Genomic DNA, 55,653 nt, shown 5'->3' on the forward strand with positions numbered 1-55,653 from the left:
CCGTACGAGAGCACCCCGCCACTCGCCGGGGAAGACCGTCAAAGGCGCCGAGACACTCGACCAGCACTACGGCCGCACAGGTTAAACGTCAAGCTTAGATGCGCAGCGCTCCGGTGAACGGTCCGTGGCCCACGCCCTCCTCCGTGACCGCCAGCCAACCGTGGCCGCGCATGGGTGTCTGCTCGCCGACCCCGGTCGGGTCGAGGGAAAGCTCGCGAGCGGCACTGTCGACGCTGGACGCCTGGGTGGCGTTCGGTTCATGGTCGTCGTCGGGATCGAAGTCCGGGTCCGCGCCGAGGGGCTGCTCCCAGTCCAGCGGCACGCCCCGCCATTCCGGCTCCCCGTAGCGCCAGTAGCTGCGGCGCACCTCGCCGTCGACGGCGAGGGCCCAGACCATCGAATCGCTGTGGTCGTCCTGGAAGAAGTACTGCGCCTGACCGCACGCGGCACTGATCCTGCGGAGCAGGTCGTCGACGTCCCAGTGCATCTCCCCCAGCGGTGTGTCGGCGTAGACCAGCCGCCAGCCGTCCAGTTCCGGCGTGACGAACACCCGGTACACCGCCCGCTCCACGCCGTCGGGGCCCGCCACAAGAGCTACGTCGTCCTCCATCGCAGCCTGGCCCATCGAGACCGTGCAGGGCCTTCTGTCGTGCAGCCCCACAGCGGCAAAGAGGCCCTCGTACGTTGCGCCGGGAACGGCCAGCCAGCGGTGCTCGGGCAGGCTTTCCGGGATGTCCTCGGCCACTTTGATCCGGACGAGCCGCTCCAGGGCGCGTCGGTCCCGCTCGTCGATCTCAGCCTCGCCGCCGATGAGGGACAGTGCGCTCAGTGCGTGTCTCCGCAGGTAGGCGGGACCTTCGCGGCGGATGCCCCGCAGTACTGGGCCTGACTGCCTGCCGATGGCCCGGATTGTCTTCTCGGCCTGGTAGCGCGTGTAGCGGTCGGCGTCGTCGAGGAACGGGATGACATCCACGACGGCAGCCGTGGCGGAGTCGCCGAGATTCTGCAGACCCCACAGCGCCTGCCGCCGTATCTCCTTCATGGGGTGCGACAGCGCGGCCACATACTGCGGAAAGCACCGCTCGTCGAAGCCGCGCAGCACATGCCCCAGTTCCCACCAGTCGGGCACCTTCTCGGCCCTGGCACGTGCCGCCACCGCGGCGTCGAAGGCAGCGGGACCGATGAGACGCAGGCTGTCCCGGAGGCCCCACATCGCCTGACGGCTCACCGTGCCCAGGGCGGCGACCAGACCGGGCGCGGCGGCAGCACCGGGCTCAGCCAGACGACGGACGGCTCGCGCGGTCAACTCCTTGTCGCGACCGGCCCGTTCCAACTCTGCGATCAGTTCACCTTGATCCATTCAGCTGACGATAGGCGACGCAACTGACAGTCTCCTCCTCGGCGCCGTCTTCCACCCGCCCCGTCTTGGCGGCCGGACTGCAGCACTGGTTCCCCTGGGCGGACGCCACCAGGCAACTCAGCGGCCCTTGCGCACCCGGGCCGCCGCGCGTGCTTCCGCCGTCTTGCGGGCGTCTGCCGTCTTACGGGACTCCTTGGGGCGGCCCGGACGAGTGCCCATGCCACGAAACGGGACGTTGCCGCTCCCCTTCCCTTCGATGGGCGGGCGCTTCGCCCCGGTGATGGCCGTCAGCTTCTCCTCGCCGGAGCGCACCTGGGTGACAGTCGGCCGGATCCGGGCTTCGGTCATGATCCGGTTGACGTCCCGCCGCTGGTTCGGGGTGACCAGCGTGACCACGTTCCCGGATTCCCCGGCGCGAGCCGTACGCCCGCCACGGTGCAGATAGTCCTTCGCGTCGGCCGGCGGGTCGACATTGACGACGAGATCGAGCGCCTCGATGTGAATGCCGCGCGCCGCGACGTTGGTGGCCACCAGCACGTCGATCGCGCCGTCCTTGAACTGCGCGAGCGTGTGTGTGCGCTGGGGCTGCGACTTCCCGCTGTGCAGGGCGCCGGCCCGTACGCCGCTGGCCCGCAGATGCCGGGTGAACTGATCGACGCCGGCCTTGGTGTCCAGGAACATCAGGACCCGGCCGTCCCGCGCGGCGATTTCGGTCGCGGTCGCGTATTTGTCGGCGGGGTGAACGTTCAGCACATGGTGTTCCATCGTGGTGACCGAGCCCGCCACACGGTCGAGCGAGGCGACTACCGGCTCGTGCAGATAGTTCTGCACCAGCTGGTCGACATTGCGGTCGAGCGTGGCCGAGAACAGCAGCCGCTGTCCGTCGGGGCGGACCTGGTCCAGGATTTCCGAGACCTGCGGCAGGAACCCCAGGTCGCACATCTGGTCCGCCTCGTCCAGCACCGTGATCCGCACCTGCTGCAGCTCACAGAACCGGCGGGATACCAGGTCGGCGAGCCGCCCCGGAGTCGCGACGACCACGTCGGCACCAGACCGCAACAGTGCCGCCTGCCGGTTGATCGCCAGCCCGCCGACCACCGTCGCCAGCCGAACGTTCAGGGCCTGCGCGTACGGTGCCAGCGCGTCGCTCACCTGCTGCGCGAGCTCCCGGGTCGGCACCAGGACCAGTGCGAGCGGCCTCTTCGGCTCCGCCCGCATACCTGCCGTCCGCGCCAGCAGCGCAAGCCCGAAGGCAAGCGTCTTGCCGGAGCCGGTCCGGGCGCGGCCGAGGACGTCACGGCCGGCCAGCGCGTTGGGCAGGGTTGCTGCCTGGATCGGGAAGGGCTCCGTCACGCCGAGTCCGGTCAGCGTCGCCGTCAGTTCCGACGGCAGCCCGAGTTCGTCGAAGGACTCTACCGGCGGCAGGCCGGGGGCAGCCGTCTGCGGCGTTGTCAGTTCGCCCTTCGGGGCCGGCGGCTTTGCGTTCATGGGGTAACCCTTCTCGGTCCGGCGCCCAAAACGCGCCGGGGCCCGTACCCCTCGGTACGGGCCCCAACGATTTTGAAACGTACCCCCAGTTTACCAGCGGGCGCCCCGGCTCATTCCGGTCCGCCGGCACGCCCGCTGTCGTCACCGGCCTCGACGCACCCGACCCGACCTGCGCGGGAAGGACGTCGAGCGGACCGGCCAGGCGTGCCGTCGCGGAAACGCGGCGCTGCTCAGTTCGAAGCCCCGCAAAGTGGCGAGTCGGAAGGTGGCAGCCGCTCGAAGCCAAGACTTGGGCTCACCTGCCGCGATCCTGTCACTTCGGGTCGAAGGAAAGCCATGTACCGGCAAGGCCCTGCTGACCAGCCCCGGGCACGGCCCAGTCGCAGACACCATCCCGGAAGATCGCCTTCAGCTCGTTGAACTGACCGTCGGTCACTGGCCCGCGGTAGTCGGAGACGCTCACGGGACGCTTGCGGCACTTGACGATGTCGTTGGCCACATCGGCCCCCGCAACCATCCGCGGCGATGTCCACACCGGGTAGAGGGTGTTGCACTCGGTGTTGTTGATGCCCTCGACCTGGGGCTCGGTGATCTTCTTCGCACCGATGCCACGGGTCCAGCAGGCGTCCGCGAGACCCTGCGGCTGGTGGCGGACGATCTTCTCTATGGGGGCGTCGGCGGCGGAGTCTCCCTTGATGCCGGTGAGCCACTGGTCCATGTCGGACAGCATCCCGGCGAGAGTGAATCCGTGCCCGCTGGAGCGGGTGAGCATGACCTGGTTGGCGTGGGTCCCGTTCGCCTTGTCCAAGCGCGCCCGGGTGGAGAAGGAGTGGAAGCGCATGTGCATGTCGCCGGCCGCCGCGTCGTCCGTGTAATCGCGGTAGTCGATGATCGGAACGTCGGCGAGGCCGCCACCGCCGTTCAGCAGGCGGCCCGTGCGGTAGGCGAGCCGTACCGCCTTGAGATCGGCGACGGTGCGCGCCGCGGCGGGCTTGGCATCGTCGTCGAGGCCGCCGATGCGCCGGTTCAGGTCGATGAACTGGCCCATGTCGATGGTGCCGTTGTTCAGGGCCTCAAGTCCGTACTGGATACCGGTGTTGTCGAGCGGCCGACGCACCTTCCCGGTCTCCGGTACCTCGCCGTAGACGTTCACGGCGTGGCTGTAGACGTCACAGCGGGCACCGTCCGGGTTGGTTACGGGGTCATAGCGCTGCCCCTCGGGCAGCTGGGGCGGGCAGAACACCGTAGGGTCGATACGGCCGCCGGCCCGGGCAAGGCTGCCGATGCTCTCCCATTTGCCGAACCCGGCGATTGCCTTCTGCTGATCCTTCGTGAACGCGTCCGGCGCGACTTCATTGAAGTAGTGGTTCAGGAGCTGGGCGTCGCTGAGCGTCTGTATCGTCCCGAAACCGACGTCGGGGAAGCTGCAGCCGGAGAGGATGCCGTCCAGCAGGCCCGGGTAGTTGTCGGCGATCTGGTGGGTCTGGTACGAGCCGCCGGAGCAGCCGTTTCCGATGGTGAAGGCCGGGTCGCCGTACGTCTCCACGAAGCGTTCCTTGACCATGCTCATGGTCTCGGCGGCCAGCAGGTCGTTGCAGTTGTTGCCGAAGACGTTCAGCGTGGACGATGCGACGCCGTAGCCCTTGCTCAGATACGTGTCGTTCATGATGCCGACGGTGTTACGGCCCTGGACGTACCAGCCGCCGTTACACCCCCCGCCGAAGCCGTACACGAGGCGCCCGTTCCAGCCCGGTCCACGCTGCAGCGGGTCGGGGGTGCCGGATGCCGGGTCGTGCAGCACGGCCGTCTCGTAGATGCCGCGGTTGATGGTGCCGGTCTCGACTCGGACGATGTACGGCACCTGCTTGCCCAGGCTGGTCGTGGCGGTCGCCAGGTCGTCTGGGCGGACGTTCTCGTCGGGCAGCGGGACGAACGTGCCGGCCTTGGTGCGATACATGTAGTCGACGCGGGTCTTGACCGAGCAGTCCTTGTCGATCGGCTGGCCGAGGGTGACGCCGGTCGCCGTCTTGAAATCGGCGGTGTCACAGATGAACGGCTGCTCCTGCGGCCCTGCGAACACCGGCCCGGTGATGGGGTGGTTCTTCAGGGTCAGTTGTCCGGTGCTCGCGCCCTGCGCACTGGCCGTGAGGCTGTTGTCGCCCTTGGACAGCTCCTTCACCACGCCCATCAGCGCATCACCGGAAGGCCGGAAGCTCGAGGTCACGTCCCGGCCACCCACCTCGACCCGGACTGTGTCGGCCGCTATGGAGGCGGGCACCTCGACACGTATCAGGGCGTCGTCTCCCGACACCGTGCCGGGCCGCGACGAAACGGCCGTCACCTGCAACGTCTCGGATTCCTGGCTACCGGCCGGCGTCGCTGACGCACCTACCAGCACACCCATGATCGCTATGCCGGCAAGACCCATTTCGACCGGCTTCGCGGTTCGTCTGAACGACACGACGGAACTCGCCTCACTTTCTGGAGTCGGAGATCGTACTCAATGCGTAGAAGCGGGCTGTGGGCCCGCCGGGAGGGTGATGCGCGTGTCTCGTTGTCAGGGTGTGCGACTCCCCGGCGTGCGGTATGCGCATGACACTTTCGATTCGGCGAACGGGCGACACCCGCCGATGAGGCCGCCAAGGAACCTCAGGCGGGCCCCGATCGGCTGCTTTCTGCCCTGTGGAAGTCAGCGGGGGCGCGCCTGTCCGGCAGAGACGAAGGCGCCCTGTCCGCGACCCGCGGCCTTCTCAGCATCCTTGTCCGGGCGGGCCGGTCGGACGAGGTCGTCCTCGATGAGCATCCTGAACTCCCACCTGGAACCGCATTGTTGCCCCGCGGCCGGCAAGGCACCTGTGCGGGCCCGGAGCATTCGCCGACGTGCACATGGGGGCACAGTGGTCGCGCACCCGCGACCGTCCGTCGGCCCGGCCCGATGCCGACCTCGCACAGGCCGTGGACGCCCTCGTCTGTGTCGACCACGACCCTCGTCATGCCGTCACCGTGGTCAGGAAGAGTCAGCACTTCCAGGCCGGTGATCTTCATGCCACTCCCCTATGAAAACGTTCCCGCAATCTCAGCACCGCTCTGAAGACCACATCATCGACAGCAGTCGAGCCGAACCGCAAGACCCATGCATCCATAAGGTTTTCCTCGACGAAGTGGTCCCGCCGCAGGCCTTGACACGTTCCGGGAACGTTCGCAAGCATCAACCGCATTCGCAGGATCCGGATACAGGACGGCCGGTGCCACCGGCTCAACCCGGCAAGGAGGCCGTCCGTGGCAGCCACGATCCGGGAAGTGGCAAGCGCTGCGGGCGTCACGGCCCTCTGCACGTGCCGGTCGATGCTGGCGCCGCCGCGCGTACGCCGGCTGGAACGATCCTCGGAGCTCCAGCCGGATGAAGAGGGGGCCACCGATGTCGCCGACACCTGTGCCTTCTTCGCTGTCCTCGGCCAGCGGCATGCCCGGCTGGTGCCGCCGGCCGGGGACGGCAGGCGACGTTCGCCCTGCCGTGACGCGTCGTGCTGGGTGGCGCTTTGGGATCCGTTCCGGCTGAACTGCATGCCGAGCTCGGCAGTGGTCTGCGGACGCGTGAGTCACAGCGACGCCGTCGCCGTGTCCCCGCCGGTGCCATCGCCCGAACCCGAGCTGCTCTTCGCGCCGAAGGCGACGACGACTGTGGTCGTGGCCGCGCTCGGGCTCGCCGTCTGCTACGAAGCCACCGCTGAGGTTGCGGCCATCAACGAGTGGCTGTGACCGGCACGTTCACGACATGCCCTGGCCTGCCTACTCCTCCAGCCCTCGACCGGTCGGCCGCTCGCGCCCCCAGGCGGCCAGCGGCTTGAGTGCGTCGTTGAGGCGCTTGCCGTCCTCGGTCAGTGAGTACTCGACCCGGGGCGGCACCTCGTCGTAGGAGACGCGGTGCACGACACCGTCCGCTTCCAGCTCACGCAGGTGAGAGGCCAGCACCTTCTCGGTGATCCCCGGAAGCAGTCGCCGCAGTTCTCCGAAGCGACGGCAGGGGTGCTCGTGGAGCGCCCAGAGAATCAGCACCTTCCACTTGCCGCCGATCACCTCCATCGCGGTGTCGATCCCGCAGACGTGTCCGTCCGGTGTGCCAGGCCGGTTCAGCGTTGTCATGCCCCACCCTTCCGACGTGCTCGCTCACCCCGGGGTAACCACCCACTACCAAGTGCGTACTTGATCACCCCCGGACTTGTGACCAGCCTAGTCGGCATGGCACAGAACACTGTTGAGAAGACTCCCGTGACGCTGCTGGGCCTCGGCGCGATGGGCACCGCGCTGGCCCGTACCTGGCTTGCCGCCGACCACCCGCTGACCGTCTGGAACCGCACTCCGGCCCGTGCCAAGGCGCTCGCCGCCGAGGGGGCAAGGGTGGCGGACACCGCCGCTGAGGCGGTCGCAGCGAACACCCTGGTCGTCGTTTGTCTGTTGGACGACGCCTCGGTCGACGAGGTGCTGGCCGACACCGACCTGGCTGCCAGGGACCTGGTCAACCTGACGACCAGCACCCCTGCCCAGGCCCGCGCCCGCGCCGAGTGGGCCCGCGAGCGCGGCGCCCGCTACCTGGACGGCGGGATCATGGCCGTCCCTCCAATGATCGGAGTCCCGGAAGCCGGCGGCTACGTCTTCTACAGCGGCTCGCCAGAGCTGTTCGAGCGGCACCAACAGGCCCTGGGCGTTCCGGTCGGCACTACCTACGTCGGCGAGGACGCGGGCTTCGCGGCCCTGTACGACGTGTCCCTGCTCAGCGCCATGTACGGGATGTTCGCCGGATCCGCGCACGCCTTCGCCCTGATCCGCAAGGAGGACATCGACCCCGCAGCACTCGCCCCACTGCTCGCCGACTGGCTCGTCGCGATGGCCCCGGCAGTGCACCGGACCGGCGACCAGCTGCGGAGCGGTGACTACACCAAGGGTGTCGTCTCCAACCTCTCCATGCAGGTGGCCGGCACGCCGACCTTCCTGAGCACCGCCGAGCAGCAGGGGGTCAGCCCGGAACTGCTCAGCCCCTACTTCGAGCTGATGCGCCGCCGCCTGGCCGAGGGCTGCGGCGAGGAGGACCTGACGGGCGTGATCGACCTGCTGGTGCGCTGACCGACCACTTGCCGCCTGGCTCTGTTCGGCAGTAGCGAAGTCGGTTGCGATGGGTCACGGAGGCACCCCGTCCCGTGGAAAGTCAGTGTTGACGAGTTCCGGAGGCACCGAGCCTCTTGCCAGGGCGCGCCATGGGAAGCTTCCGGCGACACAGTCATAAGAGGCTGACTGGCCGCGGGCGGTCATTCGGCGTTTGCGTGCTCCTGGCGCACGGGATGGGTCCGAATCCAGTACGAGCGGGCAGCGACAGCCAGCGCGACTCCGTACACGGCGAACGCCCCCAAGCCGATCCAGGCGACCAGCAAGGCATCGCTCGGGGAGTGGAAGTCGCCTTGTGGCATCGTCACCACGCCGGTCGTGGCCAGGGCCGCGTAGCCGACCCCGAGCACCCCGTACGGAGCCAAGCTGGCGGCGCCGATCAGGGCCGGGGTCAGGGGGAGCCAGCGCGGGACGCGCCGACTGCTCAGCCACCGCGTCCAGCGCGGGAAGACCTGGCCCCACGGGCGAACCAGGCCCCACAGCAGGAAGACGCCGAGCGCGGCCAGCAGCACGGTGCCGTCCAGGCCCCAGGATTCCAGGGTGAGCCAGAATCCCGACGCACCGTTGCGCTTGGAGGTCGCACGCATTTCCTCACCGGATATCCCGGCGAAGGTGCCGCCGGAAGCCCAGATCAGCTTCATCGCCGCGTAGGGGAGAAAGGACACTGTCCCGGCGCAGGAAGCGAGCTGAACCGACCGGGAGGCGGCAGAAGGGGGACGCACAACGGCTGCTTCGGAGGGGCGGCGGACGGATCGGGCAGTGGCCGCGAGCAGCACGACCCCGACCGCCGCCAGCGCGTGGTTCGCAGCGGCCACCCCACTGTCCACCCCCTGGCCGAACGCCAGTGTGATGACGTCCATCAGCAGACCGAACGCGGCGAGCCCGGACAGCAGGCAGACTGCCCACAGCACCACCCGTAACGCCGGCCGCAGCCCCAACCGCCCCACCACGCAGCAGGTCACCGCAGCAAGCGACCCCACCGCCACGACCGCCCAGCCCAGCGCGGAGGGCCCCGGCGCGCCGCCCAGGTAGAGCAGCGGCGTCCCGCTCAGCGCGCATGCCAGGCCGAAGCCGGCGTACGCCACTGCCCAGAGCATGGTGGCCGGGCCTACCCAGTACGGCCACCGCTGCAGCCACGTGCGCCAACGCGCCTTCGTCGTCCCTGTCGCACCGATCACGCATCGACCCTCGCATCGCCTGCGGCGGCGCGACATCGACAGTCAGAACGACCTCCCACCCCCTTTCGGGGGAGGGACCTCTACGACCTGGGCACGACATCACCAGCGTGGTGTTGGTCATACGGACTCGGACCGGCCGGCCTCAGCGTGACGGGCGGCTCGCCGTCTCGCGTGCGGGACCACGACAGTGCCGTCATCTCGCATCGACATTCATGAGCCAGGTGATCACCAACTGACTCCGGAACCGGTCGGCAAACGCTGTCCGCAGAGATGAACCAAGCCATGCCGCCCCAGAGGCGACCGTGCTGGTCACAGTTTCAACAAGTAGCTGTGACCAGCACTTTCACCAAACGACGTAGCAGGCCTCTCTGTTTGACAGGACGCCATCTCCCGGAACGATATGGGCCGCGACAGACCGCCTGTGGGCGGTTCGCCCGCTGGGAAGCCGGTGGCACCTGGGTGAAGCCGCTGGAGCATGTCCAGGTCCGCGACGACGCGGTGGCCCGAGTGGGGTGGCCGGCACCGGTCGTCGATAGCGTGGACGCCCGCAGATGCCGCTGGTTGATCACCTCGTATGCAGGTCTTCCAGCGGCCCTCGAACGCGGCCTCGTGACGCCCGGACACCCGGCCGCGAGTCCCTCAGCAGTGTGAAGCAGAGCCGGTGCCCGGCATCGCCGCCCGCGGCCGCCCCACCGCGATGGAAGGCGTCCTCAGGGGTGCGGGACCGTGAGCGCAGTGATGACCAGGCCCTGGCGGATGATCCACCGCCCCTCGAAGAACCCGATCCGTTGGCCTCCGACCAGCGGTCCGGGGACGAGCAGTTCGGCGCGAAAGCGGCCCTGGGGTGACGTTCCGGGGTCCTGGTCGAACGCGATGTCCGCCTCCTCGAAGTCCAGCCATTTGCCGGTCAGTGGGAACCATGCCTTATAGACGCATTCCTTGGCGCTGAACAGCAGCCGGTCCCAGTGGACGGCGGGCTGCCTGGCGTCGAGCACGGCCAGCCGCTCCAGCTCGGCCGGGAGGGCTACGGAACGCAGGACGCCGTCCGGAAGCGGACCGTGCGGTTCGGCGTCGATGCCGAGGGAGGCCAGGTCGGCGGCTCGGACGAGAGCGGCGGCGCGGTAGCCGTCGCAGTGGGTCATGCTGCCACGAAGCCCCTCCGGCCAGCCCGGGGCGCCACGCTCACCCGGCAGGATGGGCTGCGGCTGGACGCCGAGCTTCGCCATGGCTTGACGGGCGCAGGCGCGCACGGCGGTGAACTCGCGGCGGCGCTTTTCCACCGCCCTTGCCACCACCGCCTCTTCCCCGGGGTGGAGCATGGCATGGCAGGCCGCGTCGTCTCCTCGGCTCTCCACGGCCACCACCGAGTCCGGAAGTACTTCCTCGATCACTTGCTTTGTCCTCCGGTCGGCAGAATGCGGCGCAGCCGGCCGGGCGCCCCCGGGCGGGTGCGCCACTCACGGGGATATCCCACCGACACCTCTTCGAAGCGGACGCCTTCGTGCCAGGTGGTCCGGGGGATGTGGAGATGGCCGTAGACCATGGCCGTCACCCTGAACCTGCGGTGCCAGTCGGCGGTCAGCCGGGTGCCGCACCACATGGCGAACTCGGGGTACCGCAGGACGTCCGTGGGGTGGCGATGCAACGGGTAGTGGTTGACGAGGACCGTGGGCAGGTCCTCGTCGAGCGCCATCAGCCGGCGCTCGGTCTCGGCGACCCGGTCCCGGCACCAGGCCTCACGGCTCGGGTAGGGATCGGGGTGCAGCAGGTACTCGTCGCTGCAGATGACGCCGGTCTCGTTCGCGTAAGCGAGCCCCTCGGCCTTGGTGGCGCAGCCGGCCGGCAGGAAGCTGTAGTCGTACAGCAGGAACAGCGGGGCGATCGCCACCGGGCCGGTGGGGCCGTTCCAGACCGGATAGGGGTCCTCGGGGGTGGTCACGCCCAGTTCGCGGCACAGCTCGACGAGGTGCTCGTAGCGGGCGGCTCCTCGGAGGGTGACGGCGTCCTTCGGGTGCGTCCACAGTTCGTGGTTGCCGGGAGCCCAGACAACCTTGCGGAAGCGGCTCGCCAGCGTACTGAGGGCCCATCGGATGTCGTCCACCTTCTCGGCGACGTCCCCGGCCACGAGCAGCCAGTCGTCATCGGAGCCGGGCGCCATCTGCTCCACCAGGGCACGGTTCTCGGGATAACTGATGTGCAGGTCGCTGATGGCCAGCAACTGCCCGGTACCGCCGGTCATCAATGCCCTCTCGTCCGCGCATGTGATCGCGTCCACGACAACACACTTCACGACTCGCTGACAAGCATTCACGTGTTGCGGGCGGTCGCCTCGACGGCACCGCGGGGGTGGGGGCCGGAAACCTGCTCAGCTCCCCGGCCGGCGACAAGATGTAAATCACGTGGCTCCAGCGTGTTGCCGGCTCGAAGGAACTTCTGGCCGGCATGTCGGGGTGCGAGGAGGGCTGCAAGGAGGCTGCAAGGAGGGCTGATGAGCGGGACAGATGCCTTCCCCGCATGACACAAGCGTTCGATCTTGCCACGTCGCTCGCCCGCGGCGTCGAAGGCCGCAGTGGCGCATGGGCCTTTGTCCAGGGCTTCGCCGCCCACTGGGCCGGCGCCGCCCTGACGAGGCACGACGGATGGACGGAAGCCGATCTCGACGCTGCCGAGGAGAGGCTGGATGTCCGGCTGCCGACGGCGTTGCGCGAGGCGTACCTGCTGTTCGGACGCCGGCAGGATCTCACCAGCAACCACGATGTACTGCTCGCCCCTGCGGAGCTATTCGTCGATGACGCCGAGGAGGCCCTGGTCTTCCGTCACGAGAACCAGGGCGCCGCCTCCTGGGGTGTCCTCCTCGACAGCCTCCAGGAGGACGATCCTGCGGTGCTCATCCGGCTCGACCTCGCAGACAGGAACGCCGAGCGGTGGGAGGACTGGCTGGCTCGTCTTTCCCTGTGCTTCGTTGAGATCATCCTGTCGGAGTCCTTGCACGCCGACGAAGAACTCTGCGACTTCCTCGACCCGGATGACGACAGCCTGGAACTACTGGAGACCGACTCCGTCCGACTGCCGTTCCCGGCATACCCCATCGGCGAAGAGACCCGGTGGTTCCTGGGACGGGATGTCCTTCTTCGCGATGACGACGGCGCGGCCATTCTGGCCCGCGGCCGGACGGCAGAGGACCTTGATCGCGTTCGCGACCTGATCCCGGGCAATTGGCTCAACGACTTCCGCTGACCACGTCCCGGACTCCTGCCGACCCAGGTGCCCACGTCGGAGTCGGCCCGAGCCCGGCCGTTCAGCGCGGGCACGGTTCACAGCGAGGCGGTAAAGGTCGGTGCCGTCGCGCTGATGCTGCCGCCGAAGGACTCATCGGAGCGACAGTCACGCCGTTCACCCCTCTCGTTCGACCACAATTGTCGTGAACACGTCTTGACTGACGGCCGCCGGCACACGCACCTTTGCGTGGCGGATCTTTCCCAGGGGGGTACATGAACAGCAAGGTCCTCGGCGCGTCAACGGTCCTGGCCCTGTTGGCCTCGGTGGGTGCCTTGCCGGCACCGGCCTCTTCCGAACCGCGTCCGGGGCCGGCGCGAGCCCTGCCGCTGGGAGCCGCCGGGCTGACCGAGACCCGCAGCACGCGGACACTGCAGCCCGGTGTCACACTCACGCGCATCGTGCGCGGCGCCGACGCCCCGGCGCTTGCGTGGACGGTCGAGGTTTCCATACCCGGCGGTGCCACCTCGCCGGACCCCGATGCGCCGCCGACAGCGCTGAAGGACCGGGCGAGCGCCGACGAGCTCACCGCGGCAGTGCAAGGGTACGGTTTCGACGCCCGGACGGAGAACGTCACGACTCCGGCCGTCGCCGACTACGCCGGCGGATCACTTGGGTGGCGGGTGCGGGTCGGGCGATTCGACTCGCAGTCGGCCGCGTCGGCCGAGCTCACCCGGCTGAGGAAGTCCGGGTACGCCGGATCCGCCGTGTACACCGGCTGGGATGGCAACCCCGCAGACCGTGGCCCGTGGCGGATCGACGTCCTCACCATCGACCCGGGCCGGTTCCGCGGCGCGCTCAAGGCGTCGTACGGTCCTGATCTGGAGAACCGCGAGAAGACCGGTGAGCTGGCGGCGTCGGCCGGTGCGACCGCAGCGGTCAACGCCGGGTTCTTCGTCCTCGACCCGAAAGCCGGAGCGCCGGGTGACCCGGCCGGCGTCGGCGTCTACGACGGCCGGCTGCTGAGTGAGCCGGTGAACGGGCGCCCCGGCCTGGTGATACGCGACGACGGGCGCCACAGCAGTGTCACCCGGCTCACCTGGAAGGGGCGAGTCGTCGGCCGCGACGCGTCGCGGCCGCTGGACGGCATCGACCGTGTTCCGGGCTTGATCAGGAACTGCGGTGGCACCGACGACGACACTCCGACCTCCCTCCCCCTGCACGACGTGACCTGCACGGACGACGACGAGCTCGTTGCCTTCACCCCCGGATACGGCAGTCAGACCCCGCATGGCGACGGCGTCGAAGCCGTACTGGACACCCGGGACCGGGTACTGGAGTTGCGCTCACCACGCGGCGGACCTTTGCCGGCCGGCGGCAGTTCCGTTCAGGCGACCGGCAGCCGCGTCGCCGAGCTGACCGCCCTGGCACAGGTCGGCCGGCCCCTGCGCGTCGAGACGGCGTTGCGGGACGGCAACGGCCACCAGGTCTCCCCGTCACCGGCGACCAGCATCCTCAACGGGGGCCCCGAACTGGTCCGCGACGGAGCCCTGCACGTCACACCGGCGACCGACGGGATGGTGCAGCCCGGCAACGCCAGCTTCTACTACGGCTGGGTGCACAAGCGTAATCCCCGCACGCTGGCCGGGGTGGACGCCGCCGGCAGGACCGTACTGGTGACGGCCGACGGACGCAGCACGGACGCGCTCGGACTGAGCATCCCCGAGAGTGCCGCCGTCGCCCGGGCACTCGGCCTGCGCGACGCGGTCAATTTCGACGGCGGCGGGTCGACCACCATGGTGATCGACGGAGAAGTGATCAACCACCCGTCAGACGCGGCCGGTGAACGCCCTGTCGGGGACGCACTGCTGATACTGCCCGGCCGGAACTGACAAGGCCCCAGCCCGCGACCACTCACTGCCAGGAGTCGCCATGACCGCCGTCCCGATCCGACGAGCCCGCCTCCTGCTCGTTGTTGCCGCACTACTGCTCACGATGGTGTCGATCCCAGTGGCTCCGGCTTCCGCCTCGGCGCTCTCACCCGCCGTGGCGGCGGGCGGGAACGCCTCGTCCCGGAAGGCCGAGGTCGTCGCGACCACTCAGGTCGCCGATCGGCAGGTCGACCTGTCGGTCCGTTCACCGGCCCTCGGCGACCGGACGGTGAACGTGCGGCTCCTCACGCCCGACGGCTGGGACCCGGGCGACCGGAGCCGGCACTGGCCCACCTTGTGGCTGCTGCACGGCTGCTGCGGGGACTACACGTCGTGGACCGGTCAGACCGACGTCGCACGGACCGAGAGCCTGCGTGACGTCCTCGTGGTCATGCCCGAGGCCGGCTGGAACGGCTGGTACAGCGACTGGTGGAACTACGGCCAGGGCAGCGACCCGGCATGGGAGACCTTCCACACCAAGGAGTTGCGTCTCCTCCTCGAACACGGCTGGGGAGCGAGCAGCAATCGCGTCGTGGCGGGACTCTCGATGGGCGGCCAGGGTGCTCTGCTGTACGCCGCCCGGCACCCCGGAATGTTCAAGGCGGCAGCGGCGTACTCGGGCTCCGTGCACCCGCTGCTCAACGACGAGTCCGTGAACCGCATCATGGGGTTCTTCGCCGGGCAGGGCAACGACCCGCTGAGGGTCTGGGGCGATCCGGTGGCGCAACGCGATGTCTGGGCGGCCCACGACCCGTTCCATCTGGCCAAGCGCCTCAAGTCCATCCCCGTCTATCTGTCCTGCGGTGACGGCACCACCGGCCCCCTGGACCCGCCCGGCGGCACGAGTGCGCTCGAAGCGGACTTCAACAGGCAGAACCATGCCCTTGCGGGCGAGCTCGAACGCACTGGCGCACGGCAGGTGACCACCCACTTCTACGGACCCGGGACCCACGGCTGGGCTTACTGGCAGCGCGAGTTGCACTCCTCACTTCCGATGCTGCTCCACGCACTGCGGGCCGGCCGCTGAGCGTCCGACTGCCGAGGCCGTCCGCCCGGCCGACCTTGCTCAAGCACGTACGAACGAGGGCTGGGACGCGTACGCGGGGACCTGTGCCCGCGTACGCACCCCGTAGCCGGCCACGACTCACCCCGGCGGCGCCTCGCGCCGAGCACCGTTGGTGCGGGTTGCCGATCGTAGGGTGACGTGGGTGATCGTTCGTGAGGGTGCGGTGAGAACAGGCGGCGGGCGGCGGCCCGGCTATCTGGCGGCGGCTGTGGTGTTCGCCATTGGGATGGCCGGAACTACACTGCCCACTCCCCTGTACGGGCTCTATCAGCAGCAGATCGGCTTCTCCGAGCTGATGGTGACCGTCGTGTTCGCCGCCTATGCCCTGGCAGTGATCTCCGTACTGATGCTGGTGGGCAACTACTCCGACACGGTAGGCCGCAGACCCGTGCTCCTGTGCGCCATGGCGCTGTCGGCAGCAAGCGCGGGATGCTTCCTGCTGGAGAGCGGGCTGCCGCTGCTCTTCGCCGGCCGCCTCCTGTCCGGCGGCGCGGCCGGCCTGCTGAGCGGCGCGGCGACGGCGGCGGTCCTGGAGCTCGCCCGCCCCGGGCAGAAGGCGCGGGCCGGGTTCGCCGCCACGGCCGCGAACATGGGAGGACTGGGCTGCGGGCCGCTGCTCTCCGGCTTCCTCGCCGAATACTCACCGTGGCCGCTGATGCTGCCCTTCTGGGTTCACCTGGGCCTGGTGACCGTGGCGTGCGGGATCACCTGGTGTCTGCCGGAGACCGTGGCCCGGCCTCGGCGCTGGCCACGTCCGGCGCCTCAGGGCGTAGCCGTGCCGGACGAGGTGAAGGGTGTGTTCGCACGCGCCTCCCTGGCTGCGTTCGCCGGCTTCGCGCTACTCGGACTGTTCACCGCGGTCGCGCCGAGCTTCGCTACGCAGACGCTGGGCGTGGACAACCTGGCTGTTACCGGAGCCATCGTGTTCTCCGTCTTTCTGGCCTCGACTGCCGGGCAGTTGCTCACCCGGCGGATCGGCGCGCGCCTTGCGCTGCCTCTCGGGTGCGGTGCGCTCGTCGCCGGTCTGCTGCTGGTGGCATCGTCACTGATCGCGGAATCCCTGCCGCTGCTCGTCCTCGGCGCTCTGTGCGGAGGCACGGGCCAGGGTCTGTCCTTTCGCGCGGCACTGACTCTGGTCAGCGACGCCGCTCCGGCCGCGCACCGGGGCGGCACCATTTCGGCCTTCTTCGTCGTGGCGTACACCGGAATCTCGGTGCCGGTGGTCGGAGTCGGCGCCTTGGCCACATGGCTCGGTCTGCGCGAGGCCGGGCTGATCTTCACGGGCTGCGTCATTCTGCTGGCGGGCGGCGCGGGCACCTACGCAGCTCTCAAACCGCCGCCGCAGACGTAGCCGGACGGCCTCGGCAAGCATGCCGGCCGAGGCCTTCCGGCACGGTGGATTCCATGGAATCGTCCTGCGGTTCAGTGTGCGGTGACCGGGATCCTCACCTCGTCCTGGCTGCCGTCCGTGGCACGTGAGGCAGCTGCGGGGCCTCCCTGGTGACCGGCGTTGATCATGGTCAGGGCGATGCCCGCGGCAAGGACCAGGATGCCGACCGCCCACCAGGTCGCGCTGGAGTAGCCGTCCACCATGGCTCGCGCCTGGACCAGTTTCCGTGCGGCCGGAGTGGTCGCGTCCGCGGCGTGCGCGGCGAGGTAGGCGGTCGTGGCCGAGGCTGCGATGGTGTTCAGGAGCGCTGTACCGATGGCGCCGCCCACCTGCTGCGAGGTGTTGACCATCGCGGAGGCGACGCCGGCGTCACGCGGCTCGACGCCGTGGGTGGCGAGCGACATCGCGGGCATGAAAGCCGTGCCCATGCCGAGGCCGAGCAGCAGCAGCCCCGGAAGCACCAGACCGGCGTACGAGCTGCCGATGTCCATCCGCGTCAGGAACAGCATTCCGGCCGCGGCGGTCAGGAAGCCCGGGCCCATGAGCAGTCGCGGGGGAATCCTGGTCATCAGCCGGGCGCCGATCTGGGTGGAGCCTGTGATCATTCCGGCGACCATCGGCAGGAAGGCCAGGCCGGTCCTGATCGGCGAGTAGCCCTGGACGATCTGAAGGTAGTAGGTGAGGAAGAGGAAGGTGCCGAACATCGCGATGACGGCGAGGCCGAGCGAAAGGTAGACACCGCCACGGTTCCGGTTGGCCGGCACGCGCAGCGGCAGCAGCGGCGCCTTGACCCTGGCCTCGGTGATCAGGAACGCGCCGAGCAGCACCGCGGAGGCGACGAACGTGCCGATCGTCAGTGCGTCGGACCAGCCGGCCGACTCGGCGTGGGTGAAGCCGTAGACCAGGGCGACCAGTCCGAGGCTGGAGAGCACGACGCCGGGGATGTCGAGCGGCGAGCGGTTACGGCCACCGGCCGGCTCACGGATCACGAAGTACGCGCCCAGGGCCGCGACGATCGCGAAGGGAACGTTGACGAAGAAGGTCCAGCGCCAGTTCAGGTACTCGGTCAGGGTGCCACCGAGGATGAAGCCCACAGCACCGCCGCCACCGGCGATCGCACCGTAGATGCCGAACGCCTTGGCGCGCTCCCTGGCCTCTGTGAACGTCACCGCGAGCAGCGAGAGCGCGGCGGGTGCGAGCAGCGCGCCGAAGGCTCCCTGCAGCGCACGGGCGCCGAGCATCATGGCTTCGCCCTGGGCGGCGCCGCCGAGCACGGAGGCGGTGGCGAAGCCGGTCAGGCCGACGAGAAAGGCCCGCTTCCGGCCCCAGAGGTCGGCGATACGGCCGCCGAAGAGCAGGAGGCCACCGAAGGCCAGGGCGTAGGCGGTGATGACCCACTGCCGGTTGCCGTCCGAGATCCCCAGGTCCTGCTGGGCGGAAGGCAGCGCGATGTTCACGATGGTCGCGTCGAGCACGACCATCAGCTGCGCCAGGGCTATGAAGATCAGCGCTCTCCAGCGCTTCGGGTCGGGGCCGGTGTCGGCTTTCCCGGCGGACAGAACTGTTTCGGACATGGAGGTACCCACTTCGGGACTCAATTCGGAACTCAAGAAGGGTGAACGGAGCCGCGCTGCGTCGTGTCCACGGATCGGGGCCGGTTCTCCGGAGGCCGCGTCCGCGGGCTCCGGGTGGGGCGGTGTCGGGACACGTCGCGGATGGCGGCGGTGGGGCACAGGCGTCGGGCGCTCACGGTGAGGGCGGCCGGCAAGCCACGCCGAGGGTGCCGATATCGGTCCCAGGGCAGACGGTGGCGCCGAGGCAGCATGGGCCGACCTCTGTACCGGCCCCGTCCGGCGTGCGGAACCGGGTGGCTCTCCTCCTTCGTGGGCTGCTGGTCACGGGTCCGGCTAGAATGAAACCGGAACACCGTTCAGCAATCACAATACGGAACATCGTTCCGGAGCGCAAAAGGGAAGACACCCCATGCCTGATCGCCCCGCAGAGGAGCCGGTTGCCCGCCGCGTGCGGCCCGACGTCCAACGCAACCTCGACGCCCTGCTGACCGCGGCCGCCGAGGTCTTCGCATCGGACGGCGTGGACGCCCCCGTGCGGCGGATCACCGCAAGGGCCGGAGTGGGCGCGGGCACCCTCTACCGTCACTTCCCGCAACGCTCCGACCTCATCACCGCCGTCTTCCGCCACGAGGTCGACGCCTGCGCCGAGGCGGCCCCCGTCCTCGCGGAGCAGTACGAACCGGTCGAGGCTCTCACCCGATGGCTGGAGCGCTTCGCGCAGTTCGTCGCGGCCAAACGCGGCCTCAAGGCCGCCCTGCACTCCGGCGACCCCGCCTACGAAAGCCTGCCCGCCTACTTCCAGCAGCGCTTCCTCCCCGTCGTGACGGAGTTGCTGGGCAGTGCCGCCTCGTCCGGCGGGATCCGTGCCGACATTCCCCCGTACGACCTGTTGCGTGCCGTCAGCGATCTCGTCTCACCGGACGACCAGGGTTACACCCAGCGCATGATCAACCTGCTCGTCAACGGCCTCCGTTACCGCACCGATGCGCCGTCCCCCTGACTTCGGGCGGCAAGCGCGGCGCCCCGGACCCGCTACGACCGGTGGCTGTCCGGCAGTTCGTGCGCCCGCAGTCGCCCGGTTCGCCGCCTCCTTGTCCGCCTTCCCCTGCCCTTGCGGCGCCAAGCAGCCTGGATCCGGTACGGAGTCCGATGTGAACGAACCGGCACAACCCGCGACCGTTCGCGTGTTCATCGCCCTCGCCCCGCCCGACCCGGCCAAGGAAGAACTGGCCCGGGAACTCCGCCCCGCCTACGGCACACACCCGGACATGCGGTGGAACCGCATCGAGGACTGGCACATCACCCTTGCGTTCCTCGGCGAGCTGCCGGCCGAAATGGTTCCCCTCCTTCACCAGCCCCTCGCCGGCGTCGCAGCGGCACATCAGCCACCTCGCCTGGCGCTGCGAGGCGGCGGGGACTTCGACGACCGGGTGCTCTGGACCGGAATCGACGGAGACCTGGACGAGTTGCACCGGCTCGCCGCCGACGTGCGTACCGCGGTCACGGGCTGCGGGGTCGCGTTCGAGGAGCGGCCGCTGCGGCCGCATCTGACACTGGCCCGTGCCCGCCGGGGCGATCGGTCCTCAGCCGGGGAGATCGCGGCAGGGCTCGCCGGATTCACCGGCCGTCGATGGGCTGCCGAGCGTCTGCACCTGGTCGGCAGCAACGACGGCCGGAGCCGTGGGCCGATCCTCTATCGCGACATCACGGCGTGGCCCCTCGGCACCGGGATCCCCGGGATCCCTGGTGACGGTTCTTCGGAACCCCGGCCGGCTGTGGGCCGGTGCTGTGCGGCGTGCCCGCCCGCCTGCACCGCCCATGACGGTTGATCACCGGTCCGCCTCTGCAGACGGACCAGCGTGCCAGGCGGATGTGAATCAGCCGGCGGCACCTTCACGTTCTCCGCCGGGCAGTGGACCCGCCCGTCAGCAAGCTTCCCCACCTCGGCGGAACTCGTGCACCACCTGGATCTCGCCGACGATGTGGGCATTGAAGCCGTCCAGCTCCTCGGCCGGAACCCAGAGTTCGAGGATCGTCCGGCCGCCGGCCTGCTGGACGGGATATCGGCTCAGGAACTCCGACTCGACCTCGAAACGAGTGACGAATCCGGCGCCGTCATGCTTCACGTTCCAGTCCCGCGCGATCCTGACCGCGTAGTCCTCGTTGAGGACCGGGTAGAAGATCGGCTGCTCGGGCAGCCTGGGCGGCCAGGCGCGCCAGTTGAGTTCCCGGACCAGATCCAGCTCCTTGGGTCCGGTGGGGCGCCAAAGGGTGGTCGTTGCCTGCCTGCTGGTCATCTGCGTCGCTCTCTGAACGTGCCGCTGCTGCGCGGGCGGGAGACCGGACCATACCGGGAGGGCGAACTCTGCGGCCACGCACATTCCCGCTCCGGCCGTCCGCGACCAGCAGCTTCGGACCGGCGTCGTCCCGGGGGCCGGGCCCATGCGGGTACTTCGGCCGTGGCCTCGGCCACCGAGCCGGTGTCGAACGGCGGTACCCAGCCGATGCCTGACGGCGATGCGGGTCATCGCGATCAAATTCGTGTGCTTCGGCGCGCAGGCCACGATAAAATCGTTCGTATGAACGTCACCGGCTCAATCAACACCGCGACCGCGCGAGCGACCACCTCGCCGGTTGCCGCCGTCTGACCTTCCCTCCCCCGGCGACCGGAAACGGTCCGTCGGTAGCGCCGTGGAGCCTTCTCGCCCCGGCCGGACGACTGAACGGTCCCGTTCTCCGGTGCCTCCCCCGCTGTCACGCGAAGGAGCCATCCCATGCATACGGAACAGCTGGTCAGCACGTTCGTCGAGTACTTCCACGAGCGCGGCCATCGCAGGATCGTCGGATCGACACTGCTGCCGCCACCGGGCGACCCCGTCCTGTTCACCACCTCCGGCATGCACCCGCTCACCCCGTACCTGGAGGGCAGCCCCCATCCGCTGGGCAGGCGGCTCGTCAACGTTCAGCGCTGCCTGCGCACGACGGATCTGAAGGAGGTCGGCGACGCCACTCACCTGACGGTCTTCGAGATGCTCGGCACCTGGTCACTGGGCGACTACGGAGGCCCGCTCAGTCTCGACTGGGGGTACGGGCTGCTCACCGAGGGCCTGGGCGTCGATCCCGGTCTGCTGCACGCTACCGTCTACGCCGGTGACAGCCAGTGCGAACCGGATCATGCCTCCCTTGAGCTGTGGCAGGACCGCGGTGTCCCCGTCGAGCTCACCGTCGAGGACAACTGGTGGTCCAACGGGCCCGTCGGACCGTGCGGTCCCGACTCGGAGATCTTCCTGTGGAGCGGTGACTGCCCTCCCGAGTCGACACCCACGCAGGACGACCGCTGGGTGGAGGTGTGGAACCACGTCATGATGAGGCACCGCCGGCTCGGCGACGGTTCCCTCGTGCCTCTCCCCCAGCGCAACATCGACACCGGACTCGGTCTGGAGCGGCTGGCCTCCCTGCTTCAGGGCAAGTCGTCCGTGTTCGAGGGCGACATCTTCGAACCCTGGCGCCGACTCGTTCCGCCCCTGTGGCATCTGGACGAACCGTCCCTGCGTCTGGTCTGCGACCATCTGCGCTCAGCCGTCGTGATGCTGGGCGACGGCGTGCGCCCGGCCGGCACCGGACGGGGCTACGTACTGCGCCGCCTGCTACGACGGGTCCTCACCGTGTTGTGGCGGGAAGATCCCTCGTACAGTTTCGGCGACCTGCCGGACGGCCTGGTCCAGCACACCCTGGACCACTTCCGGCAGGACATGTCTCCGGCAGACGTACGTCCTGTTCTGCATGACGAGGAGCAACGGTTCGGCCGCCTCATGGAGCGCGGCCGGCAGGTGCTCGCCCGGCCCCGGTTCCGAGGCCGTCTCACCGAGGAGGATCTCCACTACCTTCACGACACCCACGGGCTGCCACGCGACCTGATCACGAGCCTGCGGCACGGATGAGGAGCACGGCGCCGGCCCGGTCGGCACTCCCTGCCGGGAACGTCCACCCCGGCGGGGTCGCACCGCGCTGAGCCGTGTCGCCGAGCCGTGTCGCCGGGCTGCCGTCGCCGAGCGGAAGGCAGCCGAGCGGAAGGCAAGCCGATTCACGGCCCGCCGGCAACGCGCAACGGCATCGGGATCCGACGGACCGGGGGTTGTCGGCCCGTCAGATCCCGGTCTCCAGGGGCCATACGTACCGGCGGCAGGCAGACTGTCCTTGTGACGACACTGAGCAAGGGCGCCAACATGGCGGTGACGGCATCCACCATCAGAGCTGTCCTGGGCTGGTCCCCCGGGCCCGGCGTGCCGGATGTGGATGCTTCCGCACTGCTGCTGACCAGCAGCGGACGGGTCCGTTCCGACGGCGACTTCGTCTTCTACAACCAGCCGCAACATGCTTCCGGTGCTGTGCGTCACCTCGGCAAGCAGGTCGGAGCCGACTCGCTGGACGTCGGTCTCGGCACACTGGGACAGGACATCGAACGGGTCGCCCTGTGCGCTTCGGTCGAGGGTGGGACCTTCGGGCAGGTGCCCGGCCTTCATCTGCGGCTGTTCGATGCCGCCTCCGGTGCCGAGTTGGCCCGCTTCGACATGGAGGCCGGCTCGGAGACCGCTTATGTGAGCGGTGAGCTCTACCGGCGCGACGGCGGGTGGAAGTTCCGGGCTGTCGGCCAGGGGTACGCGGACGGGCTGGCCGGGCTGGCGACGGACTTCGGCATCAGCGTCGACGCGGAGCAGCCTGCGGCCGCTCCCCCGCCCGTCCCCGCCCGGGTGCCACAGCGCCCCGCCACCGCGCCGTCCGCTGTCCAGCCCCCCTCTGCCGCCGGCTCCGCGGCCGGCCGGGGCGAGCCCTCGATCCGGCTCACCAAGGGCGAGGAGCACCTGCCGGTCGACATGCGCAAGCGCCTGTCGCTCCGCAAACAACAGGTCGCGGTCAGCCTGACCAAGCACGGTCTGACCAAGCTGACCGCACGTGTCATCCTCGTTCTCGACGCGTCCGGATCGATGAGCGGCCTCTACACACGCGGCACCGTCGCGGGCGTCACCGAGCGGATGGCGGCCGTCGCTGCACAGCTCGACGACGACGGGGAGATGCAGGCGTGGACGTTCGCCAGCAACCCCGCCCGGTTGCCCGACCTCGTGGTCGGTGAACTGCCCGAATGGCTGGCCCTGCACGTGCGCGTGGGACAGGTCAGCCTCTTCGGCCGCAAGAAGCCGCCGAAGGGGCTCCGCCCCGGGCAGGTCGACATGCGAGCGGTCGGTATCCAGAACGAGGAGCAGAAGGTCATTGCCGAAGTGCGCGCGTACGTGCGCGACAATCCGGTGCCCGACCCGACCCTGGTCCTGTTCTTCTCGGACGGAGGTGTGTACCGCAACGACGAGATCGAGCGCGAACTGCGTGCGGCGGTGGAGGAGCCGGTCTTCTGGCAGTTCATCGGACTCGGCCGGTCGCAGTACGGCGTACTGGAACGCTTCGACACCCTGCCCGGCCGCCGGGTCGACAACGTCGGCTTCTTCGCCGCGGACGACATCGAGAAGGTGCCTGACGCGGAGCTGTACGACCGGCTCCTGTCGGAGTTTCCGTCCTGGCTGACGGCTGCCCGGCAGCTCGGCATCCTGCGCTGAACGCCCGCCGAAGATGTGCCCGCACTTGATGAAGGGCGAAGTTCGGTTGTCCCCGCCCGAACCGGTCGTCGTTCCGCCGGTTCCGTCTCGCCGACAGATCTCTTCCGGGGGCGTGCCCGCTCGGCACGGGCCGCCGGTGGCCGGCGCACGGCGGACCGTGGGTCCACATGTGCGGTCTCCGGCCCCGGGGCCCGCTTCCCTGAGCGGGCGTCACCGGCGGTCGGTCGGTTACGGCGTCACCACGGTGCCGCCGAACGTCACGACGAGACGGCCGTCCGCGGCGAACGACCAGCCCAGGGCGCCGCCGTACGAGGAACACCGGGAGCCGTTCGAACCGGTCCAGAACTGGTTCGAGCTGTCGGCGTCACCGACCGTCTTGTCATTCGACCCGCTGCCGCTGCGGCAGGAGGTGTTGTTCCGGTAGACGGAAGTGCCCTTGTCGAAGGAGAAGTTGCGTTCCTCGTTGTCTATGCCGACGTTGTCCGACACCGTCATCGAGCCGGGGTTGCTGTTGTACGTGAATCCGTGATGACCGTTGTTGTAGGCGATGTTGCGGCGCACGACGTGGTCGACCTCGATATCGTCGCCGCCGAGCTTGAAGCCGTTGCGGTCGCCATCGGCGTTCACCGTCCCGTCCGAGAGTGTGCCGTTGCTGTAGGAGAGGGAGTCCTCGATGGTCACGGGGCCGATGGGGCCCGTTTCGTTCTTGGTGTAGAGGTCCCAGCCGTCGTCGATGTTGTTGTGGGACACCGTGTAGCGGAAGACGTTCCCGGGGCCGGAGGTGAGCTTCGAGGCGAAACCGTCGGCGTCCTCACCGTCGGAGTCGGCGTTGTCGTGCGACTCCGAACTCAGGATGAGGTTGTCGGCGGGCCACTCGTCGTCCGGAGTGGTCGAGGCGATCCGTGAGATCTGCAGCCCCGAGTCGTGGTTGAAGCGCGTCACGACGCGTTCGATGATGTTGTTGCTGCCCCCGACGAAGATCCCGTTGTCGCCGGCGTGCTCGACGGTGACCCCCTTGATGTGCCAGAAGGCCCCGTTCACGGCGAGCCCCCGGTTGGCCGGGTCCTCGCTCATCTCGGAGAAGTTCAGCACCGGGGCCTCGCCCGGGTAGGCGGCCAAGGTCGTGCGGGCACTCGCCGTGCCGTCGTTGCCCGGCGCAATGGTGACCGTCTGCGCGTAGTGGTACGTCCCGCCGCGCAGGTAGACCGTCCCGCCGGAGGTGACGCGGCTGATCGCCGAGGCCAGCGTCGTGGGGTCCGCCTCCGTTCCGGCTGCGTCGTCGGTGCCGTCGGGCGCCACGTAGAGGGCGGTGGCGTCCAGCGGCACGGAGGTGGCCGCCGCCTGCCTGCCGAAGGCGCTGCCCCCGGGCAGGCAGGACTCCCCGCCCGCTACCGAACTGGTGCAGACGGCGGGAGATCCTCCTGCCCGCTGCAGAGGAGGTGCGGCCTGAGCGGTCACGCCTGACACGGCGGCAAGCGAGCCGGCCAGCAGGCTGACGCATGCGATGACGGGTTTGATCTGCATCGTTCGACTCCAGGTGGGGTTGGTTCGTTCGACGAGTTCGTGCGACGAGACGCAGCGAGGTCACGCGGCGGTCCGCCTCTGGGTGGGGCGGCGGACCGGGCAACCGTGCTGCGTGGATGACGATTCCGACATGAGCGAGACCGCGGCCGTGTCAAAGGAACGTGGGACGCTCCCCTTCTGTCGAGGCTTCGGTCGTGGCAACGTGTCTGTTCGAGTTCATGAACAGGTCACACGGAGAGGGGCTCCAAGTGACCCGCACAAGCGCTTTCTACGGACCATAGAGGGAAGTCATGTTCACGTCAATGACATGTATATGAAACAGAGTCACGACCATGAACGCCCACTCGGTGCATTCCCACCCTCGCCCATGCGGCCGTCCCTGCGCTCGAATACCCATCGGCGCAGGTCGCCGGGGCGCCCGGACCGGGCCGGCCGGCAGGCGCCGCGGAGTGCCGCCCCGCCCGCGTTCCGCGCGTCCACCCCCCTTCGGTCGACGCGGGCCGGGCGTGCATTCCGCTTCAGTCGGGATGCGCCGTACGCGGGTCCCGCCCATCCCCTTCGGCGACGCGCTTGATGTGCGCCAGCCGCCGGTCCCAGTCGGCCGCGAGTGAGGCCATCCACCGCGCCGTCGCGTCGAGCGCCGCGGGCCGTACCGCGTACCGCACCTCTCGTCCGACCCGGGTGCCGGAGACCAGCCCGGCGGCGTCCAGGACGGCGAGGTGCTTGACCACCGCCTGCCGCGAGACGGGCAGCCGTTCGGCGAGCGTCGTCGCGGTGGCCTCGCCCCGCGAGGCGAGCAGATCGAGCAACTGCCGTCGCGTCGGGTCGGCGAGCGCGCCGAGGACCGTGCCGACGGCCTCGGCGGCGCCGGGCTGTTCCTCCGTCACGTGGAGGGCTGTTCGGCGCGCGTCTTGAGCGCGTCGAGCTCCAGGGGCCAGCCTCCACTGTGGTCCTTGAGGTTCTGACTGCGCAGTTCCTCGGATCCCGCCAGCGCCCCGAACCCGCTCTCGACGACGCGCAGCCGCGTACGGTCGCCCTCCTGGGTCAATGTGAACTCCACGAGGGTGCTGTTGTCCTCGCGCAGCTCTTCTCCCGGGAACGCACTGGTCCAGCGGTACGCCAGGTACGTCGGCGGCTGGACCTTCTCCACGCGCACCGGGAAGTCTCCGTGCTCGGCGTGCTTCGCCACCATTGATTCGCCTTCTCTTGCCACGGTGCCGGGCAGGCTCGCCTTGTCGGCCACCCAGAAGCCGGGTTGGGCCACCAGTGACCAGACCCGCTCCAGGGATGCCTCGATCAGAGTTTCGCGTTCGATCCGGTCCTCGCTCATGAGGTGTCTCCGTTTCATTGCCGCCATTGACTTGCAACTCAAGAGTTGCACGACGCGACTGATGACGCAACCTGCGAGTTGCACGAGGTGCGGGGGTGTCGCGATTCGATCAGACTGTTGTTCATTCGAACGCGTTAGTGGTAGAAAGTTGCCATGAGTGTCGCCAACCGTCTGGACCTGACCCTGCGACTGGTGCAGGGCTCCGACCGGGTCTCCGTATCGGAGCTCTCGCAACGCCTGGGCGTGTCGGAGATGACCGTGCGCAGGGATCTGGACGTCCTGGAGAACCAGGGCCTGGTGCGGCGCGTTCACGGCGGAGCCGTGGCCACGCGCTCCCGGGCCGAGGACGCCGGCTTCTCCGCGCGAGAACCGTGGCAGGCCGCCACGAAGGACCGCCTGGGTGGCGCTGTGGCCGAGTTGGTGGAGCCGGGATCACGGGTGTTGCTGGATGCGGGGACCACGACGGTGCACGTTGCCGAGCACCTGGCGGCCCGGGCCCCGCTGACGGTCGCCGTGCTGAGCCTTCAGGCCGCGGTGTGCCTGGCCGACCGGCCCGGGATCGATCTCCTGGTCGTGGGTGGGCGCTCCCGGCCCGGTGAGCGGTCCCTCGTCGGCCCATTGGCGCTGCGCACGCTGGACTCCCTGGCCTTCGACTGCTTCGTCATGTCCATCGGGGGTGTGCACGCCGAGCACGGCTGGTCGGAGTTCTCCCTGGACGACGCCGCCGTCAAGCAGGCCGGGCTCGCCCGGGCCGACCGCACCATCGCGGTGGCGGACGCGACCAAGCTCGGCGTGCGGGCCTTCAGCCGGGTGGCACCACTCGACGCCGTGCACCGTTTCGTCACCGACCGGGCCGCCGGTAGCGCCGGCACGCATCCCAGCGGTCCGCAGACCCTGGACGCCCTGCGTGAAGCGGGTGTCGAGACCGTCCTGGCCTGAACCCCGCCCCCACCCAGCCCGATTGAGGAGTGTGCCGTCATGGCCACCGATCCCCGTTCACTGATGATCCTCGTCGCCGGCCCCTATCGGTCGGGCACCGGAGACGACCCGCGCAAGCTGGAGGCCAACGTCCGCGCGATGAACGAATCGGCCCTCCGGCTCTTCCGGGCCGGGCACCTGCCCGTCACCGGCGAGGCGCTCGCCCTGCCGCTCCTGGACATCGCAGGAAGCACCCGGCCGGGCGACCCGCTGTTCGACGAGATCTTCCACCCGGTTGCCGAGCAGTTGCTAGGCCGGTGTGACGCCGTTCTTAGGATCGGCGGCCCGTCCGAGGGAGCGGACCGCATGGTCGCCCAGGCCCGCGCCCAGGGCAAGGCCGTCTACAGCGACCCCGCCGACGTACCGGACGCCCGATGACCGCCGGCCTCGACACCCCCGACCGCCGTGGCCGCACCGGCCTGGACCGGCACGGCCTCGGCTTGGCCGGCAACCCCCGCGTGCGGATCCGCAGCGTGGAGGTGCTCTCCTGCGACTGGTACGTCCTGCGCAAGACCACCTTCGACTACGAGCACACCGACGGGCACGTCAGCCGGGAGCAGCGGGAGACGTACGACCGTGGCGACGGAGCGACCATCCTGCTCCACAGCACAGACCACCGCACCGTGCTGCTCACCCGTCAGTTCCGTCTGCCCGCCTACGTCAATGGACACGCCGACGGCATGCTCCTGGAGACCGCCGCCGGCCTCCTCGACGGTGACAGCCCGCACGCGGCGATCCGCCGCGAAGCCGCCGAGGAGACCGGCCACGTGATCGGCACGCCCGAGCGCGTCTTCGCCGTCTACATGAGCCCCGGTTCCGTCACGGAGCGCCTGCACTTCTACGCCGCTCCGTACGACCCGGTGGACAATCCGACCGGCACGACCGGAGTAGCTGCCGAGGGCGAGGACATCACCACCGTCGAGCTCCCGTTCGACGAGGCACTGGCCATGGTGCGCAACGGCACGATCGTCGACGCGAAGACCATCATGCTGCTCCAATGGGCCGCCCTCGACGGCCCGTTCCGCCAGCCCGGCCCGCTCCCCCACCACAGCTGACCGGGCGTGCGGACACCGGCCACCGGGGCCGGCGGTCACCAGGGGGCCTCCGGGACGACGCCCGGCGGTCAGAGGCCGGCGAGCAAGCCGTCGAGCGGGGCGGGTACCCGGTCGGGGTCGAGTGCCTCGACGAGGACGCGGCCGTAGTGGATCTTGCGGCCCTTCTTCGTACCGAGAAATCGCCGCAAGTGCTGCTGCGGGGTGCGGCCCTGCTGGGCGGGCTGGTGCAGAAAGGTCTGAAGAGCGCGCAGGTCACCCTCGGCCTCGATGAGCTCCCTCACCCGATTCACGCCCAGTGCGCGGATGAGCTCGTCCTCCAGATCCGCCGCGCAGACGAAGAACTCCCGCTCTGCGGCATCTGCGCGTTCCAAGCCGCGTGTGTAGTAAGGCCGTTCCGCCTCGTCACACAGTCCCGTGAGGCGAAGGTCCAGCCCCGGCGGCCCGAGCAGGCGGGCGTAGCGCCCGACGCTCATCGCCCCGCCCATCGGCAGGACACAGATCCCCTCGGCCGCCAGGTTCCGGCCGCATCTCGCGGCCAGGGCATTGACGGCTGCGGCGTCGCTCGGTCCTTCCAGCAGGACGGCTGTCCGTACGGAGAGCCGTGCGGCCAGTTCGCGTGCCGGTTCATCGGAGCCGCCGGCTGCCCACGCAGTGACGGCTTCCCGGAACAACCCCATGTCAGCCACGGGTCGAGTCTCCGTCATTCCCGGCCACGGCGGTAGGCAATTCCTGCTGACGGCGATGTGCGCCGGCCGGCGGGTCAGCGGGCCCGGTCGTAGACCATGGCCATCTCCCCCAGCGTGCCGGGGAACATGGCGCAGCGCCAAGGCGGGCTGCCGTCGGGCGTACATACGCGCGGCAATCCGAACCTCGGCGCGTTCACGCCGAGGACGCCAGGTCGTAGGGCTAGATGCGCACTAGTGGCTCGTCTCGGATCGTTGGCCGGGTAATGGATGAGCCTCTGGCGTGGGCCGGGGGTTGGCCTCGGTCTGTCCCCGGAGACAGGCTTTGCCAAACGGTCGACCACTTGTTTTTCCTGGTCAGGTAGCTTTCAGGGCATCCATTGATCTTTGTGTGCGGGTCCGTTCGGCATGACCGACCGGGTCCGTGAGGAGGGGTGTGCCATGAGTGCGGTCGACCTTGCGGAGACGGCGGCCGGTCTGCCGGAGGCGTGGAGCTCTCGCAGGCTGGGCATGGTGGGGGCGGCCTGCGTAAAGGTACTGCGCATGGACGGGCTGCCGGTCGAGGAAGAGAGCCATGGGGCCGCCGAGGCTCTGCTGGTCCTCGACGGCCGGCTGGAGCTGGAGGTGGACGGCATGCCGGTGTCGGTACGGGCGGGCGAGCTGTTCATGGTTGCGGCGGGAGCTGCACACACGGTCCGCCCCGGAAGCCGGGGCACGTTGGTGATCGTGGAACTGCCGGAGGAGTAACGGTCCTTCAGGCGGCCTTGGCCGGGTACTCGGTCCAGGTGCGGATGGGTGAGCCCGGGGCGAAGTTGGCCTTCGGCCCGGCCTGGGCGTTGTGCCAGTGCATGTAGGCGGCGATGGCGGTGTTCTGCTCGTGGTGGCTGCGGTGGTCGGTGCCGTTGAGGGCGAAGTAGCGCAGGGCGGCGAACTCGGACTCGATCCAGTTCAGCCATGATCCGTAGGTCGGCAGGAAGACCCGTTCGACGTCGTTGGCCGCGGCCCAGGCCCGCACATTGGCGTGCTTGTGCGGGGAGAAGTTGTCCAGGACGACGTACAGCTTCTCGCCGGGCCAGCGGGCCCGCAGGGCCTTGAGCAGGACCAGGAACTCGCGCCATCGTTTGCGCGGCCGGATCCGGTAGTACAGCTTGCCGGTGGCCAGATCGAGGGCGGCGAGCATGTGCATTACCCCGTCGTACCGGTTGTAGGTGGCTCGCAGACGGCGAGGTGAGCGGCGTGGACGCCACGCCTTGCCCTTGCGGGGCATCAGGTTCAGCGGCCCGAACTCGTCCACGCATACCACCCGGCCATCGGCCGGCGGCGTATCGTACAGCGCCAGGACCCGGTGCATCTTGGCAATGAAGTCCGGGTCGTTCGAGGATTTCCAGGTGGTGGTCGACTGCCAGGAGACTTTGCCCTCGCGCAGTATCCGCCGCAGGGTCTCGCGGCCGACCGCCGGGACGATTGACTGTTTCACCAGGTGCTCGGCCAGCTTGGTCAGGCTCCAGGTGGAGAAGGCGGTGATACGCCAGTCGGCGGGGGACGTCCGGGCGATCAGGCAGATGTGCTCGCGCACCTCGCCACTGATCGTCCTGGGGCGTCCCTCACTCCATTTTGGGTCCAGCTCCTCGAACTCCCGTTCGTTGAAGGCATGGATGACATCGCGCACATAGTCGGCGCTGACCTGCATCAACGAGGTGATGTCCGGCACCGACTGGCCCTGGGCGGACATCATCACCACGATCGTCCGCCGCAACTTCACCGGGTCCTTCGCGGTCCGGCTGATCTGCTGCAGCCGACGGCCCTCCTCCATGCTCACGGGCCGGACGAACACTCCCGGACGACGCCCCACGACCACCTCCACGATCACGACCTGGAAGCAGCCTGCCCCGCAACGAGTAGAGGATCAATTACCCGGCCAACAAACCGAGATGAGCCACTAGCCGACAGACGCCGACGCGCAGACGGATGCCAATGCGTGCGTCAGCGCCGTGGTGTGAAGGCGATCGAGGCCGCGATGGCGCCGCACGATCACCTCGGCGGCAGTCAGGATGCCATCGCAGGAAGCACCCGTCCGGACGGAGACCGAGTCGGCGATCGCGCGCACCAGTTCGCCGTTGACCCGGTTGATCTCCTCGCGCACCTCGGTGAGGTCCGGGCGGAGCATCGGCGCCTCGGAGGGATCGGTATCCCAGCGGCTGTGCATCGCGCGCTGCACCCGCTTGTTCGCCTCGATCTGCTCGTGGAAGATCCGTACGGTCTCCCCCGGCTCACCCCCCGCCTCGCGCGCCTGCCGGGCCACCGCATCGAGGACCTGCCGCTCCCGCGCCGGATCGTCGATGGGTCTACCCGTCCCCCACTTGGCGGCGGCGACCAGGGCCGCAGTGGCAAGCCGCTGGGCCGAGAGATCGGCGAGCAGGTGGAGCCGGTCGTATCCGCTCCGGCTCGCTCCGGCAACGGGAGCCACCGGCGACGGGGCGGCGGCAGCGTTCGTGCCTGCGAGGAAGACGGCGGCGGCGACTGCGCCGGCGGTCAGCAAGCGCATGGAGTGCGCGATCGGCTGCATGCGGCGATCGTACGATCGCTCGCCGACGGCGCCCGACGCCGCGCGCGGAGTCGGCGGGTTCCGTTCCGCAAGGCGGTGTTCCTGATGACACAAGCGCGCCGAAGTCGGGCCGGCCCGCCGCATCCCGTACCGGGCAGGCACCCGACTCCCCTGGCTGCGACCGGCGTTCGGTCAGGCGTCGAGCGTCCCGGCGAGGGCCGCGAGACCGTCCCGATAGATGCCCTCGAACAGAGCGGTCGCCTCACTGTCGCTCGTGCCGTCCGGAGTGAACGTGCCCGACCATTCCACCCGGGCACCTTCCGGACCCAGGTCGATGACCCGCAGCGTCGAGAGATAGCCGGTGACGGGAAACGGCGCCTGCGCGATGGAGTAGCGGTACGTGCGAGTGGCCTCGTCAAAGGCTTCGAGACGTTCGACGATGACGCCGCCATCGGCGTTCGTCAGCGTGCGCAGCCGTCCGCCGCCGCTCAGCCGGCTGTCTGTGATGTACGGCAGCCAGTCGGGAAGGGAGTCGAAGCCCCCGATGAGTTGCCAGATCCGGCCGGCGGAGTGCGGCATGTCGAGTGTGACGGTGATGGAAGCCATGGTGTGTCCTTGCGGGGTGGATGCGGTCGGTTCAGCTGGTGGGTACGGGCGCGTCGCGAGCGATGATCTTCTGGTCGCGCAGGGCCTTCCAGAAGGCGTACGGAACGTCCTGGGCGAGAGCGCCGAGGTCCTCGGCGATGCGGCCGGGCCGGGTGGCGCCGGGGATGACCGCGGCGACAGCGGGGTGGGCCAGCACGAACTGGAGGGCGGCGGACTTGATGCCGATGCCGTTCTCCCCGGCGAGTGCCTTGATACGGCCGACCTTGTCGATGACGGCAGCAGGCGCCTCGGCGTATTCGAAGTGGCTGCCGCCCGCGAGAATGCCGGAGCTGTAAGGACCGCCCACGACTATGTCGACGCCCTGCGCGACCGCGGCGGGGAGCAGCCGCTGCAGGGCCCTTCCATGGTCGAGCAGCGTGTAGCGTCCGGCCAGCAGGAATGCGTCGGGCCGCGGCTCGTCCAGATCCAGCGTCATCTCCAGCGGCTCGACCTTGTTGACGCCGAGGCCCCAGGCCTTGATGACGCCCTCGTCCTTGAGCCGTGTCAGTGCGCGGAAGGCGCCGGTGCGGGCACTCTCATAGACATTGACCCACTCGTCGCCGTAGAAGTCCTGGGCGACATCGTGGACCCAGACGATGTCCAGCCGGTCCGTCCTCAGCCGCTTCAGGCTGTCCTCGACGGAGCGCAGGGTGGCGTCGGCGCTGTAGTCGTTCACGATCTTGTTGGGACGCCCGTGCTCGAACAGGGCTCCCTTCTCGCCGAGTTCACGGCTTGCGGGGTCCTCGACCTCGTCGAGGATGACCCGCCCGACCTTGGTCGACAGGACGAACTCGTCGCGGGGCTGCTGCGCAAGGACGTCACCGAGGCGTATCTCCGCGAGGCCCGCGCCGTACAGCGGTGCTGTGTCGAAGTACCGGATGCCCTGGTCCCACGCGGCCTGCACCGTGGCGGCGGCCTCGTCGTCGGGGATGGCGCGGAACATGTTGCCGAGGGGAGCGGTACCGAAGCCGATGCGGCCGGGGAGCAGGGAGCGGATGCCCATGGGGGGACCTCAATCAGTTGCTGAGTGGTGGGGGACCGCACGGAACAGCGAAGACGGAGTCATTCGTCCGGCGAGTCGCGCCAGGGCGAATCACCGCGTCGTCCGGGCGCCGGGGTGTGTGTCGGTCGCTTACCCCGGCAACAATACTTGCAGGCGCGGGTTATATGCAAACGCGCCATATGGGCGCACGCCTTCCGGTGTCGTGCATTCACGAGCCGCTTGCCATCCAGGACACGGTGAGTAATCGCTCGGAACGCGTCGCCCGCCGTGTGCGAGCTGCTCGTCGGCGTGCTCGGACGGTCCCCGGCCTGCCGGCCCGGAGCCGGTCCTATGCCGACCGCAGAGGCGGGACGTGCCTCGCAATCGCGGCAGCGTGCAGCAGAATGCTCGGCTCGGCGCCGGGGCCCTCGGCCGTGACGACGTCGGCCACCTCATGGGCGAAGCCCTCGGGCCAGACGGTGAGGTTGCTTGCGACTGGCGCTGCATCACATCAACTTCGACGGTGCCGCCTGCTTGCGTCAGGAGTACCTCGGTGCGATCGATGACGACGCATTCACCGACGTTGACGGAACCACCATGGACGATCCGTATGCGCTCCCGCCGAACCGGCCGGGGCGACGATTCCTGAACGCCCGGCGGCCGGGCCCGCCGGTCAGCCGGCCGGCGCTGTCCCCAGGTGCTCCCGGTGCTCCCGGGCCGTCACCACCAGTGCGTCGAGCACGTCCCTGGTCCGCACGAGGTCGTCGATGTGCGTGGAGAGCCGATCGCGCTCCTGCGCCATCCGCTCCAGCGCGGAGTCGGAGTTCTCCCTGCTGGGCGCATCGACGCAGGGGAGCAGTTCGACGATGGTGCGGCTGGACAGGCCTGCCGCGTAGAGGCGCTGGATGAACGCGACTCGTTCGACCTCGTCGTCCGTATAGTGCCGCTGCCCGCTGGAACTGCGGGTACTGGCGAGCAGACCCTGCTCCCCGTAGTAGCGCACGGACCGGATGCTGACCCCGGCCCGTGACGCGAGCTCCCCGATGCGCACGAAACCCTCCCGGTCGTGTCCTGCGTCACAGACGCTTGCCTCTCACATCAGTGTGAGGTTTTAGCGTAACTGCATGCCCGAGGTACGGGCACCGCTGAACGCGAAGGAGTCCTGACGTGACTTCCCTTTTCACCGGCTACGGGCTCGCCGGCCTGACGCTGCCCAACCGAGTGGTCATGGCCCCGATGACCCGGGTCCGGGCCGCCGCCGACGGGCTGGCGACGCCGTCCATGGCCGCCTACTACGCCCAGCGGGCCAGCGCCGGACTGATCGTGAGCGAGGGGATCCAGCCGAGCACGATCGGGCAGTCGAATCCGGGGACGCCGGGGCTGCACACCGATGAACAGGCCGCATCCTGGCGGCCCGTGACCACTGCCGTCCACGCCAACGGCGGCCGGATCTTCGCCCAGATCATGCACGGCGGCCGCGTCTCGCATCCCGACACCACCGGCGTGCAGCCGGTCGGGCCCTCTGCCGTCCCGGCTGTCGGTGACGTGTTCACCCCGACCGGGCCCCAGCCCGCACCGACACCGCGCGCCCTGGACACCGCCGAGGTGCCCGAGCACGCGCAGTCGTACGCCCGGGCCGCCCGCCGCGCCGTCGACGCCGGCTTCGACGGTGTGGAACTGCACGGCGCCAACGGCTACCTGATCTCGCAGTTCCTCTCCTCCAACGCCAACCTGCGCACGGACCGCTACGGGGGTCCGGTCGCCAACCGGATCCGCTTCGCCGTCGAAGCCGTCGCCGCCACCGTCGACGCGGTCGGTGGTGCCAGGACCGGCATCCGGCTCTCACCGGGCGGCACGTTCTGGGGCGTCGAGGACACCGAAACCCTGGGGCTCTACACCGCGCTGCTGGCCGAACTGGCTCGCCTCGACGTGGCGTACGTGCATCTTGAGGCCACCGTCGAGGAGGACGCACTCCTCGCCCTGCGCCGGGCGTGGCCGGGCGCCCTGATCATCAACCCCACGCTTCCGATGGGCCCCAAGCAGACCGGCCGGGACGACGCCGACCACTGGCTCTCGCTGGGGGCCGACCTCATCAGCTTCGGCCGCGCCTTCATCGCCAACCCCGACCTCGTCGAACGGCTGCGCGCCGGACTTCCGATCGCCCCCGTCGACGAGGCCACGTACTACCAGGGCGGCGATGCGGGCTATCTGACCTACCCGGCCCATCAGTACGCGGCCTGACTCCCCGCCCCCGCTCCCCCACCGGGTGCGCCCGCTCCCGGTGGGCGGCCGGTACGTACCCCGACGGGCCGTCAGTACGCCGCGGTGAACCCGGTGCGGTGACGCCCGGGACGCGCGCGGCCTCGTCGAACAGGGCCACCGCGAGGTCCTCCATGGAGAGCCTGCGCTTGCTGTCGGCGTCGATCAGCCCGGATCGCGCACCGCAGTGGTGCCGTGACGGCCACACGCGAACGCCCCGTCACCATGCGGATTCCCACGTGGCCGGCCGCTCCGAGAGCGGTGATGCGCGGGACTTCGGCTCCTTGGATCAGTGGGCCGCAGTGGCCGATTGCGTGTCGTGACCTCGGTGAGCCGAGGGCTTCGAGGACTCGGTCGCCCTGCGTCCGACGGTGATGCGCTCCAGAAGCCAGAGCAGAACGGTCCCGGCCGAGAGCGAGGCGCCCAGGACGCACACGCCTGCCCAGCCGCCGCGCACCCAGACCACCGAGGTCAGCGCGGACCCCACCGCACCGCCGATGAAGAAGGAGGTCATGAAGGCGGAGTTGATCCGGTTCCGGGCCTCGGGACGGAGCGCGTAGATGACGTTCTGGGTGCTGTTGAGAACCGCCTGATGCGCCAGGTCCAGCACGATGACACCGATGAGCAGCCAGACGAGGGACCGGGCTCCGGCCGCGATGGCTGCCCAGGATGCCACCAGCAGGACCGTCCCGGCGCCGGTCACGATCTGGACGTGCCCGCGGTCCGCCAGCCGCCCCGCGACCGCAGCCGTCAGTGCGCCCGCGGCACCGACCAGGCCGAAGAGGCCGATGGCCGACTCCGACCAGCCGTACGGGGATTGCACGAGCAGGAATGTCAGGGCCGTCCACAGCACGCTGAACGAAGCCAGACTCAGAGCGCCGATACCCGCGCGCCACCGCAGCAGCGGCTCGTACCGGAACATCGCCACCGTCGAACACAACAGCGCGGGATAGGACAGACCTCCGCCGTCCCCGCGCAGTCGGGGCAGGAAGACACGCAGCAGAACGGCCATCAGCGCCATCAGGACCGCGTTCACCCAGTAGACCGTCCGCCAGCCGCCCACCTCCGACAGCGCTCCCGACACGGTGCGAGCCAGCAGTAGGCCGAGCAGCAGGCCGGTCATCACCGTGCCGACCACCTTGCCGCGTTCGGCCGGGGCCGCCAGTGACACCGCGAACGGCACCACCACCTGCGCCCCCACCGAGGCCAGCGCCGTCAGGGCCGTCCCGGCCAGCAGCACCGTGCCGTTGGCAGCGGTCGCCGACACCAGCAGGAACACGGCCGTCGCCGCGTAGAGCAACACCGCCAGTCGCCGGCGCTCCATCAGATCGCCGAGCGGCACCAGCAGGATCAGGCCCAGCGCGTACCCGACCTGGGCCACCGTCACGACCAGCGCCGCCGCCGTGGGCCCGAATCCCAGCTCCCGGCCGATCAGGCCGAGCAGCGGCTGGGCGAAGTAGTTGCCCGAGACCGCCAGACCCGTGGCCACCGACATGAGCAGGAGCAGTCCACGTGACAAGCCGCTGTCCGTGCCAGATCTCATTGACTTCATGCGTTCAGCCTCAGTGACGGTCCATCAATGAGTCCAACACATGTTTGTCATCGGACCGATCGTGAATCACGATTGATCCATGGACCTTCAGCAGATGCGGTACGTCGTGGCAGTCGCGGAGACGAGCAACTTCACCCGTGCCGCCGAGCAGTGTCTGGTCGTCCAGTCCGCGCTGAGTCACCAGATCGCTCGGCTGGAACGCGAGCTGGGTGCCAAGCTGTTCGAGCGCACCAGCCGCCGGGTCCGGCTCACGGCCGCCGGCGAGGCGTTCGTCCCCGCGGCCCGCCAGGCCCTGGCTGCCGCCGAGCGAGCCCGCGCGGAAGTGGCCGCCGCCGCCGGGGAGATCCGGGGCCGGCTCGCCATCGGCGCCATTCCCACCGTGACGGCGGTCGACCTGCCCGCAGCACTGAAGCAGTTCCACCTGCGCCATGCGGAAGTGCGTATCGGCCTGCGCGCGGGCGCGAGCGAGGAACTTGCCGACCGGGTGCGGCAGGGCACTCTGGACGCCGCCTTCCTGGGGCTTCCCCTTGGGCAGCAGCCCAAAGGTGTCCGCGGCCGGGAACTGGCGCGCGGTCACCTCGTCGCCGTGGTTCCGCCCGGTCACCCGCTGGCGGACCAGGAACAGGTGGACCTGGCGCGGCTCTCGGACGAGCCGTTCGTCGACTTCCCCGCGGGCACGGCCGGGCGGGTGCAGTCGGACGACGCCTTCGCGGCGGCGGGGGTGCGGCGCGAGGTCGCCTTCGAGGTGTCAGCCCCTGACCCCATGGCCCGTCTGATCCGGCAGGGGCTCGGGATCGGAATGCTGCCCGCCGCCTACATGTCCGAGTTCCCCGACCTGCCCTTCGTCCGCCTCCGAGACGCACCGGCCCGGGTGGAGCACCTCGTCTGGAGCAGCTTCCGGCCGTCCCCGGCCACCACGGCCTTCCTGTCCCTGTTCGGCATCACGGCCGCGGAGTCGGGCGGGTGACGGGCAGCTGATGTCGGGGATTCCCCCTCAAGGCCGGATCGGATCGGCCGGACGCAGTCGCTCGCATCGGAGCACGTCGGGCCACCGCAGAGTTGCCGGCGAGCCGGTGTCGCGGCACGTGACGCACGCCATCCTTTGCCCTCGCGATCTCTGGGAAGGTCTCCGGTACGGTGTCGAACGCTCCGGGCCCGAGAACCACGGAGCACTTCGCCACCGCCACGTGACCACCGGATGCCGCCACGCGCATCCCGTGCGACATCGCCTGTCCTGAGGCCACGCGCCCGCGACACGACTGGGGAGTTTGATGTTCGAAAAGGTTTTGGTCGCCAACCGCGGGGAGATCGCGATCCGCGCATTTCGTGCGGCGTTCGAGCTCGGAATCTCCACTGTGGCCGTGTACCCCCACGAGGACCGCAACTCCCTGCACCGGGCCAAGGCCGACGAGGCCTACCGGATCGGGGAGGCCGGGCACCCTGTACGGGCCTATCTCTCGGTCGACGAGGTGATCAAGGCCGCCCGGAAGGCGGGGGCGGACGCGATCTACCCGGGGTACGGCTTCCTGTCGGAGAATCCCGACCTCGCGGCCGCGTGTGCCGACGCCGGGATCACGTTCGTCGGCCCGCCGGCACCGGTACTGAACCTGACGGGGAACAAGTCCCGGGCGGTAGCGGCCGCCAGGGCGGCCGGCGTGCCGGTGCTCAAGTCGTCCGAGCCCTCGGAGGACGTCGACGCGCTCGTCGCCGCTTCCGACGACATCGGCTTCCCGGTATTCGTCAAGGCCGTCGCCGGTGGCGGCGGGCGCGGGATGCGCCGAGTCGCGGAGCCGGGTGAACTGCGGGAGGCGATCGACGCCGCCATGCGCGAGGCCCACTCCGCGTTCGGCGACGCGACCGTCTTCCTGGAGCAGGCGGTGATCAATCCCCGCCACATCGAGGTGCAGATCCTCGCCGACGCCGACGGAAATGTCGTCCATCTCTACGAGCGGGACTGCTCGTTGCAGCGCCGCCACCAGAAGGTCGTCGAGATCGCACCCGCCCCGAACCTGGACCCGGACCTGCGGGACCGGATCTGTGCCGACGCCGTCGCCTTCGCGCGCCACATCGGATACGTGAACGCGGGCACCGTCGAGTTCCTCGTCGACGAGCGCGGCAACCACGTCTTCATCGAGATGAACCCGCGCATCCAGGTCGAGCACACCGTCACCGAACAGGTCACCGGCCGCGACCTGGTGATCGCACAGCTTCGCATCGCCGCCGGCATGACGCTGCCCGACCTCCATCTCACGCAGGACGACATCACACTCAACGGCACCGCCCTGCAGTGCCGCATCACGACGGAGGACCCGGCCAACGGGTTCCGGCCGGACACCGGCACCATCTCCGCCTACCGCTCCCCCGGCGGACCCGGCGTCCGGCTGGACGGCGGAACCGTGCACACCGGCGCCGAGGTCTCGGCACACTTCGACTCGATGCTGGTCAAACTGACCTGTCACGGGCATGACTTCACCAACGCGGCCCGCCGGGCGCGCAGGGCGATCGCGGAGTTCCGGATCCGCGGGGTGGCGACCAACCTGCCGTTCCTGGGGGCCGTGCTGGACCAGCCCGACTTCCGGGCGGGGCACATCACGACCAGCTTCATCGAGGAACACCCGGAGCTGATCCGGGCCCGCCCGTCGGCCGACCGGGGCAGCCGCATGCTGGGCTATCTCGCGGAGACCACCGTCAACCGGCCGTACGGTCCCCGGCCCGCCGTGATCGACCCCGCCGAGAAGCTGCCCGTCCTGCCGGCCGGTACGCCTCAGGCAGGGTCGCGGCAGCGCCTCGCGGCCATCGGTCCGGAGGCCTTCGCCGCCGAACTCCGGGCCCAGTCGGCCGTCGCCGTCACCGACACCACCTTCCGCGACGCCCATCAGTCGTTGCTGGCCACCCGGGTCCGTACCCGCGACCTGCTGGCCGTCGCCCCGCACGTCGCCCAGACCGTGCCACAGCTGCTGAGCATCGAGTGCTGGGGCGGGGCCACCTACGACGTGGCGCTGCGCTTCCTGGCCGAGGACCCGTGGGAGCGGCTGGCCAAGCTGCGGGAGGCGGTGCCGAACATCTGTACGCAGATGCTGCTGCGCGGTCGCAATACGGTCGGCTACACGCCGTACCCCACCGAGGTCACCGAGGCGTTCGTCGCCGAGGCCGCGACCACCGGAATGGACATCTTCCGGATCTTCGACGCGCTCAACGACGTGTCCCAGATGCGCCCGGCCATCGACGCCGTCCGCGCCACCGGCACCTCGGTCGCCGAAGTCGCCCTCTGCTACACCGCGGACCTCTCGAACCCCGCCGAGACCCTGTACACGCTGGACTACTACCTGCGTCTCGCAGAACAGATCGTGGAGGCGGGTGCCCATGTCCTCGCCATCAAGGACATGGCCGGGCTGCTGCGCCCGCCGGCGGCCCGTACCCTCGTCACCGCGCTGCGCGAACGGTTCGACCTGCCGGTCCACCTGCACACCCACGACACCGCGGGCGGGCAGCTCGGCACGCTGATCGCCGCGATCGACGCGGGCGTGGACGCCGTGGACGCGGCGGTCGCCTCCATGGCCGGCACCACCAGCCAGCCGCCGCTGTCGGCGCTGGTGGCCGCCACCGACCACACGGAGCGCGCGACCGGCCTCTCCCTCCAGGCGGTCGGCGACCTGGAGCCCTACTGGGAGGCGACCCGCAAGGTGTACGCCCCTTTCGAATCCGGACTCGCCTCGCCGACAGGCCGGATCTACCACCACGAGATCCCCGGCGGACAGTTGTCCAACCTGCGCCAGCAGGCCATCGCCCTCGGCCTGGGCGACCGCTTCGAACTCATCGAGGACTGCTACGCCGCGGCCGACCGCATGCTCGGCCGGCTGGTGAAGGTGACGCCATCGTCGAAGGTGGTCGGCGACCTGGCGCTGCATCTGGTGGGCGCGGGGGTCGAGGCGTCGGACTTCGAGTCGGACCCCGGCAAGTTCGACGTACCGGACTCCGTGATCGGATTCCTGCGGGGTGAGCTGGGCGACCCGCCCGGCGGATGGCCGGAGCCCTTCCGTACCCGCGCGCTGCAGGGCCGGCCGGCCAAGGCTCAGACGCCGCACCTGTCGGAGGAGGACCTCGCAGCGCTGCGGGAGTCGCCGCGCGCGACCCTGAACCGGCTTCTGTTCCCCGGTCCGACGAAGGAGTTCGAAGCCCACCGCGAGGCGTACGGTGACACGTCCGTGCTGCCGACGCAGGACTTCCTGTACGGCCTGGAGACGGAGACCGAGCACACCGTCACGCTCGATCCCGGTGTCACGCTGCTGATCGAGCTGGAAGCCATCTCCGAGGCGGACGAGCGCGGCTTCCGGAGCGTACTGGCCACCCTCAACGGGCAGTTGCGGCCGGTTTCGGTACGGGACAAGTCCGTGGCGACCGATGTGAAGGCGGCGGAGAAGGCGGACCGCGGCAACGAGGGCCATGTCGCCGCGCCGTTCGCCGGCGTCGTGACGCTCCAGGTGGAGGAGGGTGCTTCGGTGTCGGCTGGTCAGACGGTCGCGACCATCGAGGCGATGAAGATGGAGGCATCGATCACCGCGCAGGCCGCGGGGACGGTTCGGCGGCTGGCGATCGGCAAGGTGCAGCAGGTCGAGGCCGGTGACCTGCTCATCGAGATCGCCTGACGCGCAGGGCCCGCCCGCACGTCGGGCGGGCCCTGAGGGCCTGTCTCACCTCAGCCTGAACACCGGTCCGCGCGGAGTGAACGGCAACGAGGCACCCTGCGGGATCAGGAAGGCGTGCTCGCGCCTGATCCGCAGGGTGTCGCACCGGCCGTCGGTGATCAGGAGCAGCGGGGCCGTCGGCGGGAAGTCGTCGGCCCCCTGCAACAGGTCGACGCCCGGCTGGAGTTCGGTGCCCCCGCGGCCGCGGATGCGTACCCGGCCGGCGATCTCGGCCGGCGGCAGGTAGCCGGCGTCGTACGGTGCCGCGTCGCAGAAGACGACGCGCGCCGCGGGTACGTCGCGTGCCTCCGCGTACGAGGCGATGGCGCCGAGCGCCTTGCCGAGCAGCGTGCTGTTCATCGAGCCGGAGGTGTCCAGTACGACGCCGAAGGTGCAGCGCGCCGTCTCCTGCGGGGGGAAGTACCGGCCGGCGCGCGGGATGTCGGGGGTCGACGCCTGCCGCCGCGCCGGGCGCGCGTAGGAGCGTACGGGCTCGGGCCGCGGGACGTACTCGTCGAACCAGCGGGCGAGTCCCGCGTCCCATGGCACGGGCGGGTGGGCCAGTGCCCGGATCTCCTCGATGAGTCCGGAAGGCAGGCGACCGCGCTCGCCGAACTGGTGAAGGTCGAAGCCCTGGACCAGCCCGCGCCGGTAGAACTCGTCCAGATCCGTGTACGCGCGGGCCTCGGCGTGCGGCAGTGGCTCGCCGAGGATGTCACCGGCACCCCTGCCGCGCAGGGTGGCGAGGCGGCGCCGTTGCCGCAGGTCGCCCGCGATGCGGTCGTACACCTCCTCGGCGGACAACCCGCGCAGGCCGGGGTCGTACAGCAGTCCTTCGGGCATGTCGCCGACGCGCATCTGGACGAGCCAGTCGTTGACGACGTAGTCCGCCGCGACGTTGAAGAGGAACGGGTCTCGGCCGCCGCGGCGTTCGCCGTGACGCAGCGCGGCGTGCAGCATCTCGTGTGCGAGGACGAAGCGCCATACCTCGCCGGTCAGCGCCCGCAGCGGGTTGATGTAGATCTCGCCCGCCACGGAGCTCACCGCGGCGATGGCGATGCCCTGTGACCTGGCCAGTTCGGCGTCGGCGACGACGGTGAGTCCGGCGGCGAGCCCGCCGAGCAGGGGGTAGGAGGAGACGAACCAGTTCAGGGCCCGGTCCCAGGGCTGCTGCGGTGCACGCACTCCGGTGACACTGTCGCGGCGGCCGCCCGCAACGTCCATGGCTGCGGAGACGCTGCGGGTGAGGGCGCGCGCGAAGGCCGTCTCCCAGTCCGGGACGGCGGAGTTGTTCCAGGACTTCCAGGTGGTGAGGACCTGGTCCGGGTGCTCTCCGGCGGTTCCGCAGTGCTCGTACAGAGCCGGGATGCCGTCGCGGCGCCAGCGTGCGGCGAGTTGCTCCTCGTCACCACCGGGATAGGAGACCGGCTGGTCGGTGGGAGGACGGCCGGTCGGGTGGGTGAGCAGAAAGCGGTTGACGACCACGCAGCGCGCGGCGAGGTCGAACCGGTCGGGCTGCTCACGCGGGTCGTCGGCGGAGGCCGGCACGTGACCGAAGCCCAGATGAAGCAGGCAGTGGGCCAGGGCCCAGGCCCACTCGGCCGGATCGGCCCGCTTGGTGGGGTGGAGGTGGACGGTGCCGTTGGACGTGACGGCGGCCAGTCCCCCGCCCGGAGTCAGGTCGCAGTCAGCCTGTCTGCATACGGATGCCTCGACGGCGGCGAAAGCGGGGTTGCGTTTGGCCATGGCGAGCCCGGCGGCGAACGCCTCGGCGGCCGCGTCGGACGCGCCACCCTTGCCGGCCCTCCCGCCCTTGCCGCCCTTGTCGTTGGCCCGGCGGCCGGTGGCGGCCTTCATCGCCGGGCCTCGACCAGCCTCGGCATGTCGCGTGCGGCATCGACGAGGAACCAGGCGGGCAGCACCGGCTGGCCGTCGGCGTCGTCCGCGATGACGGTCTGCGCGACCTCGACGGAGATCTCGGCAAGCTGCACGAGCAGTGACTTGGCCCGGTAGGCCGTCTGCCGCAGGGACTCCGAGACGTGTTCCCTGCGCTGCGGCAACTCCTTCACGAGCCGTCCGCGGAACGCCTCGGCCAGGTAGTACAGCAGGTCACGGTCCTCGAGCCGGGCGGGCCATGAGGCACCGCCCTTGAGGATCGCCTCGATACCGAAGGAGTGGCGCACGATCTTCGCGTAGCCGCAGAAGGAGACGGCATGGGCGGGGGTGAGCGTGCCGTGCACGATGACCTTCAGCGTCTCCTCGTCGATGTCCGGCCCGAAGGAGTGCAGGGCGTCGGAGAGCATGTGCCAGGAACGGGGTGTGGAGAACGTTTCCTCGGTCTTGGGCGGCTGCGACCACAGGTGGTCGGGGCGGTCGACGAGATAGTCCGTCACCCATGGATGAACGCCGTTCTCCCCTGCCCACACCAGCCAGTCCTCTGCTGAGGCCCGCAAGTGGACATGGGTGAGCCGGTTGACCAGCGCGGACGCGATGGGCCTCGCCAGCGCGTTGTCCGTGGCACGGTTACCGGCCCCGATGACGATCGAGCCGGCGGGAAGCTCGTACGATCCGATCCGCCGGTCCAGGATCAGCGAGTAGAAGGCCTTCTGGACGTCGGGGGTGGCGGCGTTGAGCTCGTCGAGGAAGAGGCAGTAGGGCTCGTCTCGGGCGATGCCCTCGGGCGGGCAGAACACCGAACGTCCGTCGCGGATCTGCGGCACGCCGATCAGGTCCTCCGGTGCGAGCTGCGTCCCGAGGAGACTGACACACTCCATTCCCAGCGAATCGGCGAACTTCCGCACGAGCGACGACTTCCCGATCCCGGGCGCTCCCCAGAGGAACACGGGGCGCACGGTCGCCAGCCCCAGCAGCAGCTCGGGGATCTGGGCGGGGGTGACGGTGACGGCGGCCTGCACGCTGGAGAGTTCCTTCGGGGCTGGGGAGTCGGAGTCCGCCCAGTATGCGGAGACGGGATCACGCGCGCAGCCGAGTTTTCACCGTCCGAACCCCTGCTCCGAGGCCGCCGCCTGATGCAGTCGGTCCGGCGGCGGGAGCAGGCTGCCGCTTCAGCGCTCAGCCATCGGGCTCGATGATGGAAGAGGAGGCGACGACAGGCTGTTGCCGGCCCCGGTCGAGCCGTCGGGATCTCCCTCCTGCCAGCGAGAGGGCCGACTGATCTACGGGCAGCCCTTAGTCACGCCCGAGCGCCGTGCACACACATGCCTTGTTGCCCTCCGGGTCGGCGAGCACGGTGAACGCAGGGGCCTCGGAGTCATCGACCACTGTGCCGCCTGCGGCAACGGCGGCGGCGATGCGCTCAGCCGCCACTTCGGGAGCGAGCCACAGATCCATGTGCCAGCGTTGACGCGGGGTGCGGTGGGCGTCGGTCTGCTGAAACCACACGCTGGGGACACGGTTCTTCACGTCGAAGACCGAATCGAGAACGGCACGGCCGGCGTCGGCGCTCAGCAACGCCGCCCAGAAGGGACCTGCCGCCGCATAGTCGGCGGTGTCGAGGGCCAGCTCGAGCTGTGCCACCTCGCCAGGAGCGGCGACCAGGCCGAGATCGTGGGCCAGCAGGCTGATGGCACCGGCCAGTTCGAGGTCCTTGGAAGTGATCCACCGGCCACCGGCTTCGTCGACGCTGAACAGCGTCAGGTCGATGTTGCCGTTCCCCAGCGTGATCACCGGTACGTCGTGGCCGACGGCGGCGCCCGCCTGCGCGACCGCGGCCACGAACGCGGCACCGGCCACGGCGTCCGCGGCCCGGTACCGAGCAGCGAGGGGCTGGGCCAGTTTGCGCCAGTCCTGGAGCCCTCCCGCGATCTCGGCGAGAATTTCGGAGTTGCTGAGCGTTTCCATGCCCCTCATGGTTCCAGCGACACCTGATCTCGGCACTGCCCCCAGGCCCCGTGTCGCCGAGCGAACTGCAGCCCCCTCGCTCTGCGCCGGGTGTCCGCTGCCGAAGGAACGAGGCCGAAGACCGGCGAGGTGGATCTTGCAGGTCAGGCCGCCCCGAGACCGTCCGATTCCCTCGTCGGGGCGGTGGTGTCGCCCACTGGCTTCCCCAAGGAAATCCATCGCCGCCGCAGCGAGGTCGAGCGCACGGTCAACCGGCTCAAGCACTTCCGAGCCGTCGCCACCCGCTACGACAAACGTGCCTGCGTCTTCCACGGCACCGTCACCACAGCCGCCATCCGTCTGTGGCTCCGACCATGATCCGCCGGACAGTGCCCAAGCCTGCCCGGGGAGGAGATGCCTTCACGTCTCGGCGCGGCGGAACCTACGGTTTGTGGGTTACCCAGAGCAGTTCCGCCGGCCAGCGGTGTGCCCAGTCGGGAGGGTCGGTTTCGTTGTAGCCGTTGGTTGTTCCGAGTTCGGGCCGCGGCTCGATGAGGTCGTCGATGATGAGACCCGCGCCGCGCAGGACCTTCACCCAGTCGCCGTAGGTGAGCTGATAGCTGATCGCGCCGCCGCCTTCGGCGATGGTGTTCAGCCCGAAGTAGTCCTGCTGCAGCGTCGTGGTCACGCGGCTGGCGGCTTCGTCGTAGCAAGCTTCGAACCATGGGCTGGCGACGTTGAACACCAGGCGCCCGCCTCGGCCCAAGACGCGTGCGGCCTCCGGGACGGCCAGCTGCGGGGGCGCCCAGCTGAGCCCACCGAAGTCGCAGAACACCAGGTCGAAGCTGTCGTCGGCGAAGGGGAGTTGTTCGGCGGCGCCTTGCACCAGCGGGTAGCGGACCACTCCCATCGCGCGGGCCGCTGCGTCGAGTTGGGCCTCGGACAGGTCGAGCCCAACCACCGTGGCACCCTCGGCGGCGAGCGCCCTGGACCACTGCCCGGCGCCGCAGCCGAGTTCGAGGACGCGCTTGCCGGCGACGTCGCCCAGGGCGTGCAGGTGCGCGTCGGGGATGGAGTACATGCCCCACAGCCGGGGTGTGGCGCCGATTTGCGGGTCGTGCTCGTGCTGGTAGGCGTCGCTGATCCGGTTCCAGAGCCGCCGGTTGGCGGGGATGCTGTCCACGCACCGACTCCAGCACTGCCTGCCGGGGGCGGTCAACACGAATAGGGCACTGGCCGGCCCTCGCCTCGGTCCGGCCGTCCCTGGCTCGGCCCATGATTCGCCGGACAGTGCCCAGGCCGCGGGGCAGCACAAGGACGGGCGGGCCGTGCATGATTGGGGCGGACATCATCCATGGGCCAAGGGAGCGGCGTGGAGGAACTGGATTCTGCGGTTGTCCTCATCACCGGTGTGATGGCGTCGGGTAAGTCCACGGTGGCCGAGCTGCTCTGTGGGCGCCTGCCACGGGCCGTGCATGTGCGTGGCGACGCGTTCCGGCGGATGGTGGTCTCCGGCCGCGAGGAACTGCTGCCGGAGGAAACTGCGGAGGCCAGGGCTCAGTTGGAACTCCGCTACCGTCTCTCGGCACTGGTTGCCGACGCCTACGCGTCCGATGGCTGGACCGCGGTTGTCCAGGACATCATCCTGGGCGAGGACCTGCTCAGATATGTGGGCGGGGTACGCACCCGCCCTCTGTACGTCGTCGTGCTGGCTCCCTCCAAGGCAGCGGTGCGCAGCAGAGAGGCCGGACGGCCCAAGACCGGCTACGGGGTCTGGACGGTCGGTGCGCTCGACCGGTCGTTGCGCGTGGACACGCCGGACATCGGATTGTGGCTGGACAGTTCGGAGCAGACCGCTGACGAGACCGTCTCGGCCATCCTCGCCCGTCTCCCGGAGGCGCGAATCGACTCCTGTTGACATGAGCGGCCGAAACGGTGCGGGCCGACGTATGGGGTGCGCGTAGCGGCCCGCCGCTCAACCGATCGAGTCGGGGCTCGCGCGGTTTCACGGTGGTTCCGCTCCTGTCGGTCGGTTCCTCGGACGTCGGTCGTGGGCCAGGAGCGTGCGTCGGCGCACAGCCGGCACCGGGTCCTGAGCGGGCCCGGTCGGGGCCGTCCTGGGTCACGTGGCTGTCCGGCCGTCGATCGTCTCGCGCAGGATGTCCGCGTGCCCGGCGTGCTGGGCGGTTTCGGCGATGACGTGCAGCAGGACCCGGCGCACACTGCGCACCGCCCCCTGCTCGTACCACGGTGCTTCCGGCAACGGGTGGCACACCGACAGGTCGGGAACCGAGGCAATGGTCTCCTCGGTCCTGGCTGCGACCTGCTCGTAGCGGGCGACGACCCCGGCGAGGGTGTCGCCGGGCAGCATCCGGAATTCGTTCTCGTGGTCGGTGACCCACTGCGGGATCTCGCGGGCGGTCCCGGCGGCGAGGTCTGCCCAGGTGACGCCTTCGGGCAGATCGTGACTCATCGCCGAGGGACCCGAGACCGCGAAGCGCATCCAGCTCTCCTCGGTGGACGCGACGTGCTTGATCAGCCCGCCGAGGCACAGCGCACTGGCTGTCGGGCTCTCGCCCGCCTGCTCGTCGTCGAGTCCGCGGGACGTGGCGATCAGAGCCGCTCGTGCCGTCGCGAGCGCGGCAAGCAGGTCGACGCGCTCGGCATCGGCATCGGAGCGGGGCGTGGTGGGGGCGGTCATCGTGATCAGGCCTTTCCGGTGGTTCTTGTCGTTCGGCACGAGGCAACAGTTCCGGGAAAGCGGTCAGGTTATGGCCGCTTCTCCGGGCAGTACGGGAGGCATGCCGAAGACATCAGTGCGACCGCTGTCGCTGCTGTCCTGCTCCAGGCCCGCAGGGAGTGGCCGGGCGGGTTGCCGGCCGAGCGACTGCACGTCAGTGCGTGGACGGTCCGCCGCGATGTGGACCGGCTGAGCGAGCTGGGCTGTCCCGCACTCGTCTTCAGGGCCCGACGCCGGGTACGGGCTCGGCGCGGGTACGGGAGTTGCCGCCGCTGCTGTTCGACGACGAGCAGGCGGTCGTTCTGGCCATCGCTCTTCGGACCGCCGCGACCTCGGGTGCCGGAATCGAGGAAACCGCGGGACGCGCGCTGAACACCGTGCGGCAGGTCATGCCCGCCCGGTTGCGCCACCGGATGGACGACCTTGAGGTCACCGCCGTTGAGCGCCCGGCGCCCGGGCCGAACCCTGTGGCGGACAGCCGCCTGCTCATGACGCTCAGCGCCGCCGTACGCGTGCACGGGGGCTGCGCTTCGGCCCTGCGCCTCACGCGCTCGACCGGCCCGCCAGGAATGGCGGGACAGCCCTCAGCGAGGCAGCCCCAGCTCGCCCGCGCGCAGCCCGGCCTGGAAGCGCGAGCCGGCCTCGAGTGCGGCCATCAGCTCGGCCACGCGCCGCCGGTAGGTACGCAGCGAGACGCCGAGCCGTCTGGCCGCCGCTTCGTCGGTGAGTCCCGAACCAAGGGCTCTGAGGATCGTGCGGCTCTCGTCGTCGAGATGAGGGACGTCGCTGCGCAGATAGGTGTCGAGTTCGACGGAGTTGTCCCAGACCGCCGTGAGCAGCGAGTGCACCCCGTCAACCATGGTCTGCGATGTCGTCACGCTGTACTCACGGCCCGTGGGCGTCTCCCGTCCTGCAAGGATCATCACCCGCCGGTCGATGATGATCGTCTCGTGCGGCAGCGGCGCCCCGCTGATCCGGACGAGGGCCCCCTTGCTCTGCACCAGCCGCAGGTGCGCGCGGGCCTCCTCGTCGGCGAGGGCCACCGGGCTGAGCAGCTTGCGGGAAGTGAAGGCCGGGGCATCCACAGCACGCATCCGGAGCTGGATCGCGGCCCTCGCCTCCGGCTGCGACCAGGTGTCGAGGTCCCGGGCAGCACACAGGAACTCGCTGCTCGCGGACGCGAAGAGATGGCCGGCACGCGCGATCAGCTCCGCGTCCCCCTGGACTGAGAACATCTGTTCATTCCGCACCTCGCCAGTCTGGCATCAACCTGCCACGAGCTCGCCGGTACTCCTGCCTGCGGACACCATGAACCTCATGACGATCAAGACTTTCTCCCTCGGCGGGGACCTGACCATCCACCGCCTCGGCTTCGGCGCGATGCGGCTGGCGACGGGCACCTTCGACGGTCCGCCGCGAGCCCCCGAGACCGGCCTCGCAGTACTGCGGCGCGCGGTGGAGCTGGGTGTGAACCACATCGACACGGCAGGCTTCTACGGCAGAGGAACGGTACGGGCGAACGAGCTGATCCGTACGGCCCTGACTCCCTACCGTGACGATCTGGTGATTGCGACGAAGGTCGGGCCGCTGCCCGGGCCGAATGGTGTGCCGAGCGGGCAGGCGGCACCCGGTCAACTGCGCTCCCTGGTCGAGGCGGATCTGCGCGCCCTCGGCCTGGACCGGCTCGACCTGGTCTACCTGCGGGTGGGTGGCATGACCGGACCCGGCGGCGAGTCGATCGCGGAACGCTTCGCGGTACTGGCCGGGCTCCGGGAGGAGGGGCTGATCCGTCACCTGGGGGTCAGCAATGTCGACGCCGCCCAGTTCGCCGAGGCCCGGGCGATCGCACCCGTCACCGCGGTGCAGAACCAGCACACCGATGGCATCGGGCTGCTCGCCGAATGTGAGGAAGCGGGAATCGCGTACGTGCCGTACTTCCCGCTCGGCGGTGGCATCACCCCACTCGACACCGAACGACTCGGCAAGGTCGCAGCACGCCTGGGCGCCACCGCCGCCCAGGTGCGAATCGCCGCACTGATGGCGTCGTCGCCGGCAGTGCTGGCGATTCCCGGCACCGGTTCGCTCGATCACCTGGAGGAGAACCTCGCGGCGAACGAGCTCGTTCTCAGCGAGGAGGACCTGTCCGGTCTACGAGGCTGACCGGCCGCTCCGGTGACTCGCGGGCGACGAGCATCCTGCACGACCGGCCTTCAGGTGGCTTGCCGCCGCTGCAGACAGCGACACGCCCTGGAAGGCTCCGGCCGGTACGTGAAATGAGGCAGGCCCGGAACCTGAGTTCCGGGCCTGCCTCGACAGTAGCGGGGACAGGATTTGAACCTGCGACCTCTGGGTTATGAGCCCAGCGAGCTACCGAGCTGCTCCACCCCGCGTCGTTGTGATCCCTACCGTATGCCATCACAGCGGGTCCCGTGACCACCTGTGTCGCGTGAGCCCGGCGTTCCCGGTCAACCGCGGCGTGACAGCGGGCTGTTCGCCACGGAGATCGTCACCACGGAAACGGCCCTCGACGGAGATGAGGCCGCCGGCGGGATCCTCGGGGGCCCACGCGCGCCATGCGGACGGTGATTCCGGCGTCCCCGTCGACTCTCTGGACACCGGTGCTCCGGCGCTGCCTACTCTTGATCATTGCGTCAAAAGACCTCTGCCGTAGGGTAGTTACCTGATCACGTCGCCCAGAGGGAGTACACGTATGCCGGTCGCGCTCGGGCTTGGCCTGCCGCAGATGAAGCAGTACGACATCGGCCGCGACGTCGCCGTCGTGGCGCGCGCCGCGGAAGCAGCCGGGTACGAGAGCCTCTGGGTGTTCGAACGCGTTCTGTTCCCCGAGCCCGCGGCCCAGGGTCTCTACGGCATTCCTGGGCTGGCCTGGCCCGATCACTACCGCAGTGTCGCCGATCCGCTGATCACGCTGACGCTGGCCGCCGCGGCCACCGAGCGGGCCCGGCTCGGCACCAGTGTTCTTGTCGCCCCTCTGCATGTGCCCTTCCAGCTCGCCCGTTCACTGGCCACGCTCGACGCCGCCAGCGGGGGCCGCGTGATCGCCGGACTCGGGACGGGGTGGTCCCTGGACGAGTACGCTGCCGCCTCCGTCGCCCCCTTCGAGAAGCGCGGCGCCGTCCTGGACGAGCTGCTGGACGTGTGCGAGGCCGTCTGGGGGCCGGACCCCGTCTCGTACAAGGGGAATCTGACCACGATCGCTCCCTCCGAGGTGGGACCGAAACCGGCTCGTCCCATCCCCGTCTATCTGCCCGCGAACAGCCCCCGGGCCACGCGCCGTCTGGTCGACCGGGCCGATGGGTGGATGCCCGTCGCCATGGGTGCCTCTCAGCTGTCCGAGCAGTGGCAGCGGGTGCGGGACCTCGCCGCCGAACGGGGCCGCACGCGTGCGCTCGGTGTCTGCGCCCGTGCCAACGCGCGGTACAGCGCGGCGGCGGTGCCCTGCGCGGGCCGGCGTCCCTTCCACGGCAATGCCGCGCAGATCGTCGAGGATCTCGTCGCACACGCCGCCACAGGGGTTCCGGAGATCATGCTCGACCTCCAGGGCACGCTTCGTGACGCGTCGGAGCTCGTCGACGTGGCCACCGAGGTGTACGAGGCGGCACGGGCAGCCGGGGTCTGAGCAGCGTCCTGCGGATCCGCCGGCAGACAGGCGTCGGCGCACCAGTAGTTTCTCGGGGTGAGCTTCAGCGGAAACCCGCCGACGGAGGAACGTAACCCATGGATGACCGTACTGTGCCGGCCGAACGGTTCGAGGCGGACAGGAGCCACCTGAAAGCGGTGGCGTACCGGATGCTGGGTTCGGCAAGTGAGGCCGAAGACGCGGTTCAGGAGTGCTGGCTGAGGGCTGCTCAGGCCGACGTCAGTGATGTGCAGAACCTCACCGGGTGGCTGACCACGGTGGTGGGCCGGGTCTGCCTGAACACGCTACGCACTCGCCGTACCCGGCGTGAGGACTCTCTCGACGCGTACGACCGGCCCCCTGGCCATGACGAGGGGAATGCCCCGGAGCAGGAGGCCATGCTCGCCGACTCCGTCGGGCTGGCCCTCCTCGTGGTGCTCGACAGGCTGACTCCGGCGGAACGCCTCGCGTTCGTGCTGCATGACATGTTCGCGGTGCCGTTCGCCGAGATCGGCCCGCTGATCGACCGTTCCGCGGACACCGCCCGGCAGCTCGCGAGCCGAGCCCGTCGACGGGTGAAGGGCGGCTCCACGTCGCCGGATGCGGATCTGTCCCGTCGCAGACGCGTCGTCGAGGCCTTCCTGTCCGCCTCCCGCGGTGGGGACTTCGACGCGCTGGTCGCGCTGCTGCACCCCGATGTCGTGCTGCACGCCGACCGGTCCGTCATTCCCACCCCCGAGCCCGTCGTGGTCCGGGGTGCCCACACCGTGGCGAAGGGTGCGATGGCGGCCACGGGTCGCGCACTGTTCACCGGGGTCGCGCTCGTCGACGGTGCGGTCGCGCTGGCGATGGCGCCGCAGGGGCGGCTGCGTCTGGTTCTCGGCTTCACCATGGTGGACGGCCTGATCACCGAGATCGACGTGATCGCGGACCCGGACCGGCTCGGTGGGATCGACATCGGCGTCCTCGACGACTGATTCGGGCTCGGGGCCCGGTCGTCGACACGTCGTCGAAGTCGGCCCGGGCCTGTTCCCCGGCCCGTTGTCATACCCCTGTGGCAGGGTTCTTCTCAAGGCACCGGGCCGGGTGTCCTGTTCTCACTTGTCCGACGCAGTCCCACACCTGCCGAAGGAGCGTCTCTCCATGTCCGGACCCGACGACGTCCGTACGTCGCTCACAGCTGCGGCTGCGCTGCTCGCGCCCGCCCACCGGGCAGTCACCGAGCGGGTGCTGCACGCGTTCGACCGCCCCGAGGCGTATGTGCACGACCACGCCGACCGACTGGCGGACCGGGGTATCGACGAAGCGGTGCCGAATCTCGCCTGGATAGCGCTCATCGATGCCCTGGCTGACCACCGGCGGCTCGCGGAGTTCGACTGGAAAGAGGGCTCCCAGGAGGTCCGGTCCCAGTTGAACGGGCTCGACTCGCGCCCCTCCGTGGACCCTTGGGTGCTGGTCGAGGAGAAGGAGATGCTCCTGCCGACCGATGAGTTCCTGAATGCCTGCGGGCGGCACTACAGGGATGTCGGTGCGGCGCTCGTCGTACTCGACATCGAGTCGGACTGCTACCCCGTGGTGTGTCTGCGCGCCGCGCGGGTCCCGGAGCTGACCGCACACGCGAAGCGGGCGGGTTTCAACGCGTGGGCGCTCGGTCTCTGACACGGGTCCTGAAGGGAAGCTGAGCATCGCCCACCCTTCCGCGGCCGCACGAGGAATCCGAGCCGAGCCACACCGACTGCCACGACCGGCGGTCCCGCGAGGGGCCGCGGCTCCTCCGGCGGGGCGGCGGGCAGCCCCCGGCCGGGCCGTCACACCGTCACACCACCGGTCGCGCAAGACGCCGGTAGCTGACGCCGTCCTTGGTCCGGGCCAGCAGGCCGCCGATGACCATATAGCGGCGAAGCGCCGCACAGTCGTCGTGAACGGTGAGGAGAGCGTCGTTCACTTCGCGTTCGGTGTATGTCCGGTCGGACTGGAACAGCGTTTCCGCGAGGTGTTCGAGGAGTTGTTCGCGACGGGCGGTCTTGCGCGGGATCGTCGTCAGCCGCCCCTGGGAGAAGAGGGCGGCCACGCCATGGCTGGAGCTTGATCGGTTGTCGGGCATGGCCCGGAGCCTCTCAGCCGGATCCGGCGCGCTGCAACATGTTTCTCCGGGGAGTCCGTCCAGGCTGCGGAGACGGGCCGCCGGGCTGTCCCATCCCTGCCGAGGGGCGCGCGAGTTGACGCATGGGCGCTCTCGCGGTTTCCTGCTGCGATGACCGAACTGAGTATCGAGCCTGTGGATGGCGACGCCATGCTCCAGGACTGGCAGTACGTCCACAACGCGATCATTCCCACGGCAGTGCTGTCGTTCGCGGACGTACGCGAACGCTCCGGTCGCAACCGGCTCGCCGTGGCGTATCTCGGCGAAGTCCCGGTGGGCTGCTCGACCGTGCGGCCGCCTACCAGCAGCACTACGACGGCCACCGTGATCGCACGGGTGCTGCCGGACCACCGCGGCAAGGGGTTCGGCGGGCAGTTGTACGAGAGCGGCCTGGCGGCGGCGCGCGCGGTCGGCGCCGAGGTGATCGAGACCTGTGTTCTGGAGTCCAACCCGGAGGGGCTGCGCTTCGCGCTCGGCCGTGGATTCGTCGAGACCGAGCGGTATGTACTGCCGGGTGACAGCGTGCCTTTCATCGATCTGAGGCTGGCCTGATCTCACTCCTGCGGAAGGCGGCGCTCTGCGGCGGTCGCAGAGCGCCGGCTGTCAGTGCTGGAGGGCGGCGAGTTCTCGAACCGTGGCCATGTCGCTGAAGGGGATGAGCTGTTCGCCGACGATCTGGTAGGGCTCGCTGCCCTTGCCCGCCACCAGGACGATGTCGTCGGGGCCGGCGGCCGACAGGGCGAAGGCGATCGCCTCGCGCCGGTCCGCGCGGCGTTCGAACCTCGTTCCCGTGGCCCTGAGGCCCGGCGTGATCTGGTCCATGATCGCCTCGGGGTCCTCGTACCGGGGGTTGTCGGACGTCAGGACGCACAGGTCGGATCGGGACCCGGCGATCTCGCCCATCCGCGCCCGCTTGGTGACGTCCCTGTCTCCCCCGCAGCCGAACACGGTGATGACCCGGCCCCGGGCGAAGTCCCGTACGGCGCTGAGCACCTTGTCGAGGGAGTCCGGGGAGTGGGCGTAGTCCACGATCACCGCTGTGCCCCGCGGCGTCTCGAACCGTTCGAGCCTCCCAGGGACCGG

General features: G+C 69.6%; 51 protein-coding genes, 1 tRNA gene and 2 pseudogenes (1 of these 54 only partly in view). 26 read left to right on the top strand and 28 right to left on the bottom strand.

Translation table 11 applies throughout. From position 1 onward, the window contains the following. Positions 1-94: 94 nt before the first annotated feature. From ACIOEW_RS17170 to ACIOEW_RS17180, 3 genes are all read right to left on the bottom strand, one after another. Positions 95-1,360 carry a HEAT repeat domain-containing protein gene (locus tag ACIOEW_RS17170; RefSeq protein ID WP_401964474.1) on the bottom strand — a complete coding sequence of 422 codons (1,266 nt, stop codon included), beginning with the start codon at positions 1,358-1,360 and terminating at the stop codon, positions 95-97. 117 nt (positions 1,361-1,477) lie between these two features. Next, positions 1,478-2,848, bottom strand: coding sequence for a DEAD/DEAH box helicase (locus ACIOEW_RS17175; RefSeq protein ID WP_401964475.1), 1,371 nt, complete (start codon positions 2,846-2,848; stop codon positions 1,478-1,480). Between the two features lie 313 nt (positions 2,849-3,161). Then, positions 3,162-5,309 carry a DUF6351 family protein gene (locus ACIOEW_RS17180; RefSeq protein ID WP_401964476.1) on the bottom strand — a complete coding sequence of 716 codons (2,148 nt, stop codon included), beginning with the start codon at positions 5,307-5,309 and terminating at the stop codon, positions 3,162-3,164. 818 nt (positions 5,310-6,127) lie between these two features. On the opposite strand from ACIOEW_RS17180, the gene ACIOEW_RS17185 reads away from it, so the two are divergent. After that, on the top strand, positions 6,128-6,607 hold the full coding sequence (locus ACIOEW_RS17185) for a hypothetical protein (RefSeq protein WP_401964477.1): 480 nt from the start codon (positions 6,128-6,130) through the stop codon (positions 6,605-6,607). A 30-nt stretch (positions 6,608-6,637) separates the two neighbouring features. Here ACIOEW_RS17185 and ACIOEW_RS17190 read toward each other — a convergent pair whose 3' ends face one another. Further along, on the bottom strand, positions 6,638-6,991 hold the full coding sequence (locus ACIOEW_RS17190; protein WP_362547314.1) for a helix-turn-helix domain-containing protein: 354 nt from the start codon (positions 6,989-6,991) through the stop codon (positions 6,638-6,640). A 96-nt stretch (positions 6,992-7,087) separates the two neighbouring features. Between ACIOEW_RS17190 and ACIOEW_RS17195 the strand changes: the two genes are divergently transcribed. After that, on the top strand, positions 7,088-7,969 hold the full coding sequence (locus tag ACIOEW_RS17195; protein WP_401964478.1) for an NAD(P)-dependent oxidoreductase: 882 nt from the start codon (positions 7,088-7,090) through the stop codon (positions 7,967-7,969). 182 nt (positions 7,970-8,151) lie between these two features. On the opposite strand, the gene ACIOEW_RS17200 is transcribed toward ACIOEW_RS17195, so the two are convergent. The 3 genes from ACIOEW_RS17200 to ACIOEW_RS17210 all read right to left on the bottom strand — a co-directional run bounded on the left by ACIOEW_RS17200 (position 8,152) and on the right by ACIOEW_RS17210 (position 11,425). Further along, on the bottom strand, positions 8,152-9,105 hold the full coding sequence (locus tag ACIOEW_RS17200) for a hypothetical protein (RefSeq protein ID WP_401964479.1): 954 nt from the start codon (positions 9,103-9,105) through the stop codon (positions 8,152-8,154). 791 nt (positions 9,106-9,896) lie between these two features. Further along, complete coding sequence (locus ACIOEW_RS17205) at positions 9,897-10,577, bottom strand: 4'-phosphopantetheinyl transferase (RefSeq protein ID WP_401964480.1); 681 nt, start codon at positions 10,575-10,577, stop codon at positions 9,897-9,899. Next, positions 10,574-11,425, bottom strand: coding sequence for a metallophosphoesterase family protein (locus ACIOEW_RS17210; RefSeq protein ID WP_401964957.1), 852 nt, complete (start codon positions 11,423-11,425; stop codon positions 10,574-10,576). The genes ACIOEW_RS17205 and ACIOEW_RS17210 overlap by 4 nt, the downstream gene beginning before the upstream one ends. A 203-nt stretch (positions 11,426-11,628) precedes the next feature. On the opposite strand from ACIOEW_RS17210, the gene ACIOEW_RS17215 reads away from it, so the two are divergent. The 4 genes from ACIOEW_RS17215 (at position 11,629) to ACIOEW_RS17230 (ending at position 16,750) form a co-directional block, all read left to right on the top strand. Beyond that, the gene (locus ACIOEW_RS17215; protein WP_401964481.1) at positions 11,629-12,423 is read left to right on the top strand and encodes an SMI1/KNR4 family protein; all 795 of its coding nucleotides are present in this window, start codon (positions 11,629-11,631) and stop codon (positions 12,421-12,423) included. Positions 12,424-12,677: 254 nt separating this feature from the next. Continuing rightward, positions 12,678-14,294: a phosphodiester glycosidase family protein gene (locus tag ACIOEW_RS17220; protein ID WP_401964482.1), complete on the top strand. Its 1,617-nt coding sequence runs from the start codon at positions 12,678-12,680 to the stop codon at positions 14,292-14,294. A 40-nt stretch (positions 14,295-14,334) separates the two neighbouring features. Further along, positions 14,335-15,360 carry an alpha/beta hydrolase gene (locus tag ACIOEW_RS17225; protein ID WP_401964483.1) on the top strand — a complete coding sequence of 342 codons (1,026 nt, stop codon included), beginning with the start codon at positions 14,335-14,337 and terminating at the stop codon, positions 15,358-15,360. Between the two features lie 184 nt (positions 15,361-15,544). Then, on the top strand, positions 15,545-16,750 hold the full coding sequence (locus ACIOEW_RS17230) for an MFS transporter (RefSeq protein WP_401964958.1): 1,206 nt from the start codon (positions 15,545-15,547) through the stop codon (positions 16,748-16,750). A gap of 71 nt (positions 16,751-16,821) precedes the next feature. Here ACIOEW_RS17230 and ACIOEW_RS17235 read toward each other — a convergent pair whose 3' ends face one another. Beyond that, positions 16,822-18,363, bottom strand: coding sequence for an MFS transporter (locus ACIOEW_RS17235; RefSeq protein WP_401964484.1), 1,542 nt, complete (start codon positions 18,361-18,363; stop codon positions 16,822-16,824). 409 nt (positions 18,364-18,772) lie between these two features. Here ACIOEW_RS17235 and ACIOEW_RS17240 point away from each other — a divergent pair, with 409 nt between their 5' ends. Beyond that, positions 18,773-19,363: a helix-turn-helix domain-containing protein gene (locus ACIOEW_RS17240; RefSeq protein WP_362547292.1), complete on the top strand. Its 591-nt coding sequence runs from the start codon at positions 18,773-18,775 to the stop codon at positions 19,361-19,363. Positions 19,364-19,514: 151 nt separating this feature from the next. Next, entirely contained in the window at positions 19,515-20,192 is a 678-nt protein-coding gene (thpR, locus tag ACIOEW_RS17245) for an RNA 2',3'-cyclic phosphodiesterase (RefSeq protein WP_401964485.1), read from the top strand. A 96-nt stretch (positions 20,193-20,288) separates the two neighbouring features. Here thpR and ACIOEW_RS17250 read toward each other — a convergent pair whose 3' ends face one another. After that, a complete protein-coding gene (locus tag ACIOEW_RS17250) occupies positions 20,289-20,660 on the bottom strand; it encodes a hypothetical protein (protein WP_401964486.1) in 372 nt (123 codons plus the stop codon). A gap of 162 nt (positions 20,661-20,822) precedes the next feature. Here ACIOEW_RS17250 and ACIOEW_RS17255 point away from each other — a divergent pair, with 162 nt between their 5' ends. From ACIOEW_RS17255 to ACIOEW_RS17265, 3 genes are all read left to right on the top strand, one after another. Next, positions 20,823-21,011 (top strand): hypothetical protein, encoded by a 189-nt coding sequence (locus ACIOEW_RS17255; RefSeq protein ID WP_401964487.1) that lies wholly within the window; start codon positions 20,823-20,825, stop codon positions 21,009-21,011. A 126-nt stretch (positions 21,012-21,137) separates the two neighbouring features. Next, the gene (locus tag ACIOEW_RS17260; protein ID WP_401964488.1) at positions 21,138-22,304 is read left to right on the top strand and encodes an alanine--tRNA ligase-related protein; all 1,167 of its coding nucleotides are present in this window, start codon (positions 21,138-21,140) and stop codon (positions 22,302-22,304) included. Positions 22,305-22,562: 258 nt separating this feature from the next. Continuing rightward, complete coding sequence (locus ACIOEW_RS17265) at positions 22,563-23,969, top strand: VWA domain-containing protein (RefSeq protein WP_401964489.1); 1,407 nt, start codon at positions 22,563-22,565, stop codon at positions 23,967-23,969. A gap of 228 nt (positions 23,970-24,197) precedes the next feature. Here ACIOEW_RS17265 and ACIOEW_RS17270 read toward each other — a convergent pair whose 3' ends face one another. From ACIOEW_RS17270 to ACIOEW_RS17280, 3 genes are all read right to left on the bottom strand, one after another. Further along, the gene (locus ACIOEW_RS17270; protein WP_401964490.1) at positions 24,198-25,493 is read right to left on the bottom strand and encodes a right-handed parallel beta-helix repeat-containing protein; all 1,296 of its coding nucleotides are present in this window, start codon (positions 25,491-25,493) and stop codon (positions 24,198-24,200) included. Between the two features lie 518 nt (positions 25,494-26,011). Next, positions 26,012-26,380, bottom strand: coding sequence for an ArsR/SmtB family transcription factor (locus tag ACIOEW_RS17275; protein WP_401964491.1), 369 nt, complete (start codon positions 26,378-26,380; stop codon positions 26,012-26,014). After that, positions 26,377-26,823: an SRPBCC domain-containing protein gene (locus tag ACIOEW_RS17280; RefSeq protein WP_362547268.1), complete on the bottom strand. Its 447-nt coding sequence runs from the start codon at positions 26,821-26,823 to the stop codon at positions 26,377-26,379. Before ACIOEW_RS17280 ends, ACIOEW_RS17275 begins: the two co-directional genes overlap by 4 nt. A gap of 153 nt (positions 26,824-26,976) precedes the next feature. Between ACIOEW_RS17280 and ACIOEW_RS17285 the strand changes: the two genes are divergently transcribed. The 3 genes from ACIOEW_RS17285 to ACIOEW_RS17295 are packed head-to-tail and all read left to right on the top strand — an operon-like array spanning position 26,977 to position 28,856. Next, the gene (locus ACIOEW_RS17285; protein WP_401964492.1) at positions 26,977-27,762 is read left to right on the top strand and encodes a DeoR/GlpR family DNA-binding transcription regulator; all 786 of its coding nucleotides are present in this window, start codon (positions 26,977-26,979) and stop codon (positions 27,760-27,762) included. Between the two features lie 39 nt (positions 27,763-27,801). Next, on the top strand, positions 27,802-28,179 hold the full coding sequence (locus tag ACIOEW_RS17290) for a DUF4406 domain-containing protein (RefSeq protein WP_401964493.1): 378 nt from the start codon (positions 27,802-27,804) through the stop codon (positions 28,177-28,179). Continuing rightward, on the top strand, positions 28,176-28,856 hold the full coding sequence (locus tag ACIOEW_RS17295) for an NUDIX domain-containing protein (RefSeq protein WP_401964494.1): 681 nt from the start codon (positions 28,176-28,178) through the stop codon (positions 28,854-28,856). Before ACIOEW_RS17290 ends, ACIOEW_RS17295 begins: the two co-directional genes overlap by 4 nt. A gap of 68 nt (positions 28,857-28,924) precedes the next feature. Here ACIOEW_RS17295 and ACIOEW_RS17300 read toward each other — a convergent pair whose 3' ends face one another. Further along, positions 28,925-29,542, bottom strand: coding sequence for a TOPRIM nucleotidyl transferase/hydrolase domain-containing protein (locus ACIOEW_RS17300; protein ID WP_401964495.1), 618 nt, complete (start codon positions 29,540-29,542; stop codon positions 28,925-28,927). A gap of 438 nt (positions 29,543-29,980) precedes the next feature. Between ACIOEW_RS17300 and ACIOEW_RS17305 the strand changes: the two genes are divergently transcribed. Further along, positions 29,981-30,286 (top strand): cupin domain-containing protein, encoded by a 306-nt coding sequence (locus ACIOEW_RS17305; RefSeq protein WP_093551975.1) that lies wholly within the window; start codon positions 29,981-29,983, stop codon positions 30,284-30,286. A 7-nt stretch (positions 30,287-30,293) separates the two neighbouring features. Here ACIOEW_RS17305 and ACIOEW_RS17310 read toward each other — a convergent pair whose 3' ends face one another. The 5 genes from ACIOEW_RS17310 to ACIOEW_RS17330 form a co-directional block, all read right to left on the bottom strand. After that, on the bottom strand, positions 30,294-31,352 hold the full coding sequence (locus tag ACIOEW_RS17310; RefSeq protein WP_401964959.1) for an IS630 family transposase: 1,059 nt from the start codon (positions 31,350-31,352) through the stop codon (positions 30,294-30,296). Between the two features lie 126 nt (positions 31,353-31,478). Beyond that, complete coding sequence (gene aroQ / locus ACIOEW_RS17315) at positions 31,479-32,105, bottom strand: gamma subclass chorismate mutase AroQ (RefSeq protein WP_401964496.1); 627 nt, start codon at positions 32,103-32,105, stop codon at positions 31,479-31,481. A 171-nt stretch (positions 32,106-32,276) separates the two neighbouring features. Further along, positions 32,277-32,690 carry an SRPBCC family protein gene (locus ACIOEW_RS17320; RefSeq protein WP_401964497.1) on the bottom strand — a complete coding sequence of 138 codons (414 nt, stop codon included), beginning with the start codon at positions 32,688-32,690 and terminating at the stop codon, positions 32,277-32,279. Between the two features lie 31 nt (positions 32,691-32,721). Then, complete coding sequence (locus ACIOEW_RS17325) at positions 32,722-33,732, bottom strand: aldo/keto reductase (protein ID WP_362547247.1); 1,011 nt, start codon at positions 33,730-33,732, stop codon at positions 32,722-32,724. Between the two features lie 652 nt (positions 33,733-34,384). After that, entirely contained in the window at positions 34,385-34,762 is a 378-nt protein-coding gene (locus ACIOEW_RS17330; protein WP_401964498.1) for a MerR family transcriptional regulator, read from the bottom strand. A gap of 116 nt (positions 34,763-34,878) precedes the next feature. Between ACIOEW_RS17330 and ACIOEW_RS17335 the strand changes: the two genes are divergently transcribed. After that, positions 34,879-35,952, top strand: coding sequence for an alkene reductase (locus ACIOEW_RS17335; protein ID WP_401964499.1), 1,074 nt, complete (start codon positions 34,879-34,881; stop codon positions 35,950-35,952). Between the two features lie 307 nt (positions 35,953-36,259). Here the strand turns inward: ACIOEW_RS17335 and ACIOEW_RS17340 are convergent, their stop codons facing one another. After that, complete coding sequence (locus ACIOEW_RS17340; RefSeq protein ID WP_401964500.1) at positions 36,260-37,489, bottom strand: MFS transporter; 1,230 nt, start codon at positions 37,487-37,489, stop codon at positions 36,260-36,262. Between the two features lie 112 nt (positions 37,490-37,601). On the opposite strand from ACIOEW_RS17340, the gene ACIOEW_RS17345 reads away from it, so the two are divergent. Then, positions 37,602-38,489 carry a LysR family transcriptional regulator gene (locus ACIOEW_RS17345; RefSeq protein WP_362547235.1) on the top strand — a complete coding sequence of 296 codons (888 nt, stop codon included), beginning with the start codon at positions 37,602-37,604 and terminating at the stop codon, positions 38,487-38,489. Between the two features lie 304 nt (positions 38,490-38,793). After that, entirely contained in the window at positions 38,794-42,168 is a 3,375-nt protein-coding gene (locus ACIOEW_RS17350; RefSeq protein WP_401964501.1) for a pyruvate carboxylase, read from the top strand. 45 nt (positions 42,169-42,213) lie between these two features. Here the strand turns inward: ACIOEW_RS17350 and ACIOEW_RS17355 are convergent, their stop codons facing one another. The 3 genes from ACIOEW_RS17355 to ACIOEW_RS17365 form a co-directional block, all read right to left on the bottom strand. Further along, the gene (locus tag ACIOEW_RS17355; protein ID WP_401964502.1) at positions 42,214-44,064 is read right to left on the bottom strand and encodes a hypothetical protein; all 1,851 of its coding nucleotides are present in this window, start codon (positions 44,062-44,064) and stop codon (positions 42,214-42,216) included. Next, on the bottom strand, positions 44,061-45,122 hold the full coding sequence (locus ACIOEW_RS17360) for an ATP-binding protein (protein ID WP_401964503.1): 1,062 nt from the start codon (positions 45,120-45,122) through the stop codon (positions 44,061-44,063). Before ACIOEW_RS17360 ends, ACIOEW_RS17355 begins: the two co-directional genes overlap by 4 nt. A 274-nt stretch (positions 45,123-45,396) precedes the next feature. Then, the gene (locus ACIOEW_RS17365) at positions 45,397-46,068 is read right to left on the bottom strand and encodes a VOC family protein (protein ID WP_362547223.1); all 672 of its coding nucleotides are present in this window, start codon (positions 46,066-46,068) and stop codon (positions 45,397-45,399) included. Between the two features lie 192 nt (positions 46,069-46,260). Here ACIOEW_RS17365 and ACIOEW_RS17370 point away from each other — a divergent pair. Next, a pseudogene (locus ACIOEW_RS17370) lies at positions 46,261-46,425 on the top strand (IS5/IS1182 family transposase); the annotation flags it as partial. Positions 46,426-46,489: 64 nt separating this feature from the next. On the opposite strand, the gene ACIOEW_RS17375 reads toward ACIOEW_RS17370, so the two are convergent. After that, positions 46,490-47,230: a class I SAM-dependent methyltransferase gene (locus tag ACIOEW_RS17375; RefSeq protein WP_401964504.1), complete on the bottom strand. Its 741-nt coding sequence runs from the start codon at positions 47,228-47,230 to the stop codon at positions 46,490-46,492. 171 nt (positions 47,231-47,401) lie between these two features. Here ACIOEW_RS17375 and ACIOEW_RS17380 point away from each other — a divergent pair, with 171 nt between their 5' ends. After that, the gene (locus tag ACIOEW_RS17380) at positions 47,402-47,965 is read left to right on the top strand and encodes an AAA family ATPase (RefSeq protein WP_401964505.1); all 564 of its coding nucleotides are present in this window, start codon (positions 47,402-47,404) and stop codon (positions 47,963-47,965) included. A 204-nt stretch (positions 47,966-48,169) separates the two neighbouring features. Here the strand turns inward: ACIOEW_RS17380 and ACIOEW_RS17385 are convergent, their stop codons facing one another. Then, a complete protein-coding gene (locus ACIOEW_RS17385; protein ID WP_362547511.1) occupies positions 48,170-48,748 on the bottom strand; it encodes a DinB family protein in 579 nt (192 codons plus the stop codon). Positions 48,749-48,848: 100 nt separating this feature from the next. Between ACIOEW_RS17385 and ACIOEW_RS17390 the strand changes: the two are divergent. Next, a pseudogene (locus ACIOEW_RS17390) lies at positions 48,849-49,299 on the top strand (helix-turn-helix transcriptional regulator); the annotation flags it as partial. Between the two features lie 72 nt (positions 49,300-49,371). On the opposite strand, the gene ACIOEW_RS17395 reads toward ACIOEW_RS17390, so the two are convergent. Beyond that, positions 49,372-50,022: a DNA-binding response regulator gene (locus ACIOEW_RS17395; RefSeq protein WP_362547214.1), complete on the bottom strand. Its 651-nt coding sequence runs from the start codon at positions 50,020-50,022 to the stop codon at positions 49,372-49,374. Between the two features lie 82 nt (positions 50,023-50,104). On the opposite strand from ACIOEW_RS17395, the gene ACIOEW_RS17400 reads away from it, so the two are divergent. Further along, entirely contained in the window at positions 50,105-50,947 is an 843-nt protein-coding gene (locus ACIOEW_RS17400) for an oxidoreductase (protein WP_401964506.1), read from the top strand. 156 nt (positions 50,948-51,103) lie between these two features. Here the strand turns inward: ACIOEW_RS17400 and ACIOEW_RS17405 are convergent. Then, a tRNA-Met gene (locus ACIOEW_RS17405) sits at positions 51,104-51,177 on the bottom strand. A gap of 320 nt (positions 51,178-51,497) precedes the next feature. On the opposite strand from ACIOEW_RS17405, the gene ACIOEW_RS17410 reads away from it, so the two are divergent. From ACIOEW_RS17410 to ACIOEW_RS17420, 3 genes are all read left to right on the top strand, one after another. Then, positions 51,498-52,427 (top strand): LLM class F420-dependent oxidoreductase, encoded by a 930-nt coding sequence (locus ACIOEW_RS17410; protein WP_401964507.1) that lies wholly within the window; start codon positions 51,498-51,500, stop codon positions 52,425-52,427. Positions 52,428-52,525: 98 nt separating this feature from the next. Continuing rightward, on the top strand, positions 52,526-53,404 hold the full coding sequence (locus ACIOEW_RS17415) for a sigma-70 family RNA polymerase sigma factor (RefSeq protein ID WP_362547205.1): 879 nt from the start codon (positions 52,526-52,528) through the stop codon (positions 53,402-53,404). A 166-nt stretch (positions 53,405-53,570) separates the two neighbouring features. Beyond that, positions 53,571-54,086, top strand: coding sequence for a DUF6630 family protein (locus ACIOEW_RS17420; RefSeq protein ID WP_401964508.1), 516 nt, complete (start codon positions 53,571-53,573; stop codon positions 54,084-54,086). A gap of 157 nt (positions 54,087-54,243) precedes the next feature. Here the strand turns inward: ACIOEW_RS17420 and ACIOEW_RS17425 are convergent, their stop codons facing one another. Beyond that, the gene (locus ACIOEW_RS17425; protein ID WP_362547199.1) at positions 54,244-54,531 is read right to left on the bottom strand and encodes a DUF2087 domain-containing protein; all 288 of its coding nucleotides are present in this window, start codon (positions 54,529-54,531) and stop codon (positions 54,244-54,246) included. A gap of 150 nt (positions 54,532-54,681) precedes the next feature. On the opposite strand from ACIOEW_RS17425, the gene ACIOEW_RS17430 reads away from it, so the two are divergent. Beyond that, a complete protein-coding gene (locus tag ACIOEW_RS17430) occupies positions 54,682-55,122 on the top strand; it encodes a GNAT family N-acetyltransferase (RefSeq protein WP_401964509.1) in 441 nt (146 codons plus the stop codon). A gap of 51 nt (positions 55,123-55,173) precedes the next feature. Here ACIOEW_RS17430 and ACIOEW_RS17435 read toward each other — a convergent pair whose 3' ends face one another. Then, positions 55,174-55,653, bottom strand: the final stretch of a protein-coding gene (locus ACIOEW_RS17435) for a UDP-N-acetylmuramoyl-L-alanyl-D-glutamate--2,6-diaminopimelate ligase (RefSeq protein ID WP_401964510.1). Its footprint extends 1,011 nt past the window's final position; only the last 480 of its 1,491 coding nucleotides appear in the window; its start codon lies off the right edge, out of view; it ends in the stop codon at positions 55,174-55,176.

Source organism: Streptomyces sp. NPDC087901, assembly GCF_044742205.1.
In the GTDB taxonomy this organism is placed as follows: Bacteria; Actinomycetota; Actinomycetes; order Streptomycetales; family Streptomycetaceae; genus Streptomyces.

What these genes read in the sequence shown, in the direction of transcription:
- ACIOEW_RS17170 (WP_401964474.1), bottom strand. Translation starts at nt 1,360, where the DNA reads ATGGATCAAGGTGAACTGATCGCAGAGTTGGAACGGGCCGGTCGCGAC.
- ACIOEW_RS17175 (WP_401964475.1), bottom strand. Translation starts at nt 2,848, where the DNA reads ATGAACGCAAAGCCGCCGGCCCCGAAGGGCGAACTGACAACGCCGCAG.
- ACIOEW_RS17190 (WP_362547314.1), bottom strand. Translation starts at nt 6,991, where the DNA reads ATGACAACGCTGAACCGGCCTGGCACACCGGACGGACACGTCTGCGGG.
- ACIOEW_RS17195 (WP_401964478.1), top strand. Translation starts at nt 7,088, where the DNA reads ATGGCACAGAACACTGTTGAGAAGACTCCCGTGACGCTGCTGGGCCTC.
- ACIOEW_RS17200 (WP_401964479.1), bottom strand. Translation starts at nt 9,105, where the DNA reads ATGCTCTGGGCAGTGGCGTACGCCGGCTTCGGCCTGGCATGCGCGCTG.
- ACIOEW_RS17210 (WP_401964957.1), bottom strand. Translation starts at nt 11,425, where the DNA reads ATGACCGGCGGTACCGGGCAGTTGCTGGCCATCAGCGACCTGCACATC.
- ACIOEW_RS17215 (WP_401964481.1), top strand. Translation starts at nt 11,629, where the DNA reads ATGTCGGGGTGCGAGGAGGGCTGCAAGGAGGCTGCAAGGAGGGCTGAT.
- ACIOEW_RS17220 (WP_401964482.1), top strand. Translation starts at nt 12,678, where the DNA reads ATGAACAGCAAGGTCCTCGGCGCGTCAACGGTCCTGGCCCTGTTGGCC.
- ACIOEW_RS17225 (WP_401964483.1), top strand. Translation starts at nt 14,335, where the DNA reads ATGACCGCCGTCCCGATCCGACGAGCCCGCCTCCTGCTCGTTGTTGCC.
- ACIOEW_RS17235 (WP_401964484.1), bottom strand. Translation starts at nt 18,363, where the DNA reads ATGTCCGAAACAGTTCTGTCCGCCGGGAAAGCCGACACCGGCCCCGAC.
- ACIOEW_RS17240 (WP_362547292.1), top strand. Translation starts at nt 18,773, where the DNA reads ATGCCTGATCGCCCCGCAGAGGAGCCGGTTGCCCGCCGCGTGCGGCCC.
- ACIOEW_RS17250 (WP_401964486.1), bottom strand. Translation starts at nt 20,660, where the DNA reads ATGACCAGCAGGCAGGCAACGACCACCCTTTGGCGCCCCACCGGACCC.
- ACIOEW_RS17260 (WP_401964488.1), top strand. Translation starts at nt 21,138, where the DNA reads ATGCATACGGAACAGCTGGTCAGCACGTTCGTCGAGTACTTCCACGAG.
- ACIOEW_RS17270 (WP_401964490.1), bottom strand. Translation starts at nt 25,493, where the DNA reads ATGCAGATCAAACCCGTCATCGCATGCGTCAGCCTGCTGGCCGGCTCG.
- ACIOEW_RS17280 (WP_362547268.1), bottom strand. Translation starts at nt 26,823, where the DNA reads ATGAGCGAGGACCGGATCGAACGCGAAACTCTGATCGAGGCATCCCTG.
- ACIOEW_RS17285 (WP_401964492.1), top strand. Translation starts at nt 26,977, where the DNA reads ATGAGTGTCGCCAACCGTCTGGACCTGACCCTGCGACTGGTGCAGGGC.
- ACIOEW_RS17290 (WP_401964493.1), top strand. Translation starts at nt 27,802, where the DNA reads ATGGCCACCGATCCCCGTTCACTGATGATCCTCGTCGCCGGCCCCTAT.
- ACIOEW_RS17295 (WP_401964494.1), top strand. Translation starts at nt 28,176, where the DNA reads ATGACCGCCGGCCTCGACACCCCCGACCGCCGTGGCCGCACCGGCCTG.
- ACIOEW_RS17305 (WP_093551975.1), top strand. Translation starts at nt 29,981, where the DNA reads ATGAGTGCGGTCGACCTTGCGGAGACGGCGGCCGGTCTGCCGGAGGCG.
- ACIOEW_RS17310 (WP_401964959.1), bottom strand. Translation starts at nt 31,352, where the DNA reads ATGGAGGAGGGCCGTCGGCTGCAGCAGATCAGCCGGACCGCGAAGGAC.
- aroQ (WP_401964496.1), bottom strand. Translation starts at nt 32,105, where the DNA reads ATGCAGCCGATCGCGCACTCCATGCGCTTGCTGACCGCCGGCGCAGTC.
- ACIOEW_RS17320 (WP_401964497.1), bottom strand. Translation starts at nt 32,690, where the DNA reads ATGGCTTCCATCACCGTCACACTCGACATGCCGCACTCCGCCGGCCGG.
- ACIOEW_RS17325 (WP_362547247.1), bottom strand. Translation starts at nt 33,732, where the DNA reads ATGGGCATCCGCTCCCTGCTCCCCGGCCGCATCGGCTTCGGTACCGCT.
- ACIOEW_RS17345 (WP_362547235.1), top strand. Translation starts at nt 37,602, where the DNA reads ATGGACCTTCAGCAGATGCGGTACGTCGTGGCAGTCGCGGAGACGAGC.
- ACIOEW_RS17350 (WP_401964501.1), top strand. Translation starts at nt 38,794, where the DNA reads ATGTTCGAAAAGGTTTTGGTCGCCAACCGCGGGGAGATCGCGATCCGC.
- ACIOEW_RS17355 (WP_401964502.1), bottom strand. Translation starts at nt 44,064, where the DNA reads ATGAAGGCCGCCACCGGCCGCCGGGCCAACGACAAGGGCGGCAAGGGC.
- ACIOEW_RS17365 (WP_362547223.1), bottom strand. Translation starts at nt 46,068, where the DNA reads ATGGAAACGCTCAGCAACTCCGAAATTCTCGCCGAGATCGCGGGAGGG.
- ACIOEW_RS17380 (WP_401964505.1), top strand. Translation starts at nt 47,402, where the DNA reads ATGGGCCAAGGGAGCGGCGTGGAGGAACTGGATTCTGCGGTTGTCCTC.
- ACIOEW_RS17385 (WP_362547511.1), bottom strand. Translation starts at nt 48,748, where the DNA reads ATGACCGCCCCCACCACGCCCCGCTCCGATGCCGATGCCGAGCGCGTC.
- ACIOEW_RS17395 (WP_362547214.1), bottom strand. Translation starts at nt 50,022, where the DNA reads ATGTTCTCAGTCCAGGGGGACGCGGAGCTGATCGCGCGTGCCGGCCAT.
- ACIOEW_RS17400 (WP_401964506.1), top strand. Translation starts at nt 50,105, where the DNA reads ATGACGATCAAGACTTTCTCCCTCGGCGGGGACCTGACCATCCACCGC.
- ACIOEW_RS17410 (WP_401964507.1), top strand. Translation starts at nt 51,498, where the DNA reads ATGCCGGTCGCGCTCGGGCTTGGCCTGCCGCAGATGAAGCAGTACGAC.
- ACIOEW_RS17415 (WP_362547205.1), top strand. Translation starts at nt 52,526, where the DNA reads ATGGATGACCGTACTGTGCCGGCCGAACGGTTCGAGGCGGACAGGAGC.
- ACIOEW_RS17420 (WP_401964508.1), top strand. Translation starts at nt 53,571, where the DNA reads ATGTCCGGACCCGACGACGTCCGTACGTCGCTCACAGCTGCGGCTGCG.
- ACIOEW_RS17425 (WP_362547199.1), bottom strand. Translation starts at nt 54,531, where the DNA reads ATGCCCGACAACCGATCAAGCTCCAGCCATGGCGTGGCCGCCCTCTTC.
- ACIOEW_RS17430 (WP_401964509.1), top strand. Translation starts at nt 54,682, where the DNA reads ATGACCGAACTGAGTATCGAGCCTGTGGATGGCGACGCCATGCTCCAG.